At 73.3% G+C, this 55,357-nt stretch carries 53 protein-coding genes (1 of these 53 only partly in view); 25 read left to right on the top strand and 28 right to left on the bottom strand.

The genetic code is table 11. The annotated features are described in order from the left end of the window. Window positions 1-744, top strand: the 3' end of a protein-coding gene (locus tag ACIBK9_RS16350) for a protein kinase (protein WP_397158811.1). It extends 858 nt beyond the left edge of the window; 744 of the gene's 1,602 nt are visible here — the last part of the coding sequence; the start codon falls outside the window, past its left edge; its stop codon occupies window positions 742-744. Between the two features lie 60 nt (window positions 745-804). Here ACIBK9_RS16350 and ACIBK9_RS16345 read toward each other — a convergent pair whose 3' ends face one another. Continuing rightward, window positions 805-1,449: a hypothetical protein gene (locus ACIBK9_RS16345; RefSeq protein WP_397158809.1), complete on the bottom strand. Its 645-nt coding sequence runs from the start codon at window positions 1,447-1,449 to the stop codon at window positions 805-807. 236 nt (window positions 1,450-1,685) lie between these two features. Between ACIBK9_RS16345 and ACIBK9_RS16340 the strand changes: the two genes are divergently transcribed. Further along, window positions 1,686-3,275, top strand: coding sequence for a glycoside hydrolase family 27 protein (locus tag ACIBK9_RS16340; protein ID WP_397158807.1), 1,590 nt, complete (start codon window positions 1,686-1,688; stop codon window positions 3,273-3,275). Window positions 3,276-3,316: 41 nt separating this feature from the next. On the opposite strand, the gene ACIBK9_RS16335 is transcribed toward ACIBK9_RS16340, so the two are convergent. Further along, window positions 3,317-4,279, bottom strand: coding sequence for an NADP-dependent oxidoreductase (locus tag ACIBK9_RS16335; protein ID WP_397158805.1), 963 nt, complete (start codon window positions 4,277-4,279; stop codon window positions 3,317-3,319). A gap of 99 nt (window positions 4,280-4,378) precedes the next feature. Here ACIBK9_RS16335 and ACIBK9_RS16330 point away from each other — a divergent pair, with 99 nt between their 5' ends. Continuing rightward, complete coding sequence (locus ACIBK9_RS16330) at window positions 4,379-4,990, top strand: TetR/AcrR family transcriptional regulator (RefSeq protein WP_397158803.1); 612 nt, start codon at window positions 4,379-4,381, stop codon at window positions 4,988-4,990. Here ACIBK9_RS16330 and ACIBK9_RS16325 read toward each other — a convergent pair. The 4 genes from ACIBK9_RS16325 to ACIBK9_RS16310 form a co-directional block, all read right to left on the bottom strand. Next, a complete protein-coding gene (locus ACIBK9_RS16325; protein WP_397158802.1) occupies window positions 4,953-5,807 on the bottom strand; it encodes a dioxygenase in 855 nt (284 codons plus the stop codon). The two genes, ACIBK9_RS16330 and ACIBK9_RS16325, sit on opposite strands and share 38 nt — an antisense overlap. 65 nt (window positions 5,808-5,872) lie before the next feature. Next, complete coding sequence (locus ACIBK9_RS16320) at window positions 5,873-6,886, bottom strand: NAD(P)/FAD-dependent oxidoreductase (protein WP_397158800.1); 1,014 nt, start codon at window positions 6,884-6,886, stop codon at window positions 5,873-5,875. A 45-nt stretch (window positions 6,887-6,931) separates the two neighbouring features. After that, complete coding sequence (locus tag ACIBK9_RS16315; protein WP_364340187.1) at window positions 6,932-7,453, bottom strand: isoprenylcysteine carboxylmethyltransferase family protein; 522 nt, start codon at window positions 7,451-7,453, stop codon at window positions 6,932-6,934. Between the two features lie 34 nt (window positions 7,454-7,487). Then, the gene (locus ACIBK9_RS16310) at window positions 7,488-8,552 is read right to left on the bottom strand and encodes a type III polyketide synthase (RefSeq protein WP_397158798.1); all 1,065 of its coding nucleotides are present in this window, start codon (window positions 8,550-8,552) and stop codon (window positions 7,488-7,490) included. Between the two features lie 126 nt (window positions 8,553-8,678). Here ACIBK9_RS16310 and ACIBK9_RS16305 point away from each other — a divergent pair, with 126 nt between their 5' ends. Continuing rightward, window positions 8,679-9,551, top strand: coding sequence for a UbiA family prenyltransferase (locus ACIBK9_RS16305; protein WP_397158796.1), 873 nt, complete (start codon window positions 8,679-8,681; stop codon window positions 9,549-9,551). A gap of 34 nt (window positions 9,552-9,585) precedes the next feature. On the opposite strand, the gene ACIBK9_RS16300 is transcribed toward ACIBK9_RS16305, so the two are convergent. From ACIBK9_RS16300 to ACIBK9_RS16290, 3 genes are all read right to left on the bottom strand, one after another. Beyond that, on the bottom strand, window positions 9,586-10,767 hold the full coding sequence (locus ACIBK9_RS16300; RefSeq protein ID WP_397158794.1) for an NAD(P)/FAD-dependent oxidoreductase: 1,182 nt from the start codon (window positions 10,765-10,767) through the stop codon (window positions 9,586-9,588). 90 nt (window positions 10,768-10,857) lie between these two features. Continuing rightward, window positions 10,858-12,618, bottom strand: coding sequence for a glycoside hydrolase family 15 protein (locus ACIBK9_RS16295; RefSeq protein ID WP_397158792.1), 1,761 nt, complete (start codon window positions 12,616-12,618; stop codon window positions 10,858-10,860). Window positions 12,619-12,694: 76 nt separating this feature from the next. Further along, window positions 12,695-13,297 carry a hypothetical protein gene (locus tag ACIBK9_RS16290; RefSeq protein ID WP_358302308.1) on the bottom strand — a complete coding sequence of 201 codons (603 nt, stop codon included), beginning with the start codon at window positions 13,295-13,297 and terminating at the stop codon, window positions 12,695-12,697. Window positions 13,298-13,360: 63 nt separating this feature from the next. Here ACIBK9_RS16290 and ACIBK9_RS16285 point away from each other — a divergent pair, with 63 nt between their 5' ends. After that, window positions 13,361-14,791 carry a PLP-dependent aminotransferase family protein gene (locus ACIBK9_RS16285; RefSeq protein ID WP_397158790.1) on the top strand — a complete coding sequence of 477 codons (1,431 nt, stop codon included), beginning with the start codon at window positions 13,361-13,363 and terminating at the stop codon, window positions 14,789-14,791. Between the two features lie 49 nt (window positions 14,792-14,840). Here ACIBK9_RS16285 and ACIBK9_RS16280 read toward each other — a convergent pair whose 3' ends face one another. Then, complete coding sequence (locus ACIBK9_RS16280) at window positions 14,841-15,455, bottom strand: trimeric intracellular cation channel family protein (protein WP_352363435.1); 615 nt, start codon at window positions 15,453-15,455, stop codon at window positions 14,841-14,843. 11 nt (window positions 15,456-15,466) lie between these two features. After that, window positions 15,467-16,957, bottom strand: coding sequence for a peptide MFS transporter (locus ACIBK9_RS16275; RefSeq protein WP_387680147.1), 1,491 nt, complete (start codon window positions 16,955-16,957; stop codon window positions 15,467-15,469). A gap of 147 nt (window positions 16,958-17,104) precedes the next feature. Here ACIBK9_RS16275 and ACIBK9_RS16270 point away from each other — a divergent pair, with 147 nt between their 5' ends. The 3 genes from ACIBK9_RS16270 (at window position 17,105) to ACIBK9_RS16260 (ending at window position 20,824) form a co-directional block, all read left to right on the top strand. After that, window positions 17,105-18,949 (top strand): AMP-dependent synthetase/ligase, encoded by a 1,845-nt coding sequence (locus ACIBK9_RS16270; protein ID WP_397158787.1) that lies wholly within the window; start codon window positions 17,105-17,107, stop codon window positions 18,947-18,949. Between the two features lie 81 nt (window positions 18,950-19,030). Beyond that, entirely contained in the window at window positions 19,031-20,170 is a 1,140-nt protein-coding gene (locus ACIBK9_RS16265) for a hypothetical protein (RefSeq protein ID WP_397158785.1), read from the top strand. Window positions 20,171-20,323: 153 nt separating this feature from the next. Beyond that, window positions 20,324-20,824 carry a hypothetical protein gene (locus tag ACIBK9_RS16260; RefSeq protein WP_387680155.1) on the top strand — a complete coding sequence of 167 codons (501 nt, stop codon included), beginning with the start codon at window positions 20,324-20,326 and terminating at the stop codon, window positions 20,822-20,824. A 75-nt stretch (window positions 20,825-20,899) separates the two neighbouring features. On the opposite strand, the gene ACIBK9_RS16255 is transcribed toward ACIBK9_RS16260, so the two are convergent. Continuing rightward, window positions 20,900-21,553 carry an NAD(P)-dependent oxidoreductase gene (locus ACIBK9_RS16255; RefSeq protein WP_397158783.1) on the bottom strand — a complete coding sequence of 218 codons (654 nt, stop codon included), beginning with the start codon at window positions 21,551-21,553 and terminating at the stop codon, window positions 20,900-20,902. Between the two features lie 113 nt (window positions 21,554-21,666). Here ACIBK9_RS16255 and ACIBK9_RS16250 point away from each other — a divergent pair, with 113 nt between their 5' ends. From ACIBK9_RS16250 to ACIBK9_RS16240, 3 genes are all read left to right on the top strand, one after another. Then, a complete protein-coding gene (locus ACIBK9_RS16250; RefSeq protein WP_397158781.1) occupies window positions 21,667-22,032 on the top strand; it encodes a winged helix-turn-helix transcriptional regulator in 366 nt (121 codons plus the stop codon). A 139-nt stretch (window positions 22,033-22,171) separates the two neighbouring features. Continuing rightward, on the top strand, window positions 22,172-23,161 hold the full coding sequence (gene moaA, locus ACIBK9_RS16245; protein ID WP_397158779.1) for a GTP 3',8-cyclase MoaA: 990 nt from the start codon (window positions 22,172-22,174) through the stop codon (window positions 23,159-23,161). Between the two features lie 2 nt (window positions 23,162-23,163). Next, the gene (locus ACIBK9_RS16240; RefSeq protein WP_397158777.1) at window positions 23,164-23,955 is read left to right on the top strand and encodes an NTP transferase domain-containing protein; all 792 of its coding nucleotides are present in this window, start codon (window positions 23,164-23,166) and stop codon (window positions 23,953-23,955) included. 314 nt (window positions 23,956-24,269) lie between these two features. On the opposite strand, the gene ACIBK9_RS16235 is transcribed toward ACIBK9_RS16240, so the two are convergent. After that, the gene (locus tag ACIBK9_RS16235; RefSeq protein ID WP_357977208.1) at window positions 24,270-24,584 is read right to left on the bottom strand and encodes a DUF3099 domain-containing protein; all 315 of its coding nucleotides are present in this window, start codon (window positions 24,582-24,584) and stop codon (window positions 24,270-24,272) included. A 99-nt stretch (window positions 24,585-24,683) separates the two neighbouring features. Between ACIBK9_RS16235 and ACIBK9_RS16230 the strand changes: the two genes are divergently transcribed. Next, window positions 24,684-24,896, top strand: coding sequence for a dodecin (locus ACIBK9_RS16230; protein WP_125642491.1), 213 nt, complete (start codon window positions 24,684-24,686; stop codon window positions 24,894-24,896). A gap of 192 nt (window positions 24,897-25,088) precedes the next feature. On the opposite strand, the gene ACIBK9_RS16225 is transcribed toward ACIBK9_RS16230, so the two are convergent. Continuing rightward, the gene (locus tag ACIBK9_RS16225; RefSeq protein WP_397158998.1) at window positions 25,089-26,447 is read right to left on the bottom strand and encodes a metallopeptidase TldD-related protein; all 1,359 of its coding nucleotides are present in this window, start codon (window positions 26,445-26,447) and stop codon (window positions 25,089-25,091) included. Between the two features lie 14 nt (window positions 26,448-26,461). After that, complete coding sequence (locus tag ACIBK9_RS16220; RefSeq protein WP_352327883.1) at window positions 26,462-27,955, bottom strand: TldD/PmbA family protein; 1,494 nt, start codon at window positions 27,953-27,955, stop codon at window positions 26,462-26,464. A 77-nt stretch (window positions 27,956-28,032) separates the two neighbouring features. Between ACIBK9_RS16220 and ACIBK9_RS16215 the strand changes: the two genes are divergently transcribed. Further along, a complete protein-coding gene (locus ACIBK9_RS16215; RefSeq protein ID WP_358008091.1) occupies window positions 28,033-28,728 on the top strand; it encodes a beta-ketoacyl-ACP reductase in 696 nt (231 codons plus the stop codon). A 1-nt stretch (window position 28,729) separates the two neighbouring features. After that, window positions 28,730-29,494, top strand: coding sequence for an enoyl-ACP reductase FabI (gene fabI, locus ACIBK9_RS16210; RefSeq protein ID WP_352327881.1), 765 nt, complete (start codon window positions 28,730-28,732; stop codon window positions 29,492-29,494). A gap of 7 nt (window positions 29,495-29,501) precedes the next feature. On the opposite strand, the gene ACIBK9_RS16205 is transcribed toward fabI, so the two are convergent. Beyond that, window positions 29,502-30,377: a hypothetical protein gene (locus ACIBK9_RS16205; RefSeq protein WP_397158774.1), complete on the bottom strand. Its 876-nt coding sequence runs from the start codon at window positions 30,375-30,377 to the stop codon at window positions 29,502-29,504. A gap of 127 nt (window positions 30,378-30,504) precedes the next feature. Then, entirely contained in the window at window positions 30,505-31,452 is a 948-nt protein-coding gene (locus ACIBK9_RS16200; RefSeq protein ID WP_352327879.1) for an aldo/keto reductase, read from the bottom strand. Between the two features lie 146 nt (window positions 31,453-31,598). On the opposite strand from ACIBK9_RS16200, the gene ACIBK9_RS16195 reads away from it, so the two are divergent. From ACIBK9_RS16195 to mshC, 5 genes are read left to right on the top strand one after another with little or no spacing between them, the layout of a single operon-like run. Beyond that, a complete protein-coding gene (locus ACIBK9_RS16195) occupies window positions 31,599-32,285 on the top strand; it encodes an MSMEG_4193 family putative phosphomutase (protein WP_397158771.1) in 687 nt (228 codons plus the stop codon). Window positions 32,286-32,294: 9 nt separating this feature from the next. Continuing rightward, on the top strand, window positions 32,295-32,843 hold the full coding sequence (locus tag ACIBK9_RS16190; protein ID WP_352363409.1) for a DUF3090 domain-containing protein: 549 nt from the start codon (window positions 32,295-32,297) through the stop codon (window positions 32,841-32,843). Then, the gene (locus ACIBK9_RS16185; protein ID WP_352327876.1) at window positions 32,840-33,604 is read left to right on the top strand and encodes an SCO1664 family protein; all 765 of its coding nucleotides are present in this window, start codon (window positions 32,840-32,842) and stop codon (window positions 33,602-33,604) included. The genes ACIBK9_RS16190 and ACIBK9_RS16185 overlap by 4 nt, the downstream gene beginning before the upstream one ends. A 31-nt stretch (window positions 33,605-33,635) precedes the next feature. Beyond that, entirely contained in the window at window positions 33,636-34,292 is a 657-nt protein-coding gene (locus tag ACIBK9_RS16180) for an NRDE family protein (RefSeq protein WP_397158768.1), read from the top strand. Further along, on the top strand, window positions 34,289-35,506 hold the full coding sequence (gene mshC / locus ACIBK9_RS16175; RefSeq protein WP_397158766.1) for a cysteine--1-D-myo-inosityl 2-amino-2-deoxy-alpha-D-glucopyranoside ligase: 1,218 nt from the start codon (window positions 34,289-34,291) through the stop codon (window positions 35,504-35,506). Before ACIBK9_RS16180 ends, mshC begins: the two co-directional genes overlap by 4 nt. A 148-nt stretch (window positions 35,507-35,654) precedes the next feature. Here the strand turns inward: mshC and ACIBK9_RS16170 are convergent, their stop codons facing one another. The 9 genes from ACIBK9_RS16170 to ACIBK9_RS16130 are packed head-to-tail and all read right to left on the bottom strand — an operon-like array spanning window position 35,655 to window position 45,117. Continuing rightward, on the bottom strand, window positions 35,655-36,617 hold the full coding sequence (locus ACIBK9_RS16170) for a UDP-glucuronic acid decarboxylase family protein (RefSeq protein WP_358298968.1): 963 nt from the start codon (window positions 36,615-36,617) through the stop codon (window positions 35,655-35,657). Next, window positions 36,614-37,486: a glycosyltransferase family 9 protein gene (locus ACIBK9_RS16165; RefSeq protein WP_397158763.1), complete on the bottom strand. Its 873-nt coding sequence runs from the start codon at window positions 37,484-37,486 to the stop codon at window positions 36,614-36,616. Before ACIBK9_RS16165 ends, ACIBK9_RS16170 begins: the two co-directional genes overlap by 4 nt. After that, on the bottom strand, window positions 37,477-38,151 hold the full coding sequence (locus ACIBK9_RS16160) for an SDR family oxidoreductase (RefSeq protein ID WP_352363997.1): 675 nt from the start codon (window positions 38,149-38,151) through the stop codon (window positions 37,477-37,479). Before ACIBK9_RS16160 ends, ACIBK9_RS16165 begins: the two co-directional genes overlap by 10 nt. Next, window positions 38,148-39,491: a PfkB family carbohydrate kinase gene (locus ACIBK9_RS16155; protein ID WP_397158761.1), complete on the bottom strand. Its 1,344-nt coding sequence runs from the start codon at window positions 39,489-39,491 to the stop codon at window positions 38,148-38,150. The genes ACIBK9_RS16160 and ACIBK9_RS16155 overlap by 4 nt, the downstream gene beginning before the upstream one ends. Continuing rightward, on the bottom strand, window positions 39,491-40,039 hold the full coding sequence (locus ACIBK9_RS16150; protein WP_397158759.1) for an SIS domain-containing protein: 549 nt from the start codon (window positions 40,037-40,039) through the stop codon (window positions 39,491-39,493). The genes ACIBK9_RS16155 and ACIBK9_RS16150 overlap by 1 nt, the downstream gene beginning before the upstream one ends. 2 nt (window positions 40,040-40,041) lie before the next feature. Continuing rightward, the gene (locus ACIBK9_RS16145; protein WP_397158757.1) at window positions 40,042-41,235 is read right to left on the bottom strand and encodes a glycosyltransferase; all 1,194 of its coding nucleotides are present in this window, start codon (window positions 41,233-41,235) and stop codon (window positions 40,042-40,044) included. Then, a complete protein-coding gene (locus tag ACIBK9_RS16140) occupies window positions 41,232-42,437 on the bottom strand; it encodes a glycosyltransferase family 9 protein (RefSeq protein WP_397158755.1) in 1,206 nt (401 codons plus the stop codon). The genes ACIBK9_RS16145 and ACIBK9_RS16140 overlap by 4 nt, the downstream gene beginning before the upstream one ends. Beyond that, window positions 42,434-43,489, bottom strand: coding sequence for a glycosyltransferase family 2 protein (locus ACIBK9_RS16135; protein WP_397158753.1), 1,056 nt, complete (start codon window positions 43,487-43,489; stop codon window positions 42,434-42,436). Before ACIBK9_RS16135 ends, ACIBK9_RS16140 begins: the two co-directional genes overlap by 4 nt. After that, window positions 43,486-45,117 carry a carbamoyltransferase gene (locus ACIBK9_RS16130; RefSeq protein WP_397158751.1) on the bottom strand — a complete coding sequence of 544 codons (1,632 nt, stop codon included), beginning with the start codon at window positions 45,115-45,117 and terminating at the stop codon, window positions 43,486-43,488. The genes ACIBK9_RS16135 and ACIBK9_RS16130 overlap by 4 nt, the downstream gene beginning before the upstream one ends. Before the next feature lie 173 nt (window positions 45,118-45,290). Between ACIBK9_RS16130 and ACIBK9_RS16125 the strand changes: the two genes are divergently transcribed. From ACIBK9_RS16125 to ACIBK9_RS16115, 3 genes are all read left to right on the top strand, one after another. Next, window positions 45,291-45,884 (top strand): HAD-IIIA family hydrolase, encoded by a 594-nt coding sequence (locus ACIBK9_RS16125; protein ID WP_364338284.1) that lies wholly within the window; start codon window positions 45,291-45,293, stop codon window positions 45,882-45,884. Beyond that, window positions 45,881-46,801: a glycosyltransferase gene (locus ACIBK9_RS16120; RefSeq protein WP_397158748.1), complete on the top strand. Its 921-nt coding sequence runs from the start codon at window positions 45,881-45,883 to the stop codon at window positions 46,799-46,801. Before ACIBK9_RS16125 ends, ACIBK9_RS16120 begins: the two co-directional genes overlap by 4 nt. A gap of 87 nt (window positions 46,802-46,888) precedes the next feature. Next, window positions 46,889-47,173: a WhiB family transcriptional regulator gene (locus tag ACIBK9_RS16115; RefSeq protein WP_357977583.1), complete on the top strand. Its 285-nt coding sequence runs from the start codon at window positions 46,889-46,891 to the stop codon at window positions 47,171-47,173. Here the strand turns inward: ACIBK9_RS16115 and ACIBK9_RS16110 are convergent. After that, entirely contained in the window at window positions 47,109-47,573 is a 465-nt protein-coding gene (locus tag ACIBK9_RS16110; RefSeq protein ID WP_352364015.1) for a peptide deformylase, read from the bottom strand. The two genes, ACIBK9_RS16115 and ACIBK9_RS16110, sit on opposite strands and share 65 nt — an antisense overlap. Before the next feature lie 248 nt (window positions 47,574-47,821). On the opposite strand from ACIBK9_RS16110, the gene ACIBK9_RS16105 reads away from it, so the two are divergent. Together ACIBK9_RS16105 and ACIBK9_RS16100 are read left to right on the top strand one after the other, a co-directional pair. Beyond that, on the top strand, window positions 47,822-49,114 hold the full coding sequence (locus ACIBK9_RS16105) for a uroporphyrinogen-III synthase (protein ID WP_397158746.1): 1,293 nt from the start codon (window positions 47,822-47,824) through the stop codon (window positions 49,112-49,114). Further along, the gene (locus ACIBK9_RS16100) at window positions 49,111-50,103 is read left to right on the top strand and encodes a sirohydrochlorin chelatase (protein WP_397158744.1); all 993 of its coding nucleotides are present in this window, start codon (window positions 49,111-49,113) and stop codon (window positions 50,101-50,103) included. Before ACIBK9_RS16105 ends, ACIBK9_RS16100 begins: the two co-directional genes overlap by 4 nt. Window positions 50,104-50,728: 625 nt before the next feature. Here ACIBK9_RS16100 and ACIBK9_RS16095 read toward each other — a convergent pair. Next, window positions 50,729-51,583: a PAC2 family protein gene (locus ACIBK9_RS16095; protein ID WP_352325653.1), complete on the bottom strand. Its 855-nt coding sequence runs from the start codon at window positions 51,581-51,583 to the stop codon at window positions 50,729-50,731. 307 nt (window positions 51,584-51,890) lie between these two features. On the opposite strand from ACIBK9_RS16095, the gene metH reads away from it, so the two are divergent. Then, window positions 51,891-55,355: a methionine synthase gene (gene metH / locus ACIBK9_RS16090; RefSeq protein WP_358298989.1), complete on the top strand. Its 3,465-nt coding sequence runs from the start codon at window positions 51,891-51,893 to the stop codon at window positions 55,353-55,355. The last annotated feature ends 2 nt before the right edge of the window (window positions 55,356-55,357 follow it).

Raw genomic sequence — 55,357 nt, 5'->3', positions numbered from 1 at the left:
CACCCCGCCACCCCGGAGCCTCCCGAGGACTCTCGGGACGCTCCCGCGGGAACGGCCGCGGAGCCTCCTGACGACCATCGGCACGCTCCCGCGGGGACGGCCGACGGTCCGGTCGCCTCGCCGGCGGGCCGGTCCAGGTGGGCGGTGGGACGGCGGTCGCCGGTGCTGGCGCTGGCGGCCGGGGCGGTGGCCGTGTCGGTGGCGGCCGGCGTCGTGGTGTGGAACTCCGGCAAGCGCCAGGCGGACGCCGAGGTGCGGTCCGCCCGTGAGCCCGTGCGCACGTCCGCCTCGGCGGGACCGTCCCGGCACGGCACGGCCGCGTCGAGGCCCACGAGGACGCCGCAGCACCGCGCGACCCGCCCCACCCCCTCCGCCACGGGCCCGTCGGAACGCTCCACGACGCCGCCCGCCACCACCCGCAGGGCCTCCTTCGCCCTGGCGTACGTGCGGGTCCAGGGCTCCTCGACGATCAACTCGGCCGGGGTCGCCTGCTACACCGGCGCGGTGAACTTCGCCGCCGGGGTGAACGCCAGCCGCCCCGGCGCCGCCTACTCCTACCAGTGGCTCTACGACGGCAGGGTCATCGAGCGCGGCTCGTCCCGCTTCCCCGCCAACAGCCGCAGCGGCTACGTCAGCTCCAGGAGGCTCATCACCCCCGCGAAGGGCAGGCACACCGTCACCTACCGGATCCTGACCCCCTCGCCCAGGACGAAGTCGGTCAGGTTCACCATGTGCGCGCCGTAGGCGGGCACGAGAAGGGCGGGCCCGCGTGGTGCGGACCCGCCCTGATGGCAGCCACGGGCATCACAGCCCGTAGCTGACCACCCAGTATCCGTTGTACCGTCCGCCGTAGCAGGACAGCCTGGTCGGGCTGTGCCAGCTACGCACGACGTCGCCACCGCCCAGGCGGCAGCGCAGCGAGGTCACGTACCGGTAGTTGTAGCCCCAGTCGCGGTCGCCGTCGCGGTAGCGGTCGTCGTCGTCGCGCTCCTCGTCCCGGTAGCGGTCGTCGTCGCGGTAGCGGTCGTCGTCCTTGCAGCGGTCGTCGTCCTTGTCGCGGTCGTCGTCCTGGTACCAGGCGTGTTCCTTGCCGTGGTCGTCGTCCTTGCACCGGTCGTCGTCGTCGTCCTTGTACCGGTCGTCGTCCTGGTACCAGGCGTATTCCTTGCCGTGGTCGTCGTCCTTGCAGCGGTCGTCGTCCTTGTGCCGGTCGTCCTTGTCGCGGTCGCCGTCCCAGGAACGGTCGCCGTCCCAGTGGTGGTCGCCGTGGCGCCTGTGGTGGTGCCACCACGGGTCGTCGGCGAGGATGTACGGACCCCTGACGTCGTAGTCCGGGGCCACGTACTCGATCGGCTCCGGACGCGGGTCGGCGGCAGCCGGACCGGCGGTGACGAGCGGAAGAGCGCCTGCGGTGGCGCAAGAGACAAGTGTTGCGATGAGTCGTCGCATCACACCGATCCAATCACTGTCGATGATCTAACCGCTACAGATAGTAACCGCAGGTCAGCGACTTGAAACGCGGCCCGGAGGGCTCCGGGTCGCCCCTTCGGAAGCCCTTTGCGTGCCGAACGGCAGGCAACAGAATCCCTCAAGACCCCTTGACTGCACACGCAAACCGACGGACGATCCTGTTTGATTTAGTCGGATCATGTTGGGTCCTCACCCCTCGGTGTTGAAGGAGTCCCATGCGTGCGATCCTTCGGTCAACCCTCGCCCTGGCCCTCACCGCGACCTGCCTGACCGCCGTCGCCGGCCTCGCGCCCCCCGCCGCCGCCCTGGACAACGGCCTGGCCAGAACGCCCCAGATGGGGTGGAACGACTGGAACAGCTTCGGCTGCTCGGTCAGCGACGCGCTCGTCAGGCAGACGGCCGACGCCATGGTCGCCTCCGGCATGGCCGCGGCCGGCTACACCTACGTCAACATCGACGACTGCTGGTCCACCAGGACCCGCGACGCGGCCGGCGACCTCGTCCCCGACCCGCAGAAGTTCCCCGGCGGCGTCAAGGCCGTCGCCGACTACGTGCACGCCAAGGGGCTCAAGCTCGGCATCTACTCCTCGGCCGGCACCACGACCTGCGCCGGCTACCCGGCCAGCCTCGGCAACGAGCGCAGGGACGCGGCCCTGTGGGCGTCCTGGGGCGTGGACTACCTCAAGTACGACAACTGCGGCGACCACCTCGGGCAGAGCGCGCAGCAGCGCTACACCGCCATGCGCGACGCGCTGGCCGCCACCGGCCGGCCCATCCTCTACAGCCTGTGCAACTGGGGCCAGGACGCCGTCTGGACCTGGGGCATGCCGGTCGGCAACTCCTGGCGCACCACGGGCGACATCCAGGCGAACTGGGGCTCGGTCATGGGCATCCTGGACAGCCAGGCGGGGCTCGCGGCGTACTCGGGGCCGGGCGGCTGGAACGACCCCGACATGCTGGAGGTCGGCAACGCCGGGCTCACCGCCACCGAGTCGCGGGCCCACTTCAGCCTCTGGGCGCTGCTCAACGCGCCGCTCATCGCGGGCAACGACCTGCGCTCGATGAGCGCCGAGACCCGGACGATCCTCACCAACGGCGAGGTCATCGCCGTCGACCAGGACTGGGGCGGCCGGCAGGGGCAGAAGATCGCCGACAGCGGCGACCTGGAGGTCTGGCGCAAGCCGATGGCCGCGACCGGCACGGGCACGGGCTCGGCCGCCGTCGTGCTGCTCAACCGGGGCGGCGCCGCGGCCACCGTCTCCACCACCGCCTCCGCGCTCGGCCTCGGCGCCGCCGCCACCTACTCCGTACGCGACCTGTGGGCCCACACGACCGGCTCCTCGACGGGCACGATCAGCGCCTCCGTCCCGGCCCACGGAGCCGCCATGTACGTCGTCACCGGCGGCGGCACGCCCCCCGCGGCCACCGCGCTCAAGGGCGCCGGCTCCGGCAGGTGCCTGGACGTGCCCGGCGCGTCCCAGACCAGCGGCACCCAGGTCCAGATCTGGGACTGCAACGGCGGCGCCAACCAGCAGTGGACCCCCACCACCGCGGGCGAGCTGCGCGTCTACGGCGGCAAGTGCCTCGACGTGTACGACCGCGGCACCGCCGACGGCACCCGCGTGATCATCTGGGACTGCAACGGCCAGACCAACCAGCAGTGGCGGCTCGGCGCCGACGGCACGCTCACGGCCGTCGGCGCGAACAAGTGCCTCGACGTGCCGGGCAACGCCACCGCCAACGGGACCAGGCTCGTCATCTGGACCTGCAACGGCGGCGCCAACCAGCGGTGGACCCGGGCCTGACCCCGCACGCGACCCCATCCGCCCGCGGGAGCGGGCCGCGCTCAGGCCACGCGTAGGACGATCTTCCCCTGGATGTGGCCCCGCTCGGCGCGTTCGTGCGCCGTCGGGGCCTCCTCCAGCGGGAAGACGCTGTCGACGCCGACGCGCAGCCGCCCGGCGTCGATCAGCTCGGCCAGCGCGGCCATCTGGGCCCCGTCGGAGTGCACCTGGCCGCCGCGGCGCACGATGCCGCGGCGGGCGAGCTCCTCGTCGTGGTAGTCGCCGAAGAAGACCGGGCTGAGCGTGCCGCCGTCCTTGAGCATGGGCAGCAGCGTGTGGCCGTCGGGGCCGCCCACGGTGTCGATCAGGCAGTCCACGTCGCGCACCGCGTCCTGCGGCCGGACCCGGGTGTAGTCGACGAACTCGGCCACGCCCAGGTCCTTCAGGAACGCCTCGTGCCGGCCGGAGGCGACGCCGATGACGTACGCGCCGAGGTCCGCGGCGAGCTGGACGGCGAAGTGGCCGACGCCGCCGGCCGCGCCGTTGACCAGGACCCGGCTGCCGGGCCGCAGCCCGATGACGTCGTGGACGTACTGGTAGGCGGTGAGCCCGGCCATCGGCACGGCGGCGGCGGTGACGTGGTCCACCGAGGCGGGCTTGCGGGCCAGGTGGCCGGCCGGGGCGGTGGTGTACTCGGCGTACCCCCTGCCGCCCTCGTCGCCGACGCGCGGGAAGCGGACGAGGCCGTACACCTCGTCGCCCGCCCGCCACTCGGTGACGCCGGGGCCGACGGCCGTCACGACGCCCGACACGTCCGAGCCGGGGGTGAAGGGCAGCGGGATCTCCGGCCGCATCGACGGCGGAATGTTGGCGAACCCCCGGCGGGCGTACCAGTCGGGCGGGTTGAGCGCGGCGGCGCGCACCCGCACCAGGACCTCGCCCGGCCCCGGCGCGGGCCGGGGCACCTCCTCCAGACGCAGGACCTCGGGGCCGCCGGTCTCGTGCACGCGGATGGCCTTCATCATCGATTCTCCTCGGGGAGACGGGCGCCGCTATGATGCGGAGCAGTGTTCCGGATCATAACTGGAGCACTGCTCCGCTTGTCAATCGCCGGAAGGTATCGGATGACCTCAACACCCCGGAACCAGCGCGCGGACGCCCAGCGCAACCGGGAACGCATCCTGGCCGTGGCCGCCGCCGTCATCGAGGAGCAGGGCACGGAGGCGTCCCTGCGCGACGTCGCGCGCCGCGCCGAGGTCGGCCTGGGCACCCTCTACCGGCACTTCCCGACCAGGGAGGCGCTGCTGGAGGCGCTGCTGCGGCAGCGCTTCGACCTGCTCGCCGAGCGCGCCAGGACGCTGGCCGGCGCCGCCGCGCCGCACGAGGCGCTGGTGGAGTGGCTGCGCTCGTTCGTCGCGGGCGCGGGCGCCTACCGGGGGCTGGCCGCCTCGATGATGGCCACGATCAACGACGAGGGCTCGCCGCTGCACGCCTCCTGCCACGCCATGCGCCAGGCGGGCGGACGGCTGCTGGAACGCGCCCAGGCCGCCGGCGAGGTGCGCGCCGACGTGACAGGGCTCGACCTGTTCGCGCTGGCCAGCGCGGTGAGCTGGATCGCCGACCAGGCCCCCTCGCTGGCCGCCCGCGGCGACCACCTCTTCGGCCTGATCATGGACGGCCTGCGCCCCCCGGAGCGGCTCACCGGCCCGGCGTCCACCCCAGCGGCACCAGCCTGAGGTCGAACTCGACCTCCTCGTACGGCCCGTCCATCTCCCAGCCGCCGGTACGCGGGACCGGCCGCCGCACCAGCGCCTCCTTGACCGCGAACGCGGCGTCGGAGCCCAGGTAGGGGTCGCCGGCCAGGAACACGTGCGTGGTCAGCGGCCGGTGGCCGGGCGCGGTGACCTGGTAGTGCAGGTGGGCGGGGCGCATCGGGTGCCGTCCGATCGCGCGCAGCAGCCGGCCGGCGGTGCCGTCGGCGGGCACCGGGTAGCTGCTCGGGCGGATCGTGCGGAACCAGTAGCGGCCCTCCTCGTCGGCGGTGAACAGGCCGCGCAGGTTGCCGGGCCGCTGGGCGTCGTCCTGGCTGTCGTAGAGGCCGTCGTCGGCCGCCTGCCACAGGTCCACGGTCGCGCCGGGCAGCGGCGTGCCGTCGCAGGACAGCACCCGTCCGTGCACGACCATCGGCGTCCCGCGACCGCGTTCGGGGCCCTCGCTGATCCAAGCGCCTGGCTCGCGCCCGGGGGCGGGGGAGTGGAAGGGGCCCTCGACCGAGGAGGGCGTCATGTTGTCCGGGCCGGCGTGGTTGACGTCGTCCACGGCGGAGGTGAGGCCGAGCATGTCCGACAGCAGCACGAACTCGTCGCGGTCGGGCGTGCACCACCTGCCGGTCTCGGCGAGGAAGGCGAGCCCGGCCCGCCACTCGGCCTCGGTGGGACGCACCTCGTCCACGAACGCGTGCAGGTGGGCGATCAGCGCGGAGACGATCTCGCCGACCCGCGGGTCGGGGGCGTCCACCTGGTCGAGCACCTGCCGCACGAGCTTGTCTGTCATGGCGACCGTCCTTGACGGGGACCGTGGGGGTTCATTATCGGCGTCCGGCCGGGGCCGGGGAAGGCTCAGGCCAGCACGCGGACCACGCCGGCGAACAGGCGGGGCAGCCGGCGCGCCGCCGGGACCACCAGGCGGGCCGTGCCGGGACGGTGGGCGGCCTGCACCAGCGCCGCCGTCAGCAGCCGGTGCGTGCGCGACAGGCGCAGCCACGCGCCGTCGTAGTCCTGCGGACGGTCCGCCGCCAGGCACCCGACCAGCAGCTCCGCCGAGCGCACGGCCAGCGAGACGCCCTCGCCGGTGAGCGCGTCCACGTAACCGGCGGCGTCGCCGACCAGCAGCACGCGACCGGCCCGGCGGGAGCGCACCGCCTGCCGCAGCGGGCCCGCGCCGCGCACCGGGGTGACGGCCGGGCCGCTCAGGCGGCGGGCCAGCCCGGGGAAGCCGCGCAGGTGCTCCTCGAAGCCGCGCCGCGCCGAGCTGAGCACCGCGACGCCCACCAGGTCGTCGCCGACCGGCGTGACGTACGCCTCGCCCGCCCCCGACCAGTGGACCTCGACGAAGTCGCTCCACGGCTCGATCCGGTAGTGCCTGCGCAGGCCGTACCGGCGGGGGCCGCGTACCGGCAGGTCGAGGCCGAGCGAGCGGCGCAGCGGCGAGTGCAGGCCGTCGGCGGCCACCAGCCAGCGGGCCCGCAGCCCGATCGCGCTCACGCCGTCGCGGTCCTGGTCGGCGCGGGTGATCCGGCCGGTGACCGTCTTGACGCCCAGCTCGGCGGCCCGCTGCCAGAGCGCGGCGTGCAGGCTCGTGCGCCGGACGCCGAGCCCCGGCCCGGCGGCGAACGCGGCCCGCGCCTCCCGCCGCCCGTCGAGGTAGTGGATGCCGCGGAAGCCCCGCCCCTCGACCGGCGCGCCCATCGCCGCCAGCGCGGCCACCCCGCCCGGCATGACGCCCTCGCCGCACGCCTTGTCCACCGGCGCGGCCCGCGGCTCGACGACCACCGCCTCCATCCCGGCCAGCGCCGCGTGGATCGCCGTGGCCAGCCCCGCCGGCCCCCCACCCGCCACGAGCACGTCGATCACCGGCCCGCCTCCCGGCCATCCGCCACGAGCACGTCGATCACCGGCTCACCCCCTGGTCGCGAGGGCGAGCGCGGCGTTCTCGCAGCGGATGCGCACCACCATCAGCGCGGCGTTGAGCAGCGTGAAGGCCAGCGCCGTCAGCCACGCCGTGTGCACCAGCGGCAGCGCCAGCCCCTCGGCCGCCACCGCCACGTAGTTGGGGTGCCGCAACCATCCCAGCCGGTACGGCCCCCGCCGCACCAGCGGCAGCCCCGGCACCACGATCACCTGCGTGTTCCACCGCGGCCCGAGCGCGGTGATGCACCACCACCGCAGCGCCTGGGCCGCCACGACCACCGCGAGCATCGGCCAGCCGAGCGCGGGCACGAACGGCCGCCCGGCCAGGGCCACCTCCAGCGGCGCGCACACCAGCAGCCCGGTGTGCAGGGCCACCATCCACGGATAGTGCCCCCGCCCGGTCACCACGCCGCCGCGCGCCATGCTCCACGCGGCGTTCCGCCTGGCGACGACCAGCTCGGCCAGACGTTCCAGGCCGACGAGCACGATGAGCACCAGATACCAGGTCACAGGCCAACCACCAGCCGATCGCAGGGACGGGGGACTACCAGCGCAGCAGCACGAGCTCGGAGCAGAAACCGGGGCCCATCGCGATGACCAGCCCCCAGCTCCCCGGCGCGGGCGGCTCCCCGGCCAGGGTGTCGCCGAGCACGTGCAGGACCGAGGACGACGACAGGTTGCCGTTGGCCGCCAGCGAGCGCCACGTCACGTCGAGCGCGCCCACGGGCAGCTCCAGCACCTCCGACACCGCCTCCAGCACCTTCGGCCCGCCCGGATGGCACACCCACGCCGTCACCTCCCCGGCCGTGATCCCGTGCTCGGCCAGGAACCCGTGCACGTCGTCGGCCAGGTAGCGGCGCACCACGGCGGGGACGCTGGCGTCCAGCATGACCCGGAACCCGGTGTCGCCCACCTGCCAGCCCATGACGTGCTCCGAGCCGGGATACAGGTGGCTGCGGGTGGCGACGACCGCGGGCCCGGCGGCGGGCCCGGCCGCGCCCCGCCCGCCGCCGCTGGCGACCACGGCCGCCGCGCCGTCGCCGAACAGCGCGCTGGCGACCAGGTTCGCGGGCGAGGAGTCGCCGCGCTGCAGGGTCAGCGAGCACAGCTCCACCGACAGCAGCACGGCCACGTGGTCCGGCCAGCCGCGCAGGTAGTCGTGCAGCCTGGCGATGCCCGCCGCGCCCGCCACGCAGCCCAGGCCGAACACGGGCACCCGCTTGACGTCGGGACGCAGCCCGAGCGCGGCGGCCAGCCGGGCGTCCACGGACGGCGCGGCGATGCCGGTCACCGACGTGAACATGATCAGGTCGACGTCGGTCGGCTCCAGCTCGGCGGCGTCCAGGGCAGCCTTCACGCTCTCCAGCCCCAGCTCGACCGCGACGGAGACGAAGGCGTCGTTGGCCGCGCCGAAGCCGTTCAGCTTCTCGTAGCGGTCGATTGGGAGGGCGAGGTTGCGGTGCTCCACGCGGGCGCTGCGGTGCAGCCGGTCCAGCAGGCGGCGGTCGGCGCCGTCGGGCAGGCACAGGCGGGCGGCCATGTCGGTGAGCTCGGACTGCGGGTAGCGGTGGGGAGGGAACGCACAACGGACTGCGGAGATTCGGGTCATGCAGTGCTCCCTCGACAGGTCGCCCACAACATCCACTCCCCGCACGCTTCCCGCAAGGATGGTCATTTAAGCCATACGCGGCGCGTGGGAATTCTCGTGCCGGATCTCCCGGTCTACGATCACCGTGTGACCGACCCGGATCCCGCGGCCGCCGCCGTCGTGCGCGGCGGGCCGGTCCGTACGGCCGTCGCGCTGGCGCTGGCCTGCCATCCGGGCCCGACCGTGGCCGTGACCGCCCTGGTCACCGCGCTGGCCGTGGCGGCGGGCCGGGACCCGGCCGGGTGCGTCCTGGTGGCCGCCGCCGTGCTGGCCGGGCAGTTGTCGATCGGCTGGTGCAACGACGCGCTCGACGCCGGACGCGACGCCGCCGCGGGGCGCACGGGCAAACCGGCCGCCGACGGCACGGTGAGCGTGACCGCCGTGCGGGTGGCCGCGCTGGCGGCCCTCGCCCTGTGCGTGCCGCTCTCGCTGGCCTCGGGCCGGACGGCGGGGCTGGCGCACCTGGCGGGCGTGCTGGGGGCCTGGGGGTACGACTTCGGCCTGAAGGCCACCGTCCTGTCGTGGGCGCCGTACGCCGTCGGGTTCGGGGTGCTGCCGGCGTTCGTGACGCTGGGGCTGCCCGGGGAGCCGTGGCCGGCGTGGTGGGCGGTCGCGGCGGCGGCGCTGCTGGGCGTGGGCGCGCACCTGGCCAACGTGCTGCCCGACATCGAGGGCGACCTGGTGACCGGCGTGCGCGGGTGGCCGCAGCGGCTGGGGGCGGCGCGCGTACGGCTGCTGGTGCCGGTGCCGCTGCTGGTCGCCACCTGCCTGCTCGTCCTCGGGCCCGCGGGCGGCCCCGGGGTGGCGGGATGGGCGGCCATGGCGGCCGCGGTGCTGCTCGCGGCCGGGGGAGCGCTGCTGGCCGGACGGTCCGCGCGGGCGCCGTTCGTCACCGCCGTCGCCGTGGCGGCCGTGAACGTTCTCCTGCTGCTCTCCAACGGCGCCGCCCTGACGGCCTGAGCCGACGGGGCCGTCCTGACGGTCTGAGCCTCGGTCAACCACGGTGGGGCAGGCGTGCCGCGCCGCGCAGCCAGCGCAGGCCCACCGCCAGGGCCAGCGGCGCGGGCACCGTCCCGGCCCCGAGCCCGACCTCCACCAGCAGGTCGAACACCTCCTTGCGGCGCGCGGCGGTCGCGATGGCCGCGTCGATGAACCCCGGCGACTGCGCCAGCCGGGCCAGCACGTCGGTCGTGCGCAGGTGCCGCCCCAGCGCGCCGCGAAGCTTGGCCCGGTACCGCGCCAGCGGGTCGCCCGCCGCCGCACCTGCCGCTTCGCCCGCCGCCTCGACGACCGCCTCGGCCGCCAGCCGTCCCGACAGCAGCGCGTAGTAGATGCCCTCGCCGGTCAGCGGGTTGATCAGCCCCGCCGCGTCCCCGGCGAGCAGCACCCGCCCGGCGCCCGGCGCGGGCCGCCCGGTCGACAGCGGCAGGTGATGGGCGCGCAGGTCGCGCGCGGGCCGGTCGGGCAGCAGCTCGGCCAGCCTGCCGTGCAGCACCTGGCGGCCCGGCGCCCCCGCCGCCCGCAGCCGGGGCAGCAGCATGCCGAACCCGACGTTCGCGGTGCCGTCGCCGATCGGGAACGACCACGCGTAGGCCGGCCAGCCCGCCCGCTGCATCGCGATGAGCTGCACGTCGTCGGCCTCGGGCACGTCGGCGTAGCCGCGCACGGCCAGGGCGGTGTGCCGCTCGCCCGCCGCGGGCAGCCCGATCAGCCGGCGCACCGCCGAGTAGGCCCCGTCGGCCGCCACCACCGCGCGGGCCCGCAGCCGCCCGTCCAGGACGACCCAGGCCCCGTCGTGGGCCAGCTCCCTGACGCGGTGGCGGCGCACCTCGACGCCCCTGGCCCCGGCCGCCGCCACCAGCCGCGCGTCGAACACCCGGCGCGGCACCACGTGGTTGGGCCGGGCCGCCTCGGCCGAGACGCGCAGCCCGCCCGGCGAGACCACGGTCAGCCGGGGCGTGGGCCGGTAGTCGTCGATGAGGTCCGGCAGGCCCAGCCGGGCCAGCTCGTCGCGGCCGTGCGCGGCGATGCCGTCGCCGCACGGCTTGTCGCGGGGGAAGCCGGCCCGGTCGAGCAGGACCACGCGCAGGTCCGGCCGCAGCTGGACGGCCCGCAGCGCCGCCGCCGAGCCCGCCGGTCCCGCGCCCACGACCGCCAGGTCCCATTCCTCACCCATGCGAGGTCTTGTCCCACTCCGCGCGGTGGAGGAAACCCGTTCCCGCCGGTGTCCCGGCCGGCGCGGTGGGGGAAGCCCGTTCCCGCCGGGTCAGGCCCGCGACAGCGCGCGGGCGGCGTGGATCAGGGGCACGTGGCTGAACGCCTGCGGGAAGTTGCCCACCAGGCGCCCGTAGCGCGGGTCGTACTCCTCGGCCAGCAGCCCGACGTCGTTGCGCAGTTCCAGCAGGCGTTCGAACAGCTCCCGTGCCTCCTCCTTGCGGCCCTGCATCGCCATCACCTCCACCAGCCAGAAGCTGCACGCCAGGAACGCGCCCTCACCGCCGGGCAGGCCGTCGACGTCGTTGTCGGCGGCCAGCGGATAACGCAGGACGAACCCGTCGGACATGAGCTCCTTCTCGATCGCCGCCACCGTGCCGGTCACGCGGGGGTCGTCGGGCGGCAGGAAGCCCACGACCGGGATCATCAGCAGCGCCGCGTCCAGCTCCGACGACCCGTACGACTGGGTGAAGGTGTTGCGGTGGGGGTCGAAGCCCTTGTCGCAGATCTCGGCGTGGATCGTGTCGCGCAGCGCGCGCCACCTGTCGACCGGGCCGGTGCGGCCGAAGCTCTCGACGTACCTGACGGCCCGGTCGAGGGCGACCCAGCACATCACCTTGGAGTGCACGAAGTGCCGGCGCGGGCCGCGCACCTCCCACAGGCCCTCGTCGGGCTCGTCCCAGTGCTCCTCCACGTACTCGAGGAGCTGGCGCTGGATCGACCAGGCGCGCTCGTCGGCGGCCAGGCCGCGGGAGCGGGAGACGTACAGGCAGTTCATCACCTCGCCGTAGACGTCGAGCTGGAGCTGCTGGACCGCCTCGTTGCCGATGCGGACCGGGCGGGAGCCCTCGTAGCCGTCCAGCCAGTCGAGGCGCAGCTCGGGCAGGCGGCGCTCGCCGGCGACGCCGTACATGATCTGCAGGTCCTGGGGACGCCCGGCGATGGTGCGCAGCAGCCAGGACCGCCAGTCGGCGGCCTCGTCGAGGTAGCCCGAGCTGATCAGCGCGTCGAGCGTCATCGTCGCGTCGCGCAGCCAGCAGAACCGGTAGTCCCAGTTGCGCACGCCGCCGATGTCCTCGGGCAGGGACGTGGTGGGCGCGGCCACGATGCCGCCGGTCGGCGCGTACGTCAGCCCCTTCAGCGTGATCAGCGACCGGGTCACCGCCTCCCGGTAGGGGCCCTGGTAGGCGCACCTGCCGACCCACTCGGTCCACATGGTCTCGGTCTCGGCGAGCTGCTCCTCGGCGTCGATGCGCGGCGGCATCGGCTCGTGGGAGGGGTGCCAGGTGAACACGAACGGCAGCCGGTCGCCCGCGTTGACGGTGAACGTGGCCCGGTGGGCGTAGTCGCCGCCCTTGAGCGGGACGGGGGAGTGCAGCCACACCGAGTCGGGGCCGCCGACGGCCTGCAGGTGGCCGTTCGTCCGGCGCACCCACGGCACGATGCGCCCGTAGTCGAAGCGCACGCGCAGCTGGGTGGAGACCTCGACGCTGCCCGAGACCCCCTCGACGATGCGCACGACGTCGGGGTTCCGGTCGCGCGGGGGCATGAAGTCGATCACCCGGACCGTGCCGGTCGGGGTGTCCCACTCGCTCTCCAGGATGAGCGTGTCGGGCCGGTAGCGGCGCCGGGTGGCCGGCCGCCGGGCCGTCGGGCCCAGCCACCAGTGGCCGTTGCGCTCGCTGCCGAGCAGGGCCGCGAAGCACGAGGGGGAGTCGAACCTGGGCAGGCAGAGCCAGTCGATGGAACCGTCCCTCGCCACCAGTGCGGCCGACTGCATGTCTCCGATCAGCGCGTAGTCCTCAATCCGCATGCCGAAGACGCTACTCGCGCGCGGGCGATCCCGCGCCGGGCCGGTCCTGTCGCGTCAGGACGGGCCCGGCGCGGGATCACGACAAGGGGAACCAGCGGGTGAACAGCTGGGTCAGCGGGCCGATGGCGAGGGCGAAGACCAGCGTCCCGACGCCGACGCTGCCGCCGAGCAGCCAGCCCACGGCCAGCACGGTGAGCTCGATGAGGAAGCGGGCCAGCCGGACGGACAGGCCGAGCCGCATCAGGCCGGTCATGACGCCGTCGCGCGGCCCCGGGCCCATGCCCGCCCCGATGTAGAGCACGGTGGCCAGCGCGATCGCGACCACGCCGAGCGCCACGTACAACGCCTGGACGGCCAGGTGGGACGGCGTGGGCAGCAGCAGGATCGCCGCGTCGGCGAACAGGCCGAGGAACACCACGTTGCTGATCGTGCCGAGGCCGGGCCGCTGGCGCAGCGGGATCCACAGCAGCATCACCAGGGCGCCGACGCCGATGATGACGGTGCCGATGGACACGTCCAGCCGCAGGGCCAGGCCCTGGTGGAAGACGTCCCAGGGGTCGTTGCCGAGGCCCGACTCCACCTGCAGCCCGATGCCGGCGCCGTACAGGGCCAGGCCGCCGTAGAGGCGCAGGAGGCGGGAGGGGAGGGAACTCAGGCGGGGGACGGTTGCTTCGCTCATGATGGCCCTATGGTGGCAGGCCAACTGGTTGCCAAAACAGGGCCAATCGTGGAAAGTGGCCTTATGAGGCATTTGTCGGCTACGCAGGTGGCCCGGCTGGTGGACGTCGATCCGGCCGCGCGGCCGTACTACCGCGCCCTGGCCGACGGCGTGCGCGCGCTCATCATGGACGGCCAGATCCCCGTACGCGTGCGCATGCCCGCGGAACGGCACCTGGCCGAGACCCTGGGCGTCAGCCGCACCACCGTCACCTCCGCCTACGACCTGCTGCGCGAGCGCGGCTACCTGGACAGCAGGCAGGGCTCGGGAAGCTGGACGACCCTGCCGGACCCGGCCACCACCCGCGAGAACCCCTGGCTGTCCACCGGCGACGACGGCCTGATCCAGCTCCACTGCGCCGCCCCGCCCGCGCCGTCCGCGCTGCGCGAGGCCATGGCCGAGGCCCTGGACGACCTGCCCAGGTACGGCATGGGCAACGGCTACGACCCCATGGGCCTGCCGGTCCTGCGCGAGCGCGTCGCCGCCCGCTACACCGAGCGCGGCCTGGCCACCCGGCCGGACCAGATCGTCGTCACCACCGGCTCCCAGCACGCCATCCAGCTCGTGGCCGGGCTGCTGATCGGCCCCGGCGACCCCGTCATGGTCGAGTCGCCGACCTACCCGCACGCCATCGACGTGGCCCGCCAGCACGGCGCCCGGATCGTGCCCTTCGGCATCTCGCACGAGGGCTGGCAGCCCGACCTGATGGCCGCCACGATGCGGCAGTCGGCCGCCCGCCTGGCCTACCTGATGCCCGACTTCCACAACCCCACCGGCGCCCTCATGGACGACGCCACCCGCGCCGCCGTCGCCGGCGCGGCCCGCCGCAACGACGTCATCCTGCTGGTCGACGAGACCTGGAGCGAGCTGGCCCTGGACGACGTGCCGCGCACCGCGCCGATGGCCGCCTTCGACACCGACAGCCGGGTGATCAGCATCGGGTCGGCGTCCAAGCTGTGGTGGGGCGGCCTGCGCATCGGCTGGATCCGCACCACGGCCGCCCTGGCCCGCCGGCTGGCCCGGCACCGCGCGGTCGTCGACATCTCCAGCCCGGTCATGGAGCAGCTGGTCACCGCCCGCCTGTTCGAGCGGATGGCGCAGACCCGCGCCGAACGCCTGCGCGGCCTGCGCGCCTCGCGGGACGCGCTGACCGCCGCGCTGGCCCGGCACCTGCCGGAGTGGACGTACACGCTGCCGCGCGGCGGCGGCACGCTGTGGGTGCGGCTCAACGGCGACACCTCCACCACGCTCGCCGACGCCGCCGTCTCCCACGGCGTGCGCCTGGCCCCCGGCCCCTGGTTCGGCCTGGAAGGCACCCTGGAGGGTTACCTGCGGCTGCCGTTCACCCTGCCGCCCGAGACGGTGGCCGACGCCGTCGCCCGCATCGCCCGCGCCCGCGTCCAGGGCCCCACCGGCGCCCGCCGCCACCCCGACTCGCTCGTGCCGATGGTGTGAGCGGCTCGCCCGTGCGTGGTGCGGGGGCTACTCGCGCGTGGTGCGGGGGTTAGGAGTGCTCCTCGGCGCCCTTGGCCAGGGGCGCTCGCCAGTTGCGGCGCATCGCGGTGATGCGCAGGCCGAAGGCCAGCAGCGCGGCGGCCAGCGTGGCCGGCCAGCCGTGCAGCCCGGCCGTGGACAGGCCCGCCATGACGGCCGAGCCCAGCAAGGCGGGCACCGCGTAGAGCTGGCGGTCGTACAGCAGGGTGGGGATCTCGCCGGCCAGCACGTCGCGGATCACGCCGCCGCCGACGGCCGTCGTGACGCCGAGGATGGTGGCGTGCAGCGGGCTGAGGCCGTACTCCAGGGCCTTCTCGGTGCCGACGGCCGCGAACAGGCCGAGGCCGGCCGCGTCGAGCACGAGGATGACCGGCATCACGCGGGCCACGTGCGGATGCCAGAAGAAGACGATCACCGTGGCGGCCACCGGCACCAGCACGTAACCCAGGCTCTGGAAGGCGGCCGGCCGCACGTTGAGAATGAGATCGCGGACCAGGCCGCCGCCGAGCGCGGTCATCTCGGCCAGGACGCCCATCCCGACCACGTCGAGCCGCTTGCGCACGCCCATGAGCGCACCGGTCAGTGCGAAGACAAAAATACCGACAAGGTCGAGAATTTCAGACACGTTGGATGTTTTTACCGGATCGGCGGCATGGCCGCCGCATGGTAGTGCTCGGCCATGAGCACCCGCAGTTTCCGCGTGAACAGGAACATCGCCACCCCGGCCGCGATCGCCATGATCGCCAGGACCAGGTAGTACATCGGGTCGGACAGGTACCGGGTGAGCCGCCCCGTCTGGCCGCCCACCGCGTCGCCCACCGACACCGCGATGAACCAGATCCCCAGCATCTGCCCCTTGAACGCCTCCGGCGCCAGCTTCGTCGTGACCGACAGCCCGACCGGGCTCAGCGACAGCTCGCCGAACACCTGGATCAGGTAGACCAGCACCAGCCACCACACCGACACCCGCCCGCCGGTCGCCAGCCCGGCGGCGATCGCCATCACCACGAAGCTCAGCCCCACCATGACCAGCGCGAACCCGAACTTCTGCGGCGTGCTCACCCGCACCCCGAGCTTCACCCACAACGCCGCGAACACCGGCACGAAGATCATGATGAACAGCGGGTTGAACGACTGCGTCGTCGCCGCCTGGATCGGCACCCCGAACAGCTCCAACCGGGTGTGGTCGGCGGCGAAGAACAGCAGCTTGCTCGGCGCCAGGTCGTAGATCATCCAGAAGATCGCCGCCGCGACGAACAGCCAGATGTAGGCCTTCATCCGGCTGCGCTCCTCGTCGGTGAGGCTGTGGCTGCCCAGCAGGATGTAGGCGAAGTAGACCACCGGCACGATCAGGATGACGATCGTGATCGCCAGCGCCAGGCGGTCGATGGTGAGCGTGCCCGTGGCCGCCCACGCGCCGAGCGCGAGCGCGGTCACCGCCACGCCCGCCCCGGCCACCCGGCCGAACCGGCGGCGCTCGGGCGGCGTCAGCCGGACGCCGGGACGCTCCCCGACGCCGCGCAGGTTCCGGCCGCCCCAGACGTACTGCAGCAGGCCGAGGGCCATGCCGACGGCGGCGGCGCTGAAGCCCAGGTGCCAGCGGTCGCCGTCGGCCAGCCAGCCGACGACGAGGGGCGCGAAGAAGGCGCCCAGGTTGATGCCCAGGTAGAACAGGGAGAAGCCGGCGTCGCGGCGGCCGTCCTCGTCCTCGCCGTACAGGCGGCCGACCATGACCGAGATGTTCGGCTTGAGCAGGCCCGTGCCGCTGATGATGAGCAGCAGCCCCAGCCAGACGAAGAACGACGTCGTCACCGGGATCGCCATGCTGATGTGGCCGAGCATGATGACGAACCCGCCCCAGAACACCGACCTGCGCGCCCCCAGCACGCGGTCGGCGATCCAGCCGCCGGGCAGCGCCACCAGGTAGATCAGCGCCCCGTAGACGCCGACCACCGCCTGCGCGGTCTCCTGCGACATGCCGAGGCCCTTGTGGGCCGGCGAGGCCGCCATGAACGTGGCCAGGATCGCCCGCAGGCCGTACCAGCTGAAGCGCTCCCACATCTCCGTGGAGAACAGGGTCGCCAGCCCCCACGGATGCCCGAAGAAGGTCCTTCCGCCCTTGCTCATGCCCGCCCCCCGAGACACGTACGGCACCTGGACGATCACTCTACGTGACTGTCCCGACTGTTTCCCGCCTGGGCCTTGCCGCTGTCCGGAGGGTGTGGTGCGATGCATGCCACCTGTGCAAGTGATTACTGACTGGAGGCGGGTGCCATGGCCGAAGTCCTCGACGTACGGGCCGACATCGAGCGGGAGATCGCCGGTCGCACGGTCTGCGAACAGCTCAGGCAGGTGGCCGCCCGGCACCCCGACGCACCCGCGTACTCCGACCCCGAAGGCTCCGGCGGCTGGACGACGTTGACCTACGGGCAGGCGCGGCGGCGCATCCTGGAGATCGCGGCCGCGTTCGCCGCCCTCGGCCTGCGGCGCGGCGAATCAGTCGCGATCATGATGGTCAACCGCAGCGAGCACGTGCTGGCCGACCTCGGCGCCGTGCACGCCGGCGGCGTGGGCTGCACGGTCTACTCCACCTTCGCGCCCGACCAGATCGCGTTCGTGGCCGGCGACGTGGGCGCCCGCTTCGCCGTGCTGGGCGGCCCCGCCGAGCTGGCCCGCTGGCAGCCGGTGCTCGACCGGCTCGACGGCCTGCGCCGGATCATCATGCTCGACGGCGCCCCCGACGACGAGCGCTTCCTGTCCTGGGCCGACTTCCTCGACCTGGGCCGCGCCCGCCTGGCCGAGGACGAGGCCGCCGTCGAGGCCCGCGCCCGCGAGGTGGCCGCCGGCGACGTCGTCACCGTGCTCTACACCTCGGGCACCACCGGCATGCCCAAGGGCGTGCCGCTCACCCACACCAACGTCTTCTACGAGGCCGCCGCCACCGACCGCATCACCTCGCTGCCGACGCACGGCACCCAGATCTCCTACCTCACCTACGCCCACATCGCCGAGCGCATCCTCAGCCTCTACCTCCCGCTGGTCAAGATGTCGCACGTGCACTTCTGCACCGACCTGGCCAACCTCGGGGCCACGCTCGGCCAGGTCAGGCCGATGATGTTCTTCGGCGTGCCGCGCGTGTGGGAGAAGATGATGGCCCGGCTGCTGGCCGTGCTCGCCACGCAGCCGCCCGAGCAGCAGGCCGCCGTACGCCAGGCCATGGCGGCCGGCGCCGCCTACGTCGAGGCCGGCCAGTACGGCGGCACGATCACCCCCGAGATCCAGGCCGCCTACGACAAGGCCGACGCGGCCCTGCTGTCGGTCGTCCGCGGCATGATCGGCTTCGACCGCGCCGAGTGGACCGCGACCGGCGCCGCCCCTCTGCCCGCCGAGGTCCAGCACTTCTACGCCGGTCTCGGACTCAAGGTCATCGACGTCTACGGCATGACCGAGACCACCGGCGCCTTCACCGGCAACAGCCCCTCCTGCTACCGCCTGGGCACCGTCGGCAGGGCCGAGCCCGGCGTCGAGGTGCGCATCGCCGAGGACGGTGAGATCCTCACCCGCAGCCCGCTCAACACCGGCGGCTACCTCAACCGCCCCGAGGCCACCGCCGAGCTGCTCGACGCCGACGGCTGGCTGCACACCGGCGACATCGGCACGGTCGACGACGACGGCTTCTACCGCGTCGTCGACCGCAAGAAGGAGCTCATCATCACCGCCGGCGGCGAGAACGTCTCGCCCGCCGAGATCGAGAACCACCTCAAGGAGCACCTGCTCATCGGCCAGGCCCTCGCCTACGGCGACAACCGCCCGCACCCGGTGGCCGTCCTGACCCTCGACGGCGAGACCGCGCCGGGCTGGGCGCAGGCCCGCGGCATCGGCTTCACCTCCCTGGCCGAGCTGGCCGAGCACCCCGACGTCCTCAAGGAGGTCGCGGCCGCCGTCGAGGCCGCCAACGCCAGGCTGGCCAGGGTGCAGCAGGTCAAGCGGTGGGCGCTGCTCGGCACCGAGTGGACCGCCGAGACCGAGGAGCTCACCCCGAGCCTGAAGCTGAAGCGGCGCGTCATCCACGCCAAGTACGCCGACATCATCGAGTCCCTCTACGGCGAGGCGCGCTGATCTCCGGCCCCCGTCGGCTTTGCCATAAGGGGTGCGTGTCGCGGTCCTGGTCATGACCGGGCGGTTCCTAGCGTCTCGCTCATGACCAGAAGCCTCCTTCTCGTCTCGCTCGCGGCGGGGTCGCTCACGGCGCCCGTGCCTGCGTATCCCGCCGCGACCGAGCTCGCCATCCGCGCCATCACCGTACGGCCCGCGAACCCGGTCGTGGGTGCCCACGACTCGGTGAGCCTGGTGATCGACGTGATCGCGCGGGGCGCGCGCGGCAAGAACGGCGTCACCGTCAAGGTGGAGCCCGGCGCACCGCCCGGCCCGCTGCTGTCGGCCAAGCCCCCGGTCGAGGACGCCGCCGACCTCCCGCCCGCCGCCGACCTCCCGCCCGCCGCCGAACCCGGCCTCCAGCCTCCGGCCCTTTCCGGGCCGCCGTCGTCCTCCTCGTCCTGGACGCCCGGGACGTCCTCGGCGCCCGCCGAGTCCTCTGGGCCCGCCGGGTCCGCCGAGTCCTCTGGGCCCTCCGGATCTTCGGCGTCGCCGGTCGGCCCGGCCGGCGCCGCGCCGGGGAGCGCGTACGCGCATCCGGCTTCCGGCGGCCCGGCCGAGGGGCTGCGGGCCCTGATGCCGCTGCCCCTGACGGTCGTCGCCGATCCAGCTGCCGCCGATCCAGGTGTCGCAGAGCCGAGGGTCGAGCTGCAGAAGGCCCCGTCCACCGGCACGCTGCCGCCCCGGCTGGTGTGGCGGCAGGGGGCGACTCCGCCGGCCCGGATGGCGGCCGACTGGCAGACCTGGCGTTTCCTGCCCGACAAGAAGCTGAACCGCTTCTACCCGACCGGCACCTGGACGATCAGCGCCACCGCCAGGGACGCCGACGGCGCCACGGTCACCGAGTACGCCTCCTTCGAGCTCAGAAGGGCGACCAGGTTGTCGTCCGTCCGGGTGGAGAGGTCGCCGAAGTCCGCCGGCGGCGTGCGCCTGCGCGGCTCGCTGACCAGGATCGACCCGCGCGGCTTCACCGACTTCGGGCCGTACGCCAAGCAGCGGCTGCGGCTCCAGTGGCGCGGGGAGGGCTCGCCGGCCTGGGAGGACGTGGCCGAGACGACGACCGACGCGGCCGGGGCCTTCGTGCAGACGGTGCCGCCCAGGAGAGGCGGCCTGTGGCGCGTGCACTTCCCAGGAAACCCCCACTACGCGCCATACACCACTAAACCCCGACAAATCGCCAGTTAACATAATAAAACACGCACAAAAATCCGCCGGGGTATTTGTCGTTATCTAATCGTGATCTGTCGTATCGCAACTTTTCTTTACCCTTACGCGTCATTAGGCGTTGACGTGTCCCGTCCCTGGGGCGCGTCCGAGACGGGGAAGGATTTGTTTTTGATGATGCGACGTCTAGCCGCCGGACTGGCCGCGGCCGCTCTGGGCGCCACGATGGTGGCCACCGCCGCCGCCGCGCCCGCCCTGGCGGACACGGACCCCGATCCCGACTTCGCGGGCGGGAGCACGAGCCTCCAGCTCGACGTCAACCCCGAGCCGGCGCGGCGCGGCAGGGCCCTCGACATCCAGGGCAAGCTGTCGGTGTCCTGCGACGAGGACTACATCAGCGGGTTCGTCGCGGTGCACCACGCCGACTACTGCAAGGACAGCGAGCGCTGGCACCGTCTGGCGTGGAAGCGGGTCGTGATCCTCTTCCAGGCCGACGGCAGCGACAAGTGGGACTACGTCGAGTCGGTGCGCACGAACCGGGACGGCTCCTTCAGCACCAGCGAGCGGGCCTACACCTCGGGCACCTGGCGTGCCGTCTTCGAGGGCTCCAGGTACCTGGCCCCCTCCGAGGGCAAGGACTGGGTGAAGGTCTACGGCGGCGGCCACCGCCACTAGCGGCACCGGCGGAAGCCCGGCCTCACGGCCGGGCTTCCGGCATGTCCGGCCCCGTTGCCGGGCCGGTTGTCGCCGTCAGTAGCCCACGGCGACCTGCACCCGGTGGTGCCGCGGGTCCTCGATCTCGGCCACCACCGCCGCCGCCAGATCGGCGTAGGAGAACACCGGCCCGCCCTCCTCGGCGGCCATGACCTGCTCCCCGCCGAACAGGTGCCGCCCGCTGCGCTCCGCCCGGTCGTCCAGCACCACCGGCGGCGGCGCGATCACCACCCAGTCCAGCGCCCCGCCCTCCTCACGGAGGACCTCCAGCTCGGCGGCGTGCCCGAGGGAGAACGTCCGGGCGTCCTCGGGGAAGCCGGGGGTGTCCACCAGCCGCGTCCCCGGCGCGACCTCCAGCAGGGTGCCGATGCCCAGCGCCACCAGCCGGGGCACGCCCGCTGCCGCCAGCCCGCCGGTCAGCGCCCGCGCCGCCGCCGTGTAGAACTCCGCGGACGGCACGTCCAGCCGGACGCTCGCCTGCACCGCCACGTCGTGCCCCGCCGCGACCGCCGCCACGCTCTCCCGGTCGGTCACGTCACCGGCGACCACCCGCACGCCCTCGCCGGACGGCCCCGCGTACCGGGCCGGGTCGCGCACCACGGCCGTCACCTCGTGCCCCCGCTCCACGGCCTGCCCGACCACCCGCGCGCCGGCCCGTCCGCCCGCGCCGAAAACCACGATCCTGCTCATCGTCCACCACTCCGTCCGGCGGCCGGCACACCCGGCCGCGCCCGGCAGACGGTAGACGCCCGATGGTCACTTCCCGCAACGATAGTGAGCTCCCGCCGCCTAGCATGGACGTCATGGCCGAACCCCTTGACCCCGACATGTTCGCCGCCTGTGTCCACACCGCCCCCGTCCGCGTCGGCGACAAGTGGACCGCCAAGATCATCCGTTGTCTGGAGCAGGGCCCGAGACGCTTCACCGAGCTGCAGGTCCCGCTGCGCGGCATCACCCCGAAGGTCCTCACCGAGTCCCTGCGCGCCATGGAACGCGACGGCCTGCTCACCCGCACGGCCTACGCCGAGATCCCGCCCCGCGTCGAGTACGAGCTGACCCCCCTCGGCCGCAGCCTGCTCGCGCCCATGGCGGCCGGCTGCGAGTGGTCCAGGCAGCACCTGTCGGAGCTCATCGACGCCCGCGAGTCCTGGCACGCCGCCCACTCCTGACGATCCCGTCCCGGCGGCCCCACGGAATCGATCACCGGCGCGGCGCGTTGCCTGCCAGGGACAGGCAGGCGGTTTTGAGCGCCGCGCGACACCCGTCGTAGTCTGGCTCTCTGGCGAAACGGACAGGAGGTGACGCCCCATGTTGCGAGACTCGTTCGGACGGGTGGCGACGGATCTGCGGGTGTCCCTCACGGACAAGTGCAATCTGCGCTGCACGTACTGCATGCCGCCCGAAGGGCTCGACTGGCTGCCCAAGGCCCAGTTGCTGACGGCCGACGAGATCGTCCGGCTGGTGCGCATAGGCGTCGAGCGGCTGGGCGTCACCGAGGTGCGCTACACCGGCGGCGAGCCGCTGCTGCGGCGCGAGCTGGTCGACATCGTCGCCCGCACCACCGCCCTCGACCCGCGTCCCCAGGTGCTGCTGACCACCAACGGCATCGGCCTGGCCCGGCTGGCCGAGCCGCTGGCGCGGGCCGGCCTCGACCGGGTCAACGTCTCACTCGACACGCTCGACCCGGCCACGTTCAAGCAGCTCGCCCACCGCGACCGGCACGCCGACGTCATCGCGGGGCTGGCCGCCGCCGACGCGGCGGGCCTGCGCCCGGTCAAGGTCAACGCAGTGCTCATGCGCGGCGTCAACGACCACGAGGCCGTGCCGCTGCTGCGCTTCTGCCTGGAGCGCGGCTACGAGCTGCGCTTCATCGAGCAGATGCCGCTCGACGCCCAGCACGGCTGGACCCGCGAAGGCATGATCACCGCCGACGAGATCCTCGAACGCCTCTCGGCCGCCTTCGACCTGACCCCCGACGACCTGGAGCAGCGCGGCAGCGCCCCGGCCGAGCGGTTCCTGGTCGGCGGCGGCCCGGCCCGGGTCGGCGTGATCGGCTCGGTGACGCGCCCGTTCTGCGGCGCCTGCGACCGGGTCCGGCTCACCGCCGACGGCCAGGTGCGCAACTGCCTGTTCGCCACCGAGGAGTCCGACCTCAAGTCCGCCATGCGCGCGGGCGCCTCCGACGACGACCTGGCCGCCCGCTGGGTCGCCGCGGTCGCCCGCAAGCGCGCCGGGCACGGCATCGACGACCCGTCCTTCCTCCAGCCGTCCAGGCCGATGTCGGCCATCGGCGGCTGACGATGCTCTTCGACGCGGTCGTCCTGGCCGGGGGAGCGGCCCGCCGCCTGGGCGGCGCCGACAAGCCCGGCCTGGCCGTCGGCGGCCGTCCGCTGGTCGAGCGGGTGGTCGCGGCGGCGTCCTGCGCGCGCCGCACGGTCGTCGTCGGGCCGCGCCGGGAGCTGCCCGGGGTCGTGTTCACGCGGGAGGACCCGCCGGGCGGCGGGCCCGTCCCCGCGCTGGCCGCCGGGTTGCGCGAGGTCGAGGCGCCGTGGCTGGTGCTGCTCGCCGGCGACCTGCCGTTCCTGACGGCCGCGCACGTGCGGGAGCTGCTGGCGGCGGCCCGTCCCGGCGCGGGAGCGGTCATGGTCGACGACGACGGCCGCGAGCAGTGGCTCGTCGGCGCCTGGCCGGTGCCGCAGCTGCGGGCGGCGCTCGCCGCCTACCCCGGGCGTTCCCTCAAGGGCCTGCTCGGCCCCCTGACCGGAACGCGGCTGGCCTCGCCGGGCCGGCCGTGGTTCGACTGCGACACGATGGACGACCTGAAGGAGGCTCGCATGAACGTACTCGCCGAGTGGACGGCCCTGGTGTGCAGGGAGCTGGGCGTCGACCCCGCCCGGGTGGACCGCGACCTGGTCCTCGACCTGACCAAGGAGGTCGCCCACGGGGTGGCCAGGCCCGCCGCGCCGCTCACCGCCTACCTGCTCGGGCTGGCCCAGGGCGCGGGCAGCGCCCCTGAGGACGCCGTGGCCAGACTGGTCACATTGGCGAAGAACTGGGAGCAGGCGACCACCGAGACGCTGACTGACGGCTGACACTCGAACGAACTCTTGAAGTCAAGCCGACCGCTTCCTCCAGATTTCCTGTGAATTGCGAGGAGGAGGGCGGTGTAAACGATTTCGGGAAAGCGGTCCTATCGGACTCCGGCCGGCGTGGGGGACTGATCGTCCAATGCAAAGGGCTGGCCAGGAAAAGGGCGACGCCGGGTGGTTACGGGGGCAAACCACCCGGCGTCGCTTCATCGGCGTTCCGACGGGGGCCCGGAACGCCGGCACCAGCACTCCGACGGGGGACCGGAGCGCTTGCCTAAAGCGTACACCTACAACCCATGGGATGCGTCAAGACTTAGTCACGACCCGATCTCGCGTCGATGCAGCGGTATCTCGGTTTGGTTAGCCTCGGGGGACTGAAAGTGGGGCGGCGGCGCGCCCTCGCTGCGCTCATTGGCCCCGATTACGGCAATGTATGGCAAAAACACTGCCCCGGCGATGAACAGCAGCCGGTAGGGCCACGGCACCGGCACCACGACCGCCAGGATCAGGCAGATCGTCCGGATGCCCATCTTGATCAGGTAGGCGACCTCACGCTTGCGGATGTCCGCCGTGAGCGAGGGTCTGGCGTCGGTGACCTGGTGGACGTCCGGCTTCTTGCGCCACCCCTTCATACCTTCCACGGTAGACCTCGTACGGGCAGGGCGCGACGGCGCGGCCGGGCGATGAGGAGGGTCATGCGATCATGGCCTTCGAGTAAGGAGGATGGGGAGATGACGGATCGAACGTATCGGGTCACTGAGATAGTCGGCACGTCGGGGGAGAGCCTTGACCAGGCCATCCGCAACGGCCTCCAGCGGGCCTCGCAGACCCTGCGCCACCTGGACTGGTTCGAGGTCACCGAGATCCGCGGCCACCTCGACGGAGGCGAGATCGCGCACTACCAGGTGGGCATGAAGGTGGGCTTCCGCCTGGAGGACTCCTGACCGTCCCCCGACGGCCCGGGGCCGGCGCCCCGGCACACCGGACCCCCGTCCCGGCCCCGGCCCGCCCTGCGGCCCGCTGGAGGCCCGGACGGCGGCCGGCAGGACGACGCCCGCCGCCCCGCTCGATCGCGGGACGGCGGGCGCGCCCGGCAGCCGTACGGCCGTGATGTACGGCCCTGACGTACGGCGGGGTCAGCTCGCCTGGCTGACCGTCGACATGTTGAAGTCCGGCACCCGCAGCGGCGGCATCACCGTGCGCTGGAAGTAGTCGTTCCACTCGCGGGGCAGCGTGCGCTCGGCCGCCCCCACCTCCGTGACGCGCCCGAGCAGGTCGACCGGGCTCTCGTTGAACCGGAAGTTGTTCACCTCGCCGACGACCTCGCCGTGCTCCACCAGGTAGACGCCGTCGCGGGTGAGGCCCGTGACCAGCAGCGTCTGGGGATCGACCGCGCGGATGTACCACAGGCAGGTGACGAGCAGTCCGCGCCGCGTGGAGGCGATCATCTCCTCCAGCGACCGGGCGCCCTCCGCCGGGCCGGACATGACCAGGTTGTCGATGCCGGGCGTCACCGGCAGCCCGCTCAGCTCGGCCGAGTAGCGCGTCTGGAGCAGCGACTCCAGCCGGCCGTCCCTGATCCAGTCGGTGGGGCCCAGCGGCAGGCCGTTGTCGAACACCGAGCTGTCGCGGCTGGAGGCGTGCGCGGTGACGAACGGCGCGCACGAGATGCCCGCGGCCCGGGGATCGCTGGACAGCGTGATCGGCAGCGTGGCGAGCTGCTCGCCCACCCGCGTGCCGCCGCCCGGCCCGGAGAACACCGAGCGGCCGTCGAGCGCGTCCCTGGCGCCCGAGGACCAGTACAGGTAGATCATCAGGTCGGCCACCGCGCTCGGCGGCAGCAGCGTCTCGTAGCGGCCCGCGGGCAGGTCGACCCGGGTCTTGGCCCACTCCAGGCGCTGGGCCAGCGAGGCGCCGAGCGCGGCCACGTCGACGTCGGCGAAGTCCTCGGTGAACACGCCGGTCCAGGCCGACCGCTTCAGGTCGCCGGACTTGGCGTTGAGCTCCAGGCGGCCGGTCGGCTGGTCGTGCCGCAGCCGCACGCCGGTGGAGGTGCCGAGAAAGGTCGAGGTGAGGGAGTGCTCGGCGAAGCCGTAGAGCTTCCTGTCGCCGGACTCGGCGGCCGAGAACGCCTCGCCGAGCGCGGGCGCGAACCGCTCGAACACCCCGATGTCGGTCGGCCGCACCTCGTCGTCCCAGCCGGGCGCGGCCGGGCCGCCCTCGACCAGCGGGCGGGCGTCCTCGGCGGGCCGGGCCTCGCGGGCCGCCCGGTCGGCCGCCGCGACCACGTCGGGGAGCTGGTCGGCGCGCACGGCCGAGCGCGAGACCACGCCCACGCCCTGCCCGGCCACCGAGATCACGGTCAGCCGGGACGAGCGGGCCACGCCGTTGGTGGTCAGCGTGTTGCCCGCGAAGCGCAGGTTGGCCGTGGAGCCCTCGTCCACCAGCACCACGCAGCCGTCGTTCGCGGAGAGCTCCAGAGCCCTCTCCACCATCTCCTGCGGGGTAGTCACTTGCCGCCCTCCTGCACCGTGTTGAGCACGCGCACGCCCCTGAACAGCGCCGACGGGCATCCGTGGCTGACCGGCGCGACCTGCCCCGGCTGGCCCTTGCCGCAGTTGAAGGCGCCGCCCAGCACGTACGTGCCCGGCCCGCCGACGCCGTCCATCGACTGCCAGAAATCGGTCGTGGTGGCCTGGTAGGCGAAGTCTCTGACCTGCCCGGCCAGCTTCCCGTGCGAGATCCGGTACGCCCGCTGCCCGGTGAACTGGAAGTTGTAGCGCTGCATGTCGATCGACCAGCTCTTGTCGCCCACGATGTACAGGCCGCGCTCCACGCCCGCGATCAGCTCCTCGGTGGAGGGCCCGCCGGGCGCGGCGGCCAGCGACACGTTCGCCATGCGCTGGATCGGCATGTGGCCGGGGGAGTCGGCGAACGCGCACCCGTTGGAGCGCCCGAACCCCTTCATCAGCGCCATCCGCCGGTCGAGCTGGTAGCCCACCAGCACGCCGTCCTTGACGATGTCGAAGCTCTGCCCCCGCACGCCCTCGTCGTCGTAGCCGACCGTGGCCAGGCCGTGCGTGACCGTGCGGTCGCCGGTGACGTTCATCAGCGGCGAGCCGTAGACCAGCTCGCCGAGCTGGTCGAAGGTGGCGAAGCTGGTGCCGGCGTAGGCGGCCTCGTAGCCCAGCGCGCGGTCGAGCTCGGTGGCGTGGCCGATCGACTCGTGGATCGTCAGCCACAGGTTGGACGGGTCGATCACCAGGTCGTAGTCGCCCGCCTCGACCGAGGGCGCGGCCAGCTTCTCGGCCAGCAGCTCGGGCAGCCGGCCCAGCTCGGCCGGCCAGTCCCAGCCCGTGCCGGTCAGGTACTCGTAGCCGCGGCCGACCGGCGGCGCGATCGTGGACATGTCGTCGAAGCCGCCCTCGTGCGCCTTCATCGCGTTGAGCGACGGATGCACCCGCACGCGCTGCTGCGTGGTCACCGTGCCCGCGGTGTCGGCGTAGAACTTCTGCTCCTTGACCTGCAGCAGCCGCGCCGAGACGTGGTCGGCGCCCTTGAGCAGCCCGGCCGACCAGTCGGCCAGCAGCCCCACCTTGTCGGCGGAGGGCACCTCGAACGGGTCGACGTCGTAGTCGGAGACCCACACCGCGTCGGCGTGCACCGGCTCGGGCGCCAGCTCGATGGGCTCCCGGTTGACCGGCGCGCTCACCTCGGCCACCCGCACCGCCTGCTCGGCCACCGCCGCGGCGGCCTGCGGGGTCAGGTGGATGCCGGCCGCGAACCCCCATGTGCCACCCTTGACGACACGGACCGCGTAGCCGAGGTCGTCGGCGTCGAGCGCGCCTTCGAGGCGGGCGTCGTACAGGCGCAGCGTCTCGGCCCTGACGCGTTCGAGCCGGAAGTCGGCGTGCTCGGCGCCGAGGTCGCGGGCGCGTTGCAGGGCCGCGTCCGCGAGCTGCCGCAGCGGCAGTTCCAGGAAATCGGGATCGATCTGGCGCATGTCCACGATCCTAACCCTGTGATCTTGTGCCACCCGGACAAGCGGATACCCGCAAGTAAGAGATAGCGTCAGATGCCATGGCACGCTCTGTACTCGTCACCGGAGGCAATCGCGGCATCGGCCTCGCGATCGCCCGTGAACTCGCCGCGGCCGGCGACGCCGTCGCGGTCACCTACCGATCGGGGGAGCCGCCGGAGGGTCTGTTCGGCGTCCGCTGCGACGTCACCAGCACGGCCGAGGTCGAGGCCGCCTTCGACAAGGTCGAGGCCGAGCAGGGGCCGGTCGAGGTCCTCGTCTCCAATGCGGGCATCACCAAGGACACCCTGCTGGCGATGATGAAGGAGGAGACCTTCACCGACGTCATCGACGCCAACCTGACCGGGGCCTACCGCGTGGCCAAGCGCGCCATCAGGCCCATGATGAAGATCAAGCGCGGCCGCATCATCCTCATCTCCTCCGTGGTCGGCCTGTCCGGTCAGGCGGGCCAGGCCAACTACGCCGCCTCCAAGGCCGGCCTGGTCGGCTTCGCCCGCTCCCTGGCCCGCGAGTACGGCTCGCGCAACATCACCGTCAACGTGGTGGCGCCCGGCTTCGTGGCCACCGACATGACGTCCGGCCTCGACCAGGAGGCCATCGTCAAGAACATCCCGCTCGGGCGGCAGGCCGCCCCCGCGGAGATCGCGCGCGTCGTCCGCTTCCTGGCCGGCGACGACGCCTCGTACATCACCGGGGCCGTGATCCCGGTCGACGGCGGACTCGGAATGGGGCACTGACGTGGGAATTCTCGAAGGCAAGCGGATCCTCGTGACCGGCGTGCTCACCGACGCCTCCATCGCCTTCTCGGTGGCCAAGCTGGCCCAGGAGGAGGGCGCCACGGTGGTGCTCACCGGGTTCGGCCGGCTGAGCCTGGTCGAGCGCATCGCCAAGCGGCTGCCCCAGACCCCGCCGGTGCTGGAGCTCGACGTCCAGGACACCGACCAGCTCGACACGCTGGCCGCCCGCGTGGGCGAGCACGTCGACGGGCTCGACGGCGTCGTGCACTCCATCGGCTTCGCGCCGCAGAGCGCCCTCGGCGGCAACTTCCTCAACACGCCGTGGGAGGACGTCGCCACCGCCCTGCAGGTCTCCACGTACTCGTTCAAGTCGCTGGCCGTGGCCTGCCTGCCGCTGATGAAGGAGGGCGGCGCGGTCGTCGGCCTCGACTTCGACGCCTCCAAGGCCTGGCCGGTCTACGACTGGATGGGCGTGGCCAAGGCCGGCCTCGAGTCGTGCAGCCGCTACCTCGCCCGCGACCTGGGCAAGCACAACATCCGGGTCAACCTGGTCTCGGCCGGGCCGCTGCGCACGATGGCCGCCAAGTCGATCCCGGGCTTCAAGGAGTTCGAGGAGAGCTGGCCCGAGCGCTCGCCGCTGGGCTGGGACCTCACCGACACCGTCCCGGCCGCCAAGGCGTGCGTGGCGCTCATGTCCGACTGGTTCCCCGCCACCACCGGCGAGATCGTGCACGTCGACGGCGGCGCGCACGCGATCGGCGGCTGAGCGCGCCTCACGCCAGGCGGTGCCTGCCGCTGCTGCCCGCCGGGGCCGGCTCGAACGGGATCGACTCGCTCGGCTCGGCCCGGTGCCGCCGCTGCTGCACGATCCGGGTGGCCAGCACCGCCGACCCCAGCAGCACGATCGTCAGCACGGTGCCCAGCACGTCCTGAGCCGGCGGGCTGGGCCGCACCACTCGCTGGTCGCGCAGCGGCACGGCCAGCTCGCGCCCGAACGGGTTGGGCCACAGCAGCTCCACCCGCGAGTCGTCGGGATCGGCGGTCGGCTCCTCGGCGGTGACCGGCCGCTCGTCGTCCAGCGTGTACGGCTGTGGCTGCGGCGGCGTGGGCGGCTGCGTCGGCAGCGGCGCGGTGGCCTCGTCGGTCTCGCGCTCGTGCGGCCGGTCGCTCCGGCGGCGCCCGGTCCCGGTCCCGGTCTCGGTCTCGGTCCCGGGCGAGGCCGTCGGGGTGGGGTAGGCCGTCAGCGACGGGAGCACGCCCTGGTCGTCGCAGGCCAGCACCGGCAGGCACACGTCCTTCAGCGTCTCGGGCACCAGGTCGCTGTGGCTGGGGCTGGGGGAGGGGCGGTCCGAGTGGGACGGTTTGGCGGGCCTGCCGGTCGGCACGGCGTCGCCGACGGTGCCGAGCACCTCGCCGGTGGCCTTGTCGACGCCCTTGGTCACCGGGTCGGCCTTGCCGCCGGTCACGTCGTCGACCGTGCCCGTGAGCGCGCCGACGACGTCGCACAGCGTGTCGGTGACGCCCGAGAGCAGCCCACCCTCGCCCGGGCAGCCCTGGACGGCGGCGGCGGAAGCGGCCGGCGCCCCCGCCGGGATCGCCGCCAGCGCCACCGCGAGCACCCCGGCCGAGATCGCGGTCCTGCTCCCCATCCGTCCCCTCCTGTGTCGCTTCAGGAGGAAATCCTTATGGACAAGGCCCGTCAGACGCAGGCTTTTTCCCGGTAAAGTTGCGATTCGGTATCGACTAGTGATACGCGAGATGGATTCTCGTTCGTCGTCAGTCGAGCGAGGACACGTCATCGAGCGCCTCCCGGATCTCGATCGGGAGCACGACGTCCTCGGCCGACAGAATCCCTTTGAGCTGCGTGTGGGTGCGGGCGCCGACGATCGCCGAGGCCACCCCGGGCTGGTCGCGCACCCACGACAGGGCCACCGCCAGCGGCGAGACGCCGAGCCCGTCGGCGGCGGTGGTGACCGACTCGACCACGCTGCGGCCGCGCTCGTCGAGATAGGGACGGACGAAGTCGGCGAAGTGCGGCGTCGCGGCGCGGGAGTCGGCCGGGATGCCGGTGCGGTACTTGCCGGTCAGCACGCCCCGGCCGAGCGGCGACCAGGCCAGCACGCCGACGTCGAGGTGGGCGGCGGCGGGCAGCAGCTCGCGCTCGGGCTCGCGGGCCAGCAGCGAGTACTCGACCTGGGCCGAGGTGATCGGGATGCGGCCGGGGACCGACTTCTGGGTGACGGCGGCGGCGGCGAGCTGCCAGCCCGCGTAGTCGCAGACGCCGGCGTAGACGGCCCGGCCGGAGGAGACGATCGCGTCGAGGGCGGCCAGGGTCTCCTCCAGCGGCACCTCGGCGTCGTAGGTGTGCAGCTGCCACAGGTCGACGTAGTCGAGGCCGAGCCGGTTGAGCGACTCGTCGACGGCGGCGATCAGGTGGCGCCTGGAGGCGTCGCGCGGCCGGCGGCCGGTCGGGGTGACCACGGCCTTGGTGGAGATCACCAGCTCCGAGCGCGGCACGGAGTCGCGCAGCATGCGGCCGAGCAGCCGCTCGGAGTCGCCCCCGGTGTAGACGTCGGCGGTGTCGACGAGGGTGCCGCCCGCGTCGAGGAAGGAACGGAGCTGGGCGGCCGCCTCCTCCGGGTCGGTGTCACGGCCCCAGGTCATCGTGCCGAGCCCCAGCCGGGACACCGACAGGCCGCTGCGGCCGACATAGCGCTGCTCCATGATCCCGCCAGGTTACCAAGAACGGGCTCGCCCGCCAGTCCGCCGCTCCAATGTCCTGCCTGGTGAGGAGCGTGGCGGCGGGTGGATGCGAAGTTTTCTCGCAGGTGCGTGAAACATGGTGATCCGCGCCTGCGACACTTGCTGGTGTGACCACCCTTCTGCTGGCCCGCCACGGGCTGACCGACCTCACCGGGCCGGTGCTGGCCGGGCGCACCCCGGGGGTGCGCCTGAGCGAGGCCGGGCGGGCGCAGGCCGAGGCGCTGGCCGGCCGCATCGCCGGGGTCCGGCTCGACGCCGTCGTCTCCAGCCCGCTCGAACGCTGCCGCGAGACCGCCGAGGCCGTGGCCAAGGGCCGCGGGGCGGACGTGGTCCTCGACGAGCGGCTGATCGAGTGCGGCTACGGCGCCTGGACGGGCCGCCCGCTCAAGGAGCTCGCGCAGGAGCCGCTCTGGCAGACCGTGCAGGCGCATCCCAGTGCGGTGACATTTCCGGAAGGGGAGTCGCTGGCCGATATGCAACATCGGGCGGTGGCCGCGGTCCGGGAGTGGAATCGACGCCTCGGGTTGAAGGGTGTCTACCTGGCGTGCACCCACGGAGACGTCATCAAGGCGATCGTGGCGGACGCTCTGGGGCTGCACCTCGATCATTTTCAGCGGATAACAGCCGATCCTGCGGCCCTCACCGTGATTCGCTATGCCCCCTTGCGTCCCTTTGTTCTCAGGATTAACGATATGGGGGAATTGCGGTTGCCCGAGGATTCGGAGGAGAAAGACGGGGGAGAAAACATCACCGGGAGCGATGCCGCCGTCGGCGGTGGACCCGGGACCACGTAAGGTCAGGCTATGCCGGTCTTCGACTACGACCCACCGGAGAGGTTCGTCGCCGGCGCCCTGGGGCAGCCGGGCGCGCGGGTCTTTTTTCTGCAGGCCAGGGCCGAGGGCAGACTGACCACCGTGGCGCTGGAGAAGCTGCAGGTGGCTGCGCTCGCGGGCAGGCTCGACGAGCTGCTCGACGAGGTTCTGCGGCTCAGCGGGGGCACCGCGCACGTGCCCGCGCTGGCTCCGGCCGACCTGGCCGACGACGCCCCCCTCGACGTGCCGGTCGCGGAGGACTTCCGGGTCGGCACCATGGCGCTGGCCTGGGACGACGACAAGTCCCAGGTGGTGATCGAGGCGCAGGAGGTCATCGACGAGGAGGACCTCGACGGCCCCGACCCCGCCGTGCTGCGGGTGCGGATCAGCGCAGGGGCCGCGCGTGCCTTCACCCGCAGGGCGCTCCAGATCGTGGCGGCGGGCCGGCCTCCCTGCCCCCTGTGCGGGCAGCCGCTCGACGCCGAAGGCCATGTCTGCGTCCGACTCAACGGCTACCGCGGGGGTGAGGCGGCTTCATGACCGCTCCTGAGAGCGAACCGGCCGTCAAGCCGCCACAAGGGCCGATCATGCAGGAGGAGGAGGCGCTCACGCTGCTGCGCGACGGGCGCCTGGAGGTGGCCGGCCGCCTGGTCGAGGCCACCAACATGACCCTCTACTGCTCGATCAAGCTGGGCGGCCGCAGCGCCGCCTGCGTCTACAAGCCCGTCCGCGGCGAGCGCCCCCTGTGGGACTTCCCCGACGGCACCCTCGCCGCCCGCGAGGTGGCCGCCTACGAGGTCTCCCAGGCGACCGGCTGGCGCATCGTGCCGCCGACCGTCTACCGCGAGGGCCCGTTCGGGCCCGGCATGTGCCAGCTGTGGATCGACACCGAGCGCGAGATCGACCTGATGCGGCTGGTCAAGAGCCGCAACCCGGTGGTGCGCCGGATGGCGGTGTTCGACGCGGTGGTCAACAACGCCGACCGCAAGGGCGGTCACCTGCTGCCGCTGCCGACCGGGCACGTCTACGGCGTCGACCACGGCGTCTGCTTCTCGGTCGAGGACAAACTGCGTACCGTGCTGTGGCAGTGGCGGGGCAAGCCGCTGGCGCGCGAGGCGGTGGCGGTGCTGGCCAAGCTGGAGCGCGACCTGGAGTCGGGCTCGCTGGGGCGGCGGCTGCGCGAGCTGCTCACGCTGGCCGAGGTGGAGGCCACCTGGCGGCGGGTCAGGCGGCTGCTGGACACCGGCGTGCATCCGTACCCGTCGGAAGGGTGGCCGGCCGTTCCCTGGCCCCCTATCTGAGGACTGGCGGGGGTTTTATACCCTTTGCCGCATGTGCACGCTGATCGTGAGAACCGGGGAGCCGCTGACCCTCATGGGCGTGCGGGACGAGCTCACCGACCGCCCCTGGGAGGCGCCCGGGGAGCACTGGCCCGAGCATCCCGGGGTGATCGGCGGCCGTGACCTCAAGGGCGGCGGCACCTGGATGGCCGTCTCCCCGTCCGCCTGCCGCGCCGCCGCCCTCCTCAACGGCCACGGCACGATGGCCCCCGAGACCACCAGGGTCTCCCGCGGCGACCTGGCCCTGATCGCGGTGTCCACGGGCGACGTCCCGGACGTCGACCTGACCCGCTACGACCCCTTCCACCTCGTGCTCGCCGACCTGTCCGGCGTGCGGCTGTTCAGCTGGGACGGCGACCGCCTCACCGCCTCCGCCCTGCCCGACGGCACCAGCATGGTCGTCAACACCGGCCTCGACCCGGACGCCGGCCGCGTCCGGGCCCACCTGCCGCGCTTCGCGAGCGCGCCCGACTGGGCGGAGCTGATCACCGGCGCGCACTCCGACCGGCCGGACGCCCTCCTGGTGCGCAACACCCTGCCCGACGGCCGCGTCTACGCCTCGCTGTCGGTGATGCGGGTCACCCTGGGCCAGGACGACACCGCCTACGAGTTCACGGACCTTACGGCACGGATAGGCTCAAAGGCATGAGATCGTGGTCTGCCCAGAACATCCCCAAGCTCCCAGGTGAGAGCATTCCGCTGCGTCTCTACGACACGACGACGAGGCAGGTGCGGCAGACCGATCCCGGCCCCACCGCCCGGATGTACGTCTGCGGCATCACCCCCTACGACGCCACCCACCTCGGCCACGCCAACACCTACCACGCCTTCGACCTGGTGGGCCGGATGTGGCGGGACGCCGGGCACGAGGTCCACTACACCCAGAACGCCACCGACGTGGACGACCCGCTGCTGGAGCGGGCCGCCCAGACCGGCATCGACTGGCAGGAACTGGCCGAGCGCGAGATCGAGCTGTTCCGCACCGACATGGAGGCCCTGCGCATCCTGCCGCCGCGCGAGTACGTCGGCGTCACCGAGGTCGTGGGCCACGTCGCCGACCTGATCACCGAGCTCGCCGCCAAGGGCTGCACCTACGACCTCGACGGCGACGTCTACTTCAAGGTGGCCGACGCCCCCAAGTTCGGCCAGGTGTCCGGCTACGACGAGGCCGAGATGCTGGCCCTGTCCGCCGAGCGCGGCGGCGACCCCGACCGGCCGGGCAAGCGGCACCCGCTCGACTGGCTGCTGTGGCGGGCCGAGCGGCCCGGCGAGCCGGCCTGGGAGACGAGCCTGGGCCGGGGGCGTCCCGGCTGGCACATCGAGTGCACCGCGATCGCGCTGCGCAACCTGGGCCCCGGCTACGACGTGGCGGGCGGCGGCTCCGACCTGATCTTCCCGCACCACGAGTGCGGCGCCTCCGAGGGGCACGCGGCGACGGGGGAGTGGCCGTTTGCCAAGTTCTACACGCACGCGGGCATGGTGGCGCTCGACGGCGAGAAGATGTCGAAGTCCAAGGGCAACCTGGTGTTCGTCAGCCGGCTGCGGCAGCGGCACGACCCGATGGCCGTGCGGCTCGTCCTGCTGGCCCACCACTACCGGGAGGACTGGGAGTACACGCCCGACCAGCTCGCCGCGGCCGAGCGCCGGCTCGCGCTGTGGCGCTCGGCGGTCGCCCTGCAGGGCGCGCCGCGCGCGGAGGAGCTGCTGGCCGCGGTCCGCGAGCGGATGGCCGACGACCTCGACTCGCCGGGCGCGCTGGCCAAGATCGACGCCTGGGCCGAGCGGGCGCAGGCCGAGGGCGGCCCGCAGCAGCCCGGCCTGGTCAAGGACCTGACCGACGCCCTCCTCGGCATCGCCCTCTGACCGACCGCTTTTCTGCACGACCGCTTTCTGCACGATGGCCGGCCGCTGAACACCAGGCCGCGCACACCGGCCGGGCATGGTCGTGGGCCGGGCTTTCACGCCCGGCCCACGGCCTCCCGTGGAGTCGCCGATCCCTCGGCGTTCTCCGTCACACACGCAGCTCCTCGAACCTGTCGTTCGCGGCGAGCTCCGCGGTGAACCACTCGATCGTGCGCCGCAGCCCCTCCTTGGCGGGCACCTCCGCCCGCCAGCCCAGCCGCTCGGCGGCCAGCGTGGTGTCGGGCCGGCGCACCTTCGGATCGTCGGCGGGCCGGTCGATGAACTCGATCTCCGAGGCCGAACCGGTCAGGTCGCGGATGAGGGTGGCCAGCTCCAGCATGGTCAGCTCGTCCGGGTTGCCGATGTTGACCGGGCCGGTGAAGTCGCTGCGGGCCATGGCCAGGATGCCCGAGACGGTGTCGTCCACGTAGCAGATCGACCTGGTCTGGGTGCCGTCGCCGGTGATGGTCAGCGGCTCGCCCTTCAGCGACTGCCGGATGAACGTCGGGATCGCCCGGCCGTCGAACGGGCGCATCCGCGGGCCGTAGGTGTTGAAGATGCGCACGATCCCGGTGTCGGTGCCGCGCGAGTGGCGGTAGGCGGTGGTCAGCGACTCGGCGAAGCGCTTGGCCTCGTCGTAGACGCTGCGCGGGCCGACCGGGTTGACGTTCCCCCAGTACGTCTCCTTCTGCGGGTGCTCCAGCGGGTCGCCGTACACCTCGCTGGTGGACGCCAGGACGAACCGGGCGCCCTTCTCCCTTGCCAGCCCGAGCGCGTGCAGGGTGCCCACGCTGCCCACCCGCAACGTCTCGATCGGGTAGCGCAGGTAGTCGGCCGGCGAGGCGGCCGAGGCGAAGTGCAGCACCAGGTCCACCCGGCCCGGGACGTGCACGTACCCGGTCAGGTCGCTCTCGATGAGCCGGAAGGCCGGATTGTCCAGCAGGTGCTCGACGTTGCGCGGGCCGCCGGTCAGGAAACTGTCCATGCAGATGACCTCGGCGCCCTCGTCCAGCAGGCGTTCGCACAGGTAGGAACCGAGGAAGCCGGCTCCGCCGGTGACCAGAGCCCTCATGACGTGACCTCCAGAGCTGCGTCGACCACTTCCGACACCTCGATCCTGAGCAGGCCGGGATCGGGGCGCAGGCCGTGCGGGTCGCCCTTGCGACCGGCCCACAGGGCCACGTGCCGCCATCCGGGCGGCGGCCCCCACTCCGACGGCGGCACCGGGCCGAACAGCACCACCGACGGCACGCAGAACGCCGTCGCCAGGTGCGCGACCCCGGTGTCGCCGCAGACCACCAGCCGGGCCCGGCTGACCAGGTCGATCAGGTCGGCCAGCCGGGTGCGGCCGGCCAGCATGCGCTCCGGCGGCAGCCCGGCCAGCTCGGCGACCTTCCTGGCGATCGGCACCTCGTCGGCGTTGCCGGTGACGACCACGTCGTCCAGCGCCGCCGCGACCTCGGCGAACCGCTCGGGCGGCCAGCGCCGCGCCGGGTAGGCGGCCCCCGGATGCACGATCACCGGGCCCGTCCGGTCGGAGATGCCGAGCGTCAGGTCCTCCGGGTCGGCGGGGATGCCGTGCCACTCCAGCAGGCCGCACCAGCGCCGCACCTCGTGCACGCCGTCCTGCCACGGCGGGCCGACGCCGAAGCTGATCAGCCGGCCCGGGTCGGTGGCGCGCAGCGCCTCGATGCTCTGCGGCCCCTTGCCGTGCAGGTTGACCGCGATGTCGGGCCGCTGGAACGGCACCGGGCCCGGCCCGGACACGTCCACCTGGGCGTCCACCGCGCCGGTCAGCGGCAGCAGGGCCTCCAGGGACTTCGGCGCGGCCAGCGTGATCCGGTGCCCGGGGAACGACTGCCGCAGCGCCCGCAGCGCGGGGACGGCCGTGAGCAGGTCGCCCAGGCCGAGCCCGCGCAACGCCAGCAGTTCTAGGGCCATGACGTCTCCGTCGAGGGGCAGACGACCAGCTCTCTGACCTCGCACCCGGCCGGCTGCCGGAGCGCGAACACGACGGTCTGGGCGACGTCGGCCGGGTCGTTCAGCCCCGCCTCCGGGCCCGGCTTGTACTGCTCGGGACGCCCGTCGAAGAAGCTCGTCCGCATGCCGCCCGGGATCAGCAGGGTCACCCCCACCTCGCCGCGCAGCTCGACCGCCAGCCCCCTGGTGAAGCCGACGACGCCGAACTTGGAGGCCGAGTACGCCGAGGCGTCGCTCAGCGGGCGCAGCCCGAGCGTCGAGGCGCAGGTCACCACCTTGCCGCGGCTCCGCTTCAGATACGGCAGCGCCGCCCGGACGACGGCGGCCGTGCCGAGCAGGTTGACCTGGATCACCCGCTCCCAGTCGTCGGCGGGCACGTCCTCCAGGCGTCCGCAGGCGTCGATGCCGGCCGCGGTCACCACGCCGTCCAGGCCGCCGGCCCGCTCGGCGAGCTCGCGCACGGCCCGCTCGGCCTGCCCGCGGTCGGCCAGGTCGGCCGTGACGTGGTCGAAACGCTGGTCCGGCTCGCGCACGTCGACGACGAGCGCCCGCCAGCCCTCCTTCTCGACCGCTTCGGCGGTGGCCAGGCCGAGACCGGAGGCGCCCCCGGTGATCAAAATATTCACTGGATCTCCCTGATCAGATTGCTGGTCGAACGTCCCGGCAGCGTGCTGAGCGCGACGAACTCGGCGCCGAGCCGCTTCAGGACCTCTGACTCGGGCAGGACTTCCCCCTCGTAGTCCCCGCCCTTCACCCACACGTCGGGCCGCAGCAGCTCGATGGACTCGGCCGGGGTGTCCTCCTCGAACACCAGGACCGCGTCCACGCAGCTCAGCGCCCGCAGCACCTCGACCCGGTCCCGCGCGTCGACCACGGGCCTGGACGGGCCCTTCAGCCTGCGCACCGAGTCGTCGGAGTTGACGCAGACGACGAGAGCGTCGCCCAGCGCCCTGGCCCGCCGCAGGAGGCTCACGTGCCCCGCGTGCAACAGGTCGAAACAGCCGCCGGTGGCGATCAGCCGGCCGCCCTGCGCGCGGGTGAGCCTGGCCACCTCCAGCGCGGTGCGCGGCCGGTCGCCGAGCCGCTGTTCCTGGGTCCTGACGGTGGCGGCCCCGCCGCGCTCGACGAAGCGCGAGGCCTCGCCGACGCCGATGGTGACCGCCTCCTCGACGTCCGCGCCGTCCCGCAGCGCGAGCGCCGCGGCGCCGGCGAACCGGTCGCCCGCGCCGCACGCGTCCTGCCCGGACGCCGTCACCGGCGGCGGCACCCGCGTCAGCGGGCCGCCCTGGACGGCCAGCGTGGCGCCGTTGCCGCCGGTGGTGACCGCCACGGCTCCCGCGCGCAGCTCCCGCACCAGGCGGCGGGCCGCGTGGTCGGGGCCGCGGTAGCCGTCCGGGCACAACATCCTGGCCTCCGCCTCGCTCGGCGTCACCAGCGTGCAGCCCGGCATGGGCGGCCCGCCCCGGGGATGCGGGTCCCACACGACCGGTACGCGGGCCTCGCGCAGCAGCTCCCGGGCCAGGCCGGCCACGCCCCTGCCGTAGTCGGAGACCAGCACGGCGCCGGCGCGGGCCAGCACGGCCGTGATCTCCTCGGGGATCTCGCCGGGCGGGTCGGACCGGGTGACGCCGTCGCCGCTGTCGAGCCTGAGCATGGTCTGGCCCCTCGACCTGACCCTGGTCTTGCGCACGGTCCCGCCGTTCAGCGGCAGGCGTACCAGCTCGACCTCCTCCGACAGCAGCGCGCACAGGCGGTGACCGTCGGGGTCGTCGCCGATCGCGGTGATCAGCACCACCTCCGCGCCGTCCCGCGCGGCCAGCAGCGCGGCCAGCCCGGCCCCGCCGGGGCGGGCGTGCTCGGCCGCGATGTCGACCACCGGGACCGGCGCGTCCGGGCACAGCCGCTCGCTGTCGCCCTCGACGTCCACGTCGAGCAGTGTGTCGCCGATGACGACGAGGGGGCCCATCAGACGGCCTCCTCGATGGCGTCGCAGAGCAGGTGGATCATGGCGAGGTGCACCTCCTGGACGGTGGCCGTCTCCTGCGCGGGCACGGCCACCGCCTCGTCGCACAGGTCGGCCAGCGGGTTCGGCGCGGGCCCGGTCAGCGCCCAGGTGACGACGCCGACCTCCTGCGCCGCCCGGGCCGCGGCCAGCACGTTCGGGCTGCCGCCGCTGGTGGACAGGCACATCAGCACGTCACCGGGACGGCCGTGCGCCCGCACCTGGCGGGCGTAGACCTCCTCGTGGCCGAAGTCGTTGGCGATCGCGGTCATCGAGGAGCTGTCGCCGTGCAGCGGGATCGCCGCGTACGGCGGCCGGTCGGCCCTGAACCGGCCCACCAGCTCGGCCGTCAGGTGCTGGGCCTCGGCCGCCGACCCGCCGTTGCCGCAGGCCAGCAGCCGGCCGCCGGCCGACAGCACGCCGGCCAGCTTCCCGCCCCAGGCGCGGATGCTGACCGCGTGGTCGTCGACCTTCTCCAGCGTGGTCCAGAGCTTTTCCAGATGTCTGTCCATGATCAACCCCCCAGAGCGGCCAGGCGGCAGAGCTTGCCGTCGATGACCTGCGTGTACACCGCCTCGGTCTGCTCGGCGATGCGGGACCAGCCGTACCGCTCGCGGGCCCGCCGCGCCCCCGCCGCGCCCAGCGCCGCGCGCCTGCCCGGGTCGGCGAGCACGTCGCGCAGCGCCCTGGCCAGCGCCCGCGGGCGGCGCGGCGGAACCAGCACGCCGCAGCCCGCGACCGTGTCCAGGTGGCCGCCGACCGCCGAGGCCACGACGGGCACGCCGCAGGCCATCGCCTCGATCGGGACCATCCCGAACGGCTCGTACCAGGGCACGGTGACCACGACGTCGGCCGAGCGCATCAGCGCCGGCACGTGCGTGCGCGGGACGCTGCCGATCAGGTGCACCCGGTCCTGGAGCCCGTAGGCGAGGGCCAGGTCGCGCAGCCGGGCGGTCTCCTCCTCGTCGTCCGGGCCGCCGCCGGCGATCACCAGGTCGGCGTCCGGGAGCTGGCGCAGCGCGGCGATCAGGGTGTCCACGCCCTTGCGCGGCACCATCCGGCCGATGCTGAGCACCACCTTGGCGCCCGCGCGCGGCGCGACCGGCCCCTGCTGGCGGAACGCCGTCAGGTCCACCCCGCAGGGCACCACCGTGACGCGCCGCTCGGGCACGCCCATCGCGCACAGCTCGCTGACCTCGTCGCTGCAGGTGGCCAGCACGGCGTCGGCCCGCTTGCCGATCTCGCGCTCGGTGTCGATCCGGTGCGCCGGGCTGGTGTCGGCCTCGCCCTGCCAGCGCCGCTTCACGGTGCCGAGCGCGTGGAAGGTCTGCACCACCGGCACACCCCCGGCGGCGGCCCGCAGGGCCGCCTGGCCGCTCATCCAGAAGTGCGCGTGGGCCACGTCCGGCGGGTCGGCCGCCCATCGGTCGGCCAGGCGTTCGGTGAACTCCGGCATGTACGGCGGCAGCTCGTCCTTCGGCACGGCCGCGGCCGGCCCCGCCGTGACGTACTCGACCGTGACGCCGGGCGCCATGGTCACCGCGTCGGGCTGCGACCGCGCCGAGCGCCTGGTGTGGACGACGACCGTGTGCCCGCGCTCGGCCAGTGCGACGGCCAGGTGCGCGACGTAGACGTTCTGCCCGCCCGCGTCCACGCCACCGATGGCCGCCAGCGGATCGGCGTGTTCGGAGATGAGATCGACCTTCACTGCGTCAGCTCCCTCACTGCCTTGACCACCTGCTCACTTGTCACCAGGGACAGGCACGGGTGCCCGGCCACCGGACAGGTGCGCGCCCTGCTTCCCGAGCAGGGCGCCTGCTGGTCGCCGAGCAGCACCGTGGGAACGCCGTACGGGGCCCATCGAGCGGCGGGGACGACAGGGGCGAACAGGCTCACGACCGGTGTGCCGACCGCCGCGGCCAGGTGCGCGGGACCGGTGTTCCCGGCCACCAGCACACTGGCGCCTTCGATCACGGCGGCCAGCTCGGCGAACGTGGTCCTGCCCCCGAGGTCGACTGCCGCGTCGCAGGCCACGTAGGCGGTGAGGTCACGTTCCTTGCCGGTCACGACGACCCGGTGCCCGTCGTCCACCAGCTCCCTGACGGCCTGCCGATGCTTGTCGGCGGGCCACGTTCTGGCGGGGGCTGACGTCCCTGGATGCACCACGACGTACGAGCGTTCATCGGCAGCGCCGCCGACGCCTAGGAGATGCCCGCTTTCCCGGCCGATATCCGGCAAGGGCCGCCGAACAGCCAGTTTGCCGTCGTCACCGGGTGGCAGCTCGAACCCGGCCGCCCGCGCGACGGCCAGCATGCGCTCGGCCTCGGGCACGTCGAGGGTCTCGTCCACGACATGCCGGACGTCCAGGAGCGAGCCGGGGTAGTCGTTGCTGATCGCGCAGACGCGCCGCACGCCGGCCATCCGCAGCAGCAGGGCCAGCGGCAGCGCCGACTGGTGGAAGGAGGTCAGCAGCAGCGCCTCGTCCACGCCCTCCACCCGGGCGATCAGGTCGGCGACCTGGGCGTTGGACACGGCGGCGGGGGAGTGGTCGATCCACGGCGCCCGCCACTCGATCACCCGGTCCACGCCGGGCAGCAGCTCGGCGGCGGCCCGGCCGTTGGGACCGGCCAGGAAGACCAGCTCGTCGGCGAGCGTGCGCACGGCCCGGGTGGCGGGCCCGGCCAGCAGGACGTCTCCGGCGTCGTCGAGCCGCGCCACCAGCACGCGTCCCCGGCCGCCGCCGTGCTCTCCGGCCGCCCGGCACGCCGCCGCCTCCGGCGTGCCGGCCTCCGCTGTGGTGGGTTCCGCGGGCTTGCGGGCGCGGGCGGCCCGTCCGGCCTTGCCGCGGCACTGCGTGGCGTTCTTCGCACGGCCGCGGCCGCACCGAGCCGCCGGATCGCGACGTCTCATCGCCGCCACCTCCATTCCCCCCGAAGCCGGTGCACACAGGCGACCGGCGGGATCACCACGCTGGTGACAGCCATGCGCCACACCTCGCGCCAGGTACGCGGCCCTGGGGCGATGCGCCGCCAGGCGAACTCGGCGGTCATCGCGGCCCACAGGGCTCCGGCGACCGCGGCCAGCACCGGCAACGCCCGCCACCCGCCGGCCGCGCCCCACCTGCCGGCCGCGCCCCGCCTGCCGGGCCGCCGATCGAGCCGCCCGCCGGGCCGTCTCTCCGGCCACCGGTCCGCGCGCCCTTTCCCGGACGGGCGGGCCACGGTGGCGGCCAGGCCGAGGGTGGCGGCCGTGAGCGCGGCGGCCGAGGTGGCGGCGTGGCGGCGCAGCCGGCCGCCCGAGCCGCCGATGGCCTGCCGCCAGTCCGGCCCGTGCAGGCGCCGCATCAGCGCGTCGTCGGCGTTGCCGCGCTGGAAGCGCACGCTCGCCCAGAACCCGTCCTGGCGCACCGGGTGCGTGGTCACCCGCTCGCCCGCGACCAGCCGGTGGCCCGCCCGCGCCACCCGCAGGGCGATGTCGGCGTCCTCGCGGTAGGCGCGGGGGAAACGTTCGTCGAACCCGCCGGTCTGCTCCAGCACCGAACGCCGGTAGGCCATGTCGGCGGTCACCCACAGCGCGTCCGACAGCCCCAGCGTGTGCCGCTCGGCGTCGGTGGGCCGCCGGCCGACCGGTTGCGGCACCACGATCCGGCCCTGGCTGCCGCCCACGTCGTCGGGCAGGTCCACCAGGTCCTTCCAGACCGCCTCGGCCCACCCGGGCGCGGGGATCACGTCGTCGTCGAGGAACACCACCCAGGGCGTCCCGGCGGCCCGCCACCCGGCGTTGCGCGCCGCGGCCGGGCCGCGGCCGCCCGAGCGCACGACCCGCACGTGATCGGGCAGCTCCAGCGCGGCGGCGTCCGCCCGCCGGTCGTCCACCACGATCACCGGCACCGACCGGCCCACCGCCGCCAGCGTCTCCCGCAGCGTGGCGCGGCCGATGGTGGGGATCACGACGGTGATCACGACGCGAACACCTCCCCGCGCCGCACCAGGTAGGGCCCCAGCGCCAGCACGTCCACCGGCGAGGAGCCGAAGCACTCCAGCGCGTCCCGCGGGTCGTCGACGATCGGCCGGCCCGCGGTGTTCAGGCTGGTGTTGACCACCACCGGCAGCCCCGTGCGCGCCTCGAACTCGGTCAGCACCCGCGCCATCAGCGGGTCGTCGGCCGGCGAGATCGTCTGGATGCGCGCGGTGCCGTCCACGTGCACCACCGCCGGGATGCGGTCCCGCCAGGGCTCGCGCACGTCGTGCACGAACAGCATGTACGGCGAGGGCACCGGCCCCCGCCCGAAGATCTCCGGCGCCCTGGACTCCAGGACCATCGGCGCGATCGGCCGGAACTGCTCCCGGCCCTTGACGTCGTTGAGCCGCTCGGTGTTGCCCGCGTGCCCCGGATGGGCCAGCAGCGACCGGCGGCCGAGGGCCCGCGGCCCGTACTCGGACCGGCCCTGGAACCAGGCCACGATCCGGTCGGCGGCCAGCTCGGCGGCCACCGCCGCGCCCAGGTCGGCCGGCCGCGTGTACGGCACCCGCGCCACGTCCAGCCAGGCGCCCAGCTCCTCGTCGGTGAACCCGCGCCCGAGCGCCGCGCCCGGCATGGGACCGGCCGGCTCGCCGTAGGTCTGCGCCAGGTGCAGCGCGCCGCCCAGCGCCGTGCCGGAGTCGCCGGCGGCCGGCTGGGCCCACACCTCCTCGAACGGCCCCTCGTCCAGCAGCCGGGTGTTGGCCACGCAGTTCAGCGCCACCCCGCCGGCCAGCGCGAGCCGACGTTCGCCGGTGCGCTCGTGCAGCCAGCGGGCCAGCTCCAGCAGCACCTCCTCCAGCCGGGCCTGCACGCTGGCGGCCAGGTCGGCGTGGTCGGAGGTCCACGGCTCGCCCATGGCCAGGGCCTTGACGTAGACGTTCCAGTCGACCGGCTCGACGCGGAAACCGCCGTCGCCGGTCGTGTAGATGATCTCGCGCAGCGACTCCAGGTGGCGCGGCCGGCCGTAGGAGGCCATGGCCATGACCTTGTACTCGTCGCTGGAGCGCAGGAAGCCCAGGTGCTGGGTGACGTCCTCGTACATCAGGCCGAGCGAGTGCGGCAGCTCCTGGGCGGCCAGCACCTCCAGCTCGCCGTCGCGGTAGCGGCCGGCCAGGTGCGAGACGTTCTCGCCGCGCCCGTCGCACACCAGCACCGCGCAGTCGCGCCAGGGGGAGGCCAGGCCGGCCGAGGCGGCGTGCGCCACGTGGTGCGGCACGTAGGTGACCTGCCCGGCGTCCAGGCCCGGCAGCGCGGTCGCCAGGAAGGCGGGGGCCCGGACGGCGTACTTCGTGCGCAGGTCCTCCCAGCCGCCCTCCGGCCGCTGGACCACCAGCGCCGGGTCGTAGGAGTAGGCCACGGCGTCCAGGTCCTCGGGGGACAGGCCCGCCTCGTGCAGACACCAGGCGGCGGCCTGCTCGGGCAGCTCCCACGCGGAGAACGCCAGCGGCCGTTTGCCGTGCTTGCGGCGGCTGAAGCGCTCCTCCTCCGCCGCGGCCACGATCTTCCCGTCGACGACCAGCGCCGCGGCCGGGTCGTGGAAGATCGCGTTGATGCCGAGAAACTTCATCGTTTCCTCCCCCGCAGATGTCGAGAACCGCTACCGAGAGAAGCGGCTCTCAAACCTGGAGCTACCTCGGGAGATGCGAAAACGGGCGTAATCGCCTGAGGTTGGTCACTCTGAGTAGTTGTTTGCCGGGTGGTGGCCCGGGTAGCTGCCGGACCACGCGACGGAGGTGAGAGGTGTTCGAAAAGCGACGTCCCGGGGCCGTCCTCTTCGACCGGGACGGAACCTTGATCAAAGACGTGCCGTACAACGGCGACCCGCGCCTCGTCGAGCCCATGCCGGGAGCGGTCGAGGCGCTCGGCAGGCTCCGCCGGGCCGACGTGCCCGTCGCGGTGGTCACCAACCAGTCCGGCGTGGCCAAGGGCCTGCTCTCGCCGGACGAGATGGACCAGGTGAACGCCAGGGTGGAGGAGCTGCTCGGGCCGTTCGACGCGTGGGCCATCTGCGTGCACGACGACGCCGACGGCTGCACCTGCCGCAAACCGGCGCCGGGGCTGGTGATCAGGGCGGCCGCCGTCCTCGACGTCAGCCCGCGCGACTGCGTGGTGGTCGGCGACATCGGCCGGGACATGGAGGCGGCCAGGGCCGCGGGGGCCCGGGGCATCCTCGTCCCGACCAGGCAGACGCTGGAGGAGGAGATCGAGCAGGCGGCCGAGGTCGCCGACGATCTCACCGACGTCGTCGACCGGGTGCTCAGCGCGCCCGAGATGCCCGTGGCGGCGGCCTCGGCCGCGCCCTGGGCCCGGGCCATGGGCTGGAGCCGCTGGTGAGGATCCTCATCTGGCACGTCCACGGCTCGTGGACCAGCGCCTTCGTCAGCGGCGGCCACGACTACGTGCTCCCGCTCGTTCCCGGCCGCGGTCCCGACGGCCGGGGGCGCGCCGCCACCTACGACTGGCCGGACAACGTCCGCGAGGTGGCCTACGATCGGCTCCGCGACGAGCCGATCGACGTGGTCGTCTACCAGCGGCCGCACGAGATCGACCTGGCCCGCGAGTGGCTCGGCCGCGCGGCGCCCGGCGTGTACGTCGAGCACAACACCCCGTCAGGCGACGTCCCGCGGACCAGGCACCCGCTGTCCGGCCAGGACGACGTCACGATCGTGCACGTCACCCACTTCAACGAGCTGTTCTGGGACAACGGCCGGGCGCCCACCCGCGTGATCGAGCACGGCGTCCCCGACCCGGGCCACCTGTACACCGGCGAGCTGGCCAGGGCCGGCGTCGTGGTCAACGAGCCGGTACGCCGTACCAGGGTCGCCGGCACCGACCTGCTGCCGCGCTTCGCCGAGCGCGTCCCGCTGGACGTGTTCGGCATGAAGGTGGACGGCCTGCCGTACGGCACCTACGAGGACCTGCCGCAGCACGTCATGCACGCCGCCCTGGCCCGCAGACGCGCCTACCTGCACCCCTACCGCTGGACGTCGCTGGGCCTGGCCCTCGTCGAGGCCATGACCCTGGGCATGCCCGTCGTGGCGCTGGCCACCACCGAGGCCGTCGAGGCGGTGCCGCAGGAGGCCGGGGTACTCTCCACCAGGGTGGACGTGCTGGCCGACGCCCTGCACGCCTTCGTCACCGACCCCGAACGGGCCGCCCAGGCCGGCAAGGCCGCGCGCGCCGCCGCCCTGGCCCGCTACGGCCTGCCCAGGTTCCTGCGGGACTGGGACCGCCTGCTGGCCGAGATCTGAGCCCGGATCCAAGTCGAGGTCCGAGCCGGGATCCGAGCCGGGATCTGACAGGTATGACGCCGGAAGGCATGGGTAGGCGCGATGGGCATGATGATGCTCAACTGGTCACGCAGGGCAGCCTGCCTGGAACTGGACCCCGAACTGTTCTTCCCGATCTCGCTCGAAGGCCCCGGCCGCTCGCAGGTCGAGAAGGCCAAGACCATCTGCGGCCGGTGCCCCGTGCGCCGGCCCTGCCTGCAGTACGCGCTGGACACCCGGCAGGCGCACGGCGTGTGGGGCGGCACCGACCCCGAACAGCGGCGTGAGCTCAGCTCGCCGGCAGTGCCTCGGCAAGAAAGCGTTCCCGCTCCTCAGCTTCGAGGTGGTCGCTGAACAGCACCCCGTCGAGATGATCGGCCTCGTGTTGCAGCACCCTCGCCAGCACGCCCAGCGCCCGTAGCGTCACCGGCTTGCCGAACATGTCGCGGCCGCGCGCCGTGACCATGTAGGAGCGTTCCAGCGGACGCCAGAGGCCCGGTGCCGACAGGCACGCCTCGTCGGCGGTGATCCGCCGCTCCGACAGCTCCAGCCGCGGGTTGACCAGATGACCGGAACGGCCGTCGTAGGAGTAGACGAGCACCCGCACCGGCTCGCCGATCTGCGGGGCCGACAGGCCCGCCCGGCCCGTGCCCGCCCGCAGGGTGAGCGTCAGCGACTTCACCAGGCGCCGCAGCTCCCGGTCGAAGTCGTGCACCGGCTCCGCCACCACGCGGAGCACCGGATCGTCGAACACGCGAATAGGCCGGACCGTCACCCGCAACTCCCCGAAACGCCGCGATCGTCATGCGGAACGGTTCCCGTCGCCGGATCCTCTCAACCCTGAAGGCCGGGCCTTGTAGCACAGCGGTAACAGCGGAGACCCAAGGGTGAAACCACCCGAAAGCAGGATCGGAGGGTGATCTCACTTGCGTCGCCCGCGCCTGTGACGCCCGGCCGGGCGCTCGGGGCCCGGCCGGGCCCCACCTGCCCGGAGGTGCCGGCATGACCGCCCTTTCCGAAGGGTCTCCCGGGACGGCGCCCGACGCGCCGGCCGCGTTCATCCAAGGGTCACCTGAGGCGGCGCCGGACGCGCCGGCCGGGTTCACCCAAGGGTCACCTGAGACGGCGCCCGACGCGCCGGGCGGGTTCATCCAAGGGTCACCTGAGACGGCGCCCGACGCGCTGGCCGGGTTCACCATCGGGGTGACCGCCACGCGGCGGCGGGAGGAGTTCGCCGCGCTGCTGGCGCGGCGCGGCGCCCGCGTCGTCAGCGCGCCCGCCATCCGCCTGGTGCCCCTGGCCGAGGACGCCGACCTGCTCGCCGCCACCCGGCTCACCCTCCAGGCCCCCCTGGACGACGTGGTCGTCACCACCGGCGTCGGCTTCCGCGGCTGGATGGCGGCCGCCGAGGGCTGGGGCCTGTCCGCCGACCTGGGCGACCACCTCGGCCGGGCCCGCCTGCTCACCCGCGGCCCCAAGGCAAGGGGAGCCGTACGGGCCGCCGGACTGACCGACCACTGGACGCCCGTCACCGAGTCCTGCGACGAGGTCAAGGAGCACCTGCTCGCCCAGGACCTGCGCGGCCGGCGCATCGCGGTCCAGCAGCACGGCGAGCCGCTCACCGCCTTCGTGGCGGCCCTGCGCGCGGCCGGGGCCGAGGTGATCGAGATCCCGGTCTACCGGTGGCTGCCCTGCCGCGACGGCTCGCCCCTGCGCCGCCTGATCAGCCAGGCCGTCTCGGGCGCGGTGGACGCGGTGGCCTTCACCAGCGCGCCCGCCGTCCACGCCATGCTCGGCGCGGCCCGCTCCGACGGGCTGGAGGACGCGCTGCTGGCCGCGTTCGGCGGGCCCGTCGTGGCCGCCTGCGTGGGGCCCGTGACGGCCGAGCCGCTGACCTCGCGCGGCGTACGCGTCCTGCGGCCCGACCGGTCCCGTCTCGGCGCCCTGGCCCGCGCGCTGGCCAGGCACCTGCCCGAGCACGGCGTCACCCGGCTGGTCGCGGGCGGGCACCGGCTGGAGGTGCGCGGCCACGCCGTCGTCGTGGACGGCGACCTGCGTCCGCTGCCGCCCGCGCCGATGGCGGTGCTCAAACGCCTGGCCGACAAGCCGGGCCACGTCGTCTCCCGCGCCGACCTGCGCACGGTGCTGCCGGGCAGCGCGGCCCGGGACTCGGCCGAGCACGCGGTGGAGATGGCCGTCACCCGGCTGCGCCGCGCCCTGGGGCCGGCCGGCATCGTCGAGACGGTCGTCAAACGCGGCTACCGCCTGGCCTGCCCCCACGACCCCACCCCATGACCCCCAACCGGCCCACCCACCCCCTGACCTTCAACCAGCCCAGCCACCCCCTGACCTCCGACCAGCTCATCGACCCCATGATCTTCGACCAGCCCAGCCACTCCATGACCTCCGACCAGCCCGCAAGCCCCGGCTCGACGTCGGACGGGAGGCCCACTCTCGTGCGTGGGCCGGTCCTCGTGCGCGGGTCCTACGTCGCGCCTGTGCCTGACGCCGTGAGTGCGTCCGATGTCGTGCGTGCGCCCGCTCAGGTGGGGGCGTCCGTGCTGGAGGACGGGGCGCTGCCAACGCTGGTGCTGGCCGCGCACGGTACGCGGAGTGCGGCGGGGGAGCGGGCCTTGGCGGCACTCGCCCGCTCGGTCCGCAGGGCGCGTCCGGGGTGTCGGGTCGAGCCGAGTTTTCTGGAGATCAGCGCGCCGCTGCTCGCCGACGTGCTGCCGGCCGTGCCGGGGCCGGTGGTGGTCGTGCCGTTGCTGCTGGCCGGGGGCTACCACGTGCACGTCGACCTGCCCGAGGTGGTCGCCGCCCGCCGTCCGGACGCGCTGGTGGCCGGCCGGCTCGGCCCGCACGCCCTGCTGACCTCGGCGCTCGTCCGCGTGCTGGCCCAGGCGGGGCTGCGCGCCGACGACACGGTGATCCTGGGCGCGGCGGGCTCGTCCGACCCCGCCGGGCTCTCAGACGTGCGCGCCGCGGCCCGGCGGCTCTCGGTACGCCTGTCGCGGCCGGTCACGGCGGCCTTCGCCGCCTCGGGGACGCCGTCGCTGCCGGACGCGGTGGACCAGGCGCGCAGGACGTCCCGTGGCCGGGTGGTGGTGGCCTCGTACGTGCTGGCCCCCGGCTTCTTCCACGACCGGCTGACCGCCTCGGGCGCCGACCTGGTCACCGCCCCGCTCGCCCCGGACCCCGCCGTGACCGCCCTCATCTGGCACCGCTACGACCAGTCCCTCACACACCGACACCCGCACCCGACCCCCGCCGCCCGGCCGTAACCCCCGCCCCCACATGCCCCGATATCCGGTCACGCGCCCCCGTATGCATGGAGAGACGCAGCGACCGACCTCGCTTCCGCTCCCCGAGCTGTAGCCGAACGCCCTCTCAGCTCCCGGGCCTGGCATGTACCCCAGCGATCCCTCACCTTCCGGCCTCGGCGATGCACACGCGCGACCTCACAGCCCTGGCCTCGGGGACGCGAAACGCGACCTCCCCAACGCGGCCTGGGATAAAGCCACACGACCTCACCGCCCCGCCCTGACCCCCAAGGCGGCCCGCAGGGTCGGCCCCTGGGTGTGAAGGACCGTGCTGCGGGACTGCTCCAGGAGCAGGCCGCCAGGCATGAGGGCCTGAGACGGGATGACCCCGGGCCAGCGGTCGGGGGTGGGGGATCGTGCCGTGAGACTGTTCCGGAGGCAGGCCGTCAGGTGTGACGGCGTGCGACGGGATGGGCCCCGGAGTCAGTGGCCGGCTGGGGGGGCGTGGGCCGAAACGGCCCAGAGTCAGCCGTTGGAGTGGGGCAGCCCGAGCAGGCGATGCCCCGGAGTCAGTCGTCGGGTGTAACGGTCTGGGCCGGGATGAGCCCGGGAGTCGGCCAGCGGGTGTGGTGGACTGAGCCCGGGGTCAGCTGTCGGTGTCGCGGTCGCGGCGGCGCAGGTAGCGCTCGAACTCGGCGGCGATCGCGTCGCCGCTCGCCTCCGGCAGCTCGGCCGCGTCCTTGCGCTCCTCCAGCTCCTTGACGTATTCGGCCACCTCGCTGTCCTGCGAGGCCAGCTCGTCGACGCCGCGCTCCCAGGCGCGCGCCTCCTCGTCGAGGTCGCCGAGCGGCATCGGGATCTCCAGCACGTCCTCCATGCGGCGCAGCAGCGCGAGGGTGGCCTTCGGGTTGGGCGGCTGGGCGACGTAGTGGGGGACCGAGGCCCACAGCGAGATCGCGTCGAGCCCGGCCTCGCCGAAGGCGTGCTGGAGCACGCCGACGATGCCGGTGGGGCCCTCGTAGCGGCTGAGCTCCAGGTTGGTCGAACGGGCCAGCGCCTCGTCGGTGGCCCCGCCCAGGATCGGCACGGGACGGGTGTGCGGCGAGTCGTTGAGCAGCGCGCCCAGCATGACCGCCAGCTCGACGCCCAGCTCGCGGCAGACCTGGATGATGTCGGCGCAGAAGGAACGCCAGCGCATGTTGGGCTCGATGCCGCGCAGCAGCACGACGTCGCGCTCGCTGCCCGGCGGACGGGCGTGGAACAGCCGCGTCGTCGGCCACACGATGGACCGGGTCAGCCCGTCGCCCATCTCCACCACGGGACGGGTGACCTGGAAGTCGTAGTAGTCGTCGGGGTCGAGCGCGATCAGCGGCTCGGCCTTCCAGGACGACTCGAGATGGGCGATCACACCGCTGGAAGCCTCGCCCGCGTCGTTCCACCCCTCGAACGCGGCAATGAGCACCGGGTCGACGAGCTCGGGGAGCCCTTCGAGCTCGATCACGTGTCGCCTCCTCTCTCCCTCATCGCGCTAAGCCTATGCGGTAAGCAGGCGTCGGCGTCACCGATCTCCCCGCGAACGCTCCGAGCCACCGGCCCACCCCTTTCGCCCAGCCCACCACGCGACTATCCCCCGTCCCACGGCGCTCACCCCTCCCTTTCGTTCGCCCCTAGCGGATCACCCCGAAAGGGGGCGGACCGCCCGCCGGAACGACACGAAGGAAGCCGGACGGGCCCACCGGTATTGGACGCCGGGTCAATTGACAGGCGGAAGAATAAGCGGTCGGGACTCAGCCGATAAGCTCTACGGCATGAGCATCTCCCCGTCCTTCCGAGAAGTGTTGTCCCAGCGCGTGATCGTGGCCGACGGGGCTATGGGCACGATGCTCCAGGCGCAGGACCCGACGCTCGACGACTTCGAGGGGCACGAGGGCTGCAACGAGGTCCTCAACGTCACCCGTCCCGACATCGTCCAGGGCGTGCACGACGCGTACTTCGCCGTCGGCGTCGACTGCGTCGAGACCAACACCTTCGGCGCCAACCTGGCCGCGCTCGGCGAGTACGACATCGGCGAACGCGTCTTCGAGTACTCCGAGGCCGGCGCCCGCATCGCCCGCGAGCGGGCCGACCACTGGTCCACCCCCGAGCAGCCGCGCTTCGTCCTCGGCTCGATGGGGCCTGGCACCAAGCTGCCGACGCTGGGCCACCTGCCCTACCGGAGCCTGCGCGACGCCTACCGCGACAACGCGGCCGGCCTGATCGCGGGCGGCGCCGACGCGCTCATCATCGAGACCTGCCAGGACCTGCTCCAGGTCAAGGCCGCCGTCATCGGCGCCAAGCGGGCCGTCGAGGCGGCCGGCCGGGACGTCCCGATCATCGCCCAGGTGACGATCGAGACCAACGGCGCCATGCTGCTCGGCTCGGAGATCGGCGCCGCGCTCACCGCGATCGAGCCGCTCGGCGTCGACATCGTCGGGCTCAACTGCGCGACAGGCCCGGCCGAGATGAGCGAGCACCTGCGCTACCTGGCCCGCCACTCCCGGCTCAAGCTGTCCTGCATGCCCAACGCCGGCCTGCCGGTGCTCACCTCCGACGGCGCGTACTATCCGCTGTCGGCGCAGGAGCTGGCCGACGCGCACGAGACCTTCGCCCGCGACTACGGCCTGTCGCTGGTCGGCGGCTGCTGCGGCACCACCCCCGAGCACCTGCGCCAGGTGGTCGAGCGGGTGCGCGGCAAGGAGCCGGTCGCGCGCCGCCCCCACCCCGAGCCCGGCGCCTCCTCCCTCTACCAGACGGTCCCCTTCCGCCAGGACACCTCCTACCTGGCCATCGGCGAGCGCTGCAACACCAACGGCTCCAAGGCCTTCCGTGAGGCGATGCTGGAGGGCCGCTGGGACGACTGCGTGGAGACCGCCCGCGACCAGGCCCGCGACGGCGCCCACATGCTCGACCTGTGCGTCGACTACGTCGGCCGCGACGGCGTGGCCGACATGAAGGAGCTGGCCTTCCGCTTCGCCACCGCCTCCACGCTGCCGATCATGCTCGACTCCACCGAGCCCGCCGTGCTCCAGGCGGGCCTGGAGATGCTCGGCGGCCGGGCGGCCGTCAACTCCGTCAACTACGAGGACGGCGACGGCCCCGACTCCCGCTTCCAGAAGATCATGCGCCTGGTGCGCGAGCACGGCGCGGCCGTCGTCGCGCTGACCATCGACGAGGAGGGCCAGGCCCGCACCGCCGACTGGAAGGTGCGCGTGGCCTCCCGCCTCATCGAGGACCTGACCGGCAACTGGGGCATGCGCGTCGAGGACATCATCGTCGACTGCCTGACCTTCCCCATCGCGACGGGCCAGGAGGAGACCAGGCGCGACGGCCTGGAGACCATCGAGGCCATCCGCGAGCTCAAGCGCCGCTACCCGGGCGTGCAGACCACGCTGGGGCTGTCCAACATCAGCTTCGGCCTCAACCCGGCCGCCCGCATGGTGCTCAACTCGGTGTTCCTCAACGAGTGCGTCAACGCCGGCCTCGACTCCGCCATCGTGCACGCCTCCAAGATCCTGCCGATGGCCCGCATCCCCGACGAGCAGCGCCAGGTCGCGCTCGACATGGTCTACGACCGCCGCCGCGAGGGCTACGACCCGCTGCAGCGCTTCATGGACCTGTTCGAGGGCGTCGACGCCGCCGCCATGCGCGCCGGCAAGGCCGAGGAGCTGGCCGCGCTGCCGCTGTGGGAGCGGCTCAAGCGGCGCATCATCGACGGCGAGCGCAAGGGCCTGGAGGCCGACCTCGACGACGCGCTCACCCAGCGGCCCGCGCTGGAGATCATCAACGAGGTGCTGCTCGACGGCATGAAGACGGTCGGCGAGCTGTTCGGCTCCGGCCAGATGCAGCTGCCGTTCGTGCTGCAGTCGGCCGAGGTGATGAAGGCCGCCGTGGCCTACCTGGAGCCGCACATGGACCGCGTCGAGGGCGAGACCAAGGGCCGCATCGTGCTGGCCACGGTCAAGGGCGACGTGCACGACATCGGCAAGAACCTGGTGGACATCATCCTGTCCAACAACGGCTACCAGGTGGTCAACCTCGGCATCAAGCAGCCGGTCTCGGCCATCCTGGAGGCCGCCGACGAGCAGAAGGCCGACGTGATCGGCATGTCCGGGCTGCTGGTGAAGTCGACGGTCATCATGAAGGAGAACCTGGAGGAGATGAACTCCAGGGGCCTGTCGGAGAAGTACCCGGTGCTGCTCGGCGGCGCCGCGCTCACCCGCGCCTACGTCGAGCAGGACCTCGCCGAGCTGTTCGAGGGCGAGGTGCGCTACGCCCGCGACGCGTTCGAGGGCCTGCGGCTGATGGACTCGTTCATGGCCGTCAAGCGCGGTGTCGAGGGCGCCACGCTGCCGCCGCTGCGCGAGCGGCGGGTCAAGACCGGCGCGGTGCTGCAGCGCACCCCGGTCGAGGAGCTGCCCGCCCGCTCCGACGTGGCCGCCGACAACCCCGTGCCCACGCCGCCCTTCCACGGCGACCGCGTGGTCAAGGGCATCTCGCTGAACGAGTACGCGGCCTTCCTCGACGAGCGCGCCCTGTTCCTGGGCCAGTGGGGCCTCAAGCCCACCAGGGGCGGCGACGGGCCCGGCTACGAGGAGCTGGTCGAGACCGAGGGCCGGCCCAGGCTGCGCATGTGGCTGGAGCGCATGCAGACCGAGGGCCTGCTGGAGGCGGCCGTCGTCTACGGCTACTTCCCGTGCGTCAGCGACGGCGACTCGCTGATCATCCTGGGCGACGACGGCAACGAGCGCACCCGCTTCACCTTCCCGCGTCAGCGCCGCGACCGGCACCTGTGCCTGGCCGACTTCTTCCGGAGCAAGGACTCCGGGGAGGTCGACGTCGTCGGCTTCCAGGTGGCCACCATGGGGGCCAAGATCTCCCAGGCCACCGCCGAGCTGTTCGCCAAGGACGCCTACCGCGACTACCTGGAGCTGCACGGCCTGTCGGTGCAGCTCACCGAGGCGCTGGCCGAGTACTGGCACGCCCGGGTGCGCGCGGAGTGGGGCATCGGCGGTCAGGAGACCCTCGACGACATGCTCAAGGTCAACATCCAGGGCTGCCGCTACTCCTTCGGCTACCCGGCCTGCCCCAACCTGGAGGACCAGCAGCAGCTGTTCGAGCTGCTCGACCCGGGGCGCATCGGCGTCAGCCTGTCGGAGGAGTTCCAGCTCCACCCCGAGCAGGCCACCTCGGCGCTGGTCGCGCACCACCCCGAGGCCAAGTACTTCAACGTCTAGTT

This window comes from Nonomuraea sp. NPDC050227 (genome assembly GCF_044459705.1).
Classification (GTDB): Bacteria; Actinomycetota; Actinomycetes; order Streptosporangiales; family Streptosporangiaceae; genus Nonomuraea.
Note: the sequence above shows the minus strand (reverse complement) of the source record. Positions and strands in the feature narration are given on the sequence as shown.

Bases quoted from the DNA above. Each gene is read 5' to 3' on its own strand.
- ACIBK9_RS16345 (WP_397158809.1), bottom strand. From the start codon at position 1,449: ATGCGACGACTCATCGCAACACTTGTCTCTTGCGCCACCGCAGGCGCT.
- ACIBK9_RS16340 (WP_397158807.1), top strand. From the start codon at position 1,686: ATGCGTGCGATCCTTCGGTCAACCCTCGCCCTGGCCCTCACCGCGACC.
- ACIBK9_RS16335 (WP_397158805.1), bottom strand. From the start codon at position 4,279: ATGATGAAGGCCATCCGCGTGCACGAGACCGGCGGCCCCGAGGTCCTG.
- ACIBK9_RS16330 (WP_397158803.1), top strand. From the start codon at position 4,379: ATGACCTCAACACCCCGGAACCAGCGCGCGGACGCCCAGCGCAACCGG.
- ACIBK9_RS16325 (WP_397158802.1), bottom strand. From the start codon at position 5,807: ATGACAGACAAGCTCGTGCGGCAGGTGCTCGACCAGGTGGACGCCCCC.
- ACIBK9_RS16310 (WP_397158798.1), bottom strand. From the start codon at position 8,552: ATGACCCGAATCTCCGCAGTCCGTTGTGCGTTCCCTCCCCACCGCTAC.
- ACIBK9_RS16300 (WP_397158794.1), bottom strand. From the start codon at position 10,767: ATGGGTGAGGAATGGGACCTGGCGGTCGTGGGCGCGGGACCGGCGGGC.
- ACIBK9_RS16295 (WP_397158792.1), bottom strand. From the start codon at position 12,618: ATGCGGATTGAGGACTACGCGCTGATCGGAGACATGCAGTCGGCCGCA.
- ACIBK9_RS16290 (WP_358302308.1), bottom strand. From the start codon at position 13,297: ATGAGCGAAGCAACCGTCCCCCGCCTGAGTTCCCTCCCCTCCCGCCTC.
- ACIBK9_RS16285 (WP_397158790.1), top strand. From the start codon at position 13,361: ATGAGGCATTTGTCGGCTACGCAGGTGGCCCGGCTGGTGGACGTCGAT.
- ACIBK9_RS16275 (WP_387680147.1), bottom strand. From the start codon at position 16,957: ATGAGCAAGGGCGGAAGGACCTTCTTCGGGCATCCGTGGGGGCTGGCG.
- ACIBK9_RS16270 (WP_397158787.1), top strand. From the start codon at position 17,105: ATGGCCGAAGTCCTCGACGTACGGGCCGACATCGAGCGGGAGATCGCC.
- ACIBK9_RS16265 (WP_397158785.1), top strand. From the start codon at position 19,031: ATGACCAGAAGCCTCCTTCTCGTCTCGCTCGCGGCGGGGTCGCTCACG.
- ACIBK9_RS16260 (WP_387680155.1), top strand. From the start codon at position 20,324: ATGATGCGACGTCTAGCCGCCGGACTGGCCGCGGCCGCTCTGGGCGCC.
- ACIBK9_RS16255 (WP_397158783.1), bottom strand. From the start codon at position 21,553: ATGAGCAGGATCGTGGTTTTCGGCGCGGGCGGACGGGCCGGCGCGCGG.
- ACIBK9_RS16250 (WP_397158781.1), top strand. From the start codon at position 21,667: ATGGCCGAACCCCTTGACCCCGACATGTTCGCCGCCTGTGTCCACACC.
- moaA (WP_397158779.1), top strand. From the start codon at position 22,172: ATGTTGCGAGACTCGTTCGGACGGGTGGCGACGGATCTGCGGGTGTCC.
- ACIBK9_RS16240 (WP_397158777.1), top strand. From the start codon at position 23,164: ATGCTCTTCGACGCGGTCGTCCTGGCCGGGGGAGCGGCCCGCCGCCTG.
- ACIBK9_RS16235 (WP_357977208.1), bottom strand. From the start codon at position 24,584: ATGAAGGGGTGGCGCAAGAAGCCGGACGTCCACCAGGTCACCGACGCC.
- ACIBK9_RS16230 (WP_125642491.1), top strand. From the start codon at position 24,684: ATGACGGATCGAACGTATCGGGTCACTGAGATAGTCGGCACGTCGGGG.
- ACIBK9_RS16225 (WP_397158998.1), bottom strand. From the start codon at position 26,447: ATGGTGGAGAGGGCTCTGGAGCTCTCCGCGAACGACGGCTGCGTGGTG.
- ACIBK9_RS16220 (WP_352327883.1), bottom strand. From the start codon at position 27,955: ATGCGCCAGATCGATCCCGATTTCCTGGAACTGCCGCTGCGGCAGCTC.
- ACIBK9_RS16215 (WP_358008091.1), top strand. From the start codon at position 28,033: ATGGCACGCTCTGTACTCGTCACCGGAGGCAATCGCGGCATCGGCCTC.
- ACIBK9_RS16205 (WP_397158774.1), bottom strand. From the start codon at position 30,377: ATGGGGAGCAGGACCGCGATCTCGGCCGGGGTGCTCGCGGTGGCGCTG.
- ACIBK9_RS16200 (WP_352327879.1), bottom strand. From the start codon at position 31,452: ATGGAGCAGCGCTATGTCGGCCGCAGCGGCCTGTCGGTGTCCCGGCTG.
- ACIBK9_RS16190 (WP_352363409.1), top strand. From the start codon at position 32,295: ATGCCGGTCTTCGACTACGACCCACCGGAGAGGTTCGTCGCCGGCGCC.
- ACIBK9_RS16185 (WP_352327876.1), top strand. From the start codon at position 32,840: ATGACCGCTCCTGAGAGCGAACCGGCCGTCAAGCCGCCACAAGGGCCG.
- ACIBK9_RS16180 (WP_397158768.1), top strand. From the start codon at position 33,636: ATGTGCACGCTGATCGTGAGAACCGGGGAGCCGCTGACCCTCATGGGC.
- mshC (WP_397158766.1), top strand. From the start codon at position 34,289: ATGAGATCGTGGTCTGCCCAGAACATCCCCAAGCTCCCAGGTGAGAGC.
- ACIBK9_RS16170 (WP_358298968.1), bottom strand. From the start codon at position 36,617: ATGAGGGCTCTGGTCACCGGCGGAGCCGGCTTCCTCGGTTCCTACCTG.
- ACIBK9_RS16165 (WP_397158763.1), bottom strand. From the start codon at position 37,486: ATGGCCCTAGAACTGCTGGCGTTGCGCGGGCTCGGCCTGGGCGACCTG.
- ACIBK9_RS16155 (WP_397158761.1), bottom strand. From the start codon at position 39,491: ATGGGCCCCCTCGTCGTCATCGGCGACACACTGCTCGACGTGGACGTC.
- ACIBK9_RS16150 (WP_397158759.1), bottom strand. From the start codon at position 40,039: ATGGACAGACATCTGGAAAAGCTCTGGACCACGCTGGAGAAGGTCGAC.
- ACIBK9_RS16140 (WP_397158755.1), bottom strand. From the start codon at position 42,437: ATGAGACGTCGCGATCCGGCGGCTCGGTGCGGCCGCGGCCGTGCGAAG.
- ACIBK9_RS16130 (WP_397158751.1), bottom strand. From the start codon at position 45,117: ATGAAGTTTCTCGGCATCAACGCGATCTTCCACGACCCGGCCGCGGCG.
- ACIBK9_RS16115 (WP_357977583.1), top strand. From the start codon at position 46,889: ATGATGATGCTCAACTGGTCACGCAGGGCAGCCTGCCTGGAACTGGAC.
- ACIBK9_RS16105 (WP_397158746.1), top strand. From the start codon at position 47,822: ATGACCGCCCTTTCCGAAGGGTCTCCCGGGACGGCGCCCGACGCGCCG.
- ACIBK9_RS16100 (WP_397158744.1), top strand. From the start codon at position 49,111: ATGACCCCCAACCGGCCCACCCACCCCCTGACCTTCAACCAGCCCAGC.
- metH (WP_358298989.1), top strand. From the start codon at position 51,891: ATGAGCATCTCCCCGTCCTTCCGAGAAGTGTTGTCCCAGCGCGTGATC.